48 protein-coding genes and 1 tRNA gene (1 of these 49 running past the window's edge) are annotated in these 57,671 nt (G+C 40.7%); 45 read left to right on the top strand and 4 right to left on the bottom strand.

What is annotated here, in order from left to right:
* The 38 genes from IEV91_RS10335 to IEV91_RS10150 form a co-directional block, all read left to right on the top strand.
* Nucleotides 1–296, top strand: partial view of a proline--tRNA ligase gene (locus IEV91_RS10335; protein ID WP_188497356.1) — the 3' portion only. The gene continues 1,345 nt to the left of window position 1, outside the view; only the last 296 of its 1,641 coding nucleotides appear in the window; the start codon falls outside the window, past its left edge; it ends in the stop codon at nt 294–296.
* 54 nt (nt 297–350) lie between these two features.
* A complete protein-coding gene (locus IEV91_RS10330) occupies nt 351–4,652 on the top strand; it encodes a PolC-type DNA polymerase III (RefSeq protein ID WP_188497355.1) in 4,302 nt (1,433 codons plus the stop codon).
* 339 nt (nt 4,653–4,991) lie between these two features.
* Complete coding sequence (rimP, locus tag IEV91_RS10325) at nt 4,992–5,462, top strand: ribosome maturation factor RimP (RefSeq protein ID WP_188497354.1); 471 nt, start codon at nt 4,992–4,994, stop codon at nt 5,460–5,462.
* Nucleotides 5,463–5,548: 86 nt separating this feature from the next.
* Nucleotides 5,549–6,790 (top strand): transcription termination factor NusA, encoded by a 1,242-nt coding sequence (gene nusA / locus IEV91_RS10320; protein WP_188497353.1) that lies wholly within the window; start codon nt 5,549–5,551, stop codon nt 6,788–6,790.
* Between the two features lie 17 nt (nt 6,791–6,807).
* Nucleotides 6,808–7,080, top strand: a complete 273-nt coding sequence (gene rnpM / locus IEV91_RS10315; RefSeq protein ID WP_188497352.1) for an RNase P modulator RnpM — start codon at nt 6,808–6,810, stop codon at nt 7,078–7,080.
* The gene (locus IEV91_RS10310; RefSeq protein ID WP_188497351.1) at nt 7,077–7,400 is read left to right on the top strand and encodes a YlxQ family RNA-binding protein; all 324 of its coding nucleotides are present in this window, start codon (nt 7,077–7,079) and stop codon (nt 7,398–7,400) included. Before rnpM ends, IEV91_RS10310 begins: the two co-directional genes overlap by 4 nt.
* A 4-nt stretch (nt 7,401–7,404) precedes the next feature.
* Nucleotides 7,405–9,726 (top strand): translation initiation factor IF-2, encoded by a 2,322-nt coding sequence (gene infB / locus IEV91_RS10305; RefSeq protein WP_188497350.1) that lies wholly within the window; start codon nt 7,405–7,407, stop codon nt 9,724–9,726.
* On the top strand, nt 9,723–10,004 hold the full coding sequence (locus IEV91_RS10300) for a DUF503 domain-containing protein (RefSeq protein ID WP_188497349.1): 282 nt from the start codon (nt 9,723–9,725) through the stop codon (nt 10,002–10,004). The genes infB and IEV91_RS10300 overlap by 4 nt, the downstream gene beginning before the upstream one ends.
* 91 nt (nt 10,005–10,095) lie before the next feature.
* Nucleotides 10,096–10,455: a 30S ribosome-binding factor RbfA gene (rbfA, locus tag IEV91_RS10295; RefSeq protein WP_188497348.1), complete on the top strand. Its 360-nt coding sequence runs from the start codon at nt 10,096–10,098 to the stop codon at nt 10,453–10,455.
* A gap of 147 nt (nt 10,456–10,602) precedes the next feature.
* Nucleotides 10,603–11,502 carry a tRNA pseudouridine(55) synthase TruB gene (gene truB, locus IEV91_RS10290; RefSeq protein WP_188497347.1) on the top strand — a complete coding sequence of 300 codons (900 nt, stop codon included), beginning with the start codon at nt 10,603–10,605 and terminating at the stop codon, nt 11,500–11,502.
* Between the two features lie 22 nt (nt 11,503–11,524).
* Nucleotides 11,525–12,472, top strand: coding sequence for a riboflavin biosynthesis protein RibF (gene ribF, locus IEV91_RS10285; RefSeq protein WP_188497346.1), 948 nt, complete (start codon nt 11,525–11,527; stop codon nt 12,470–12,472).
* 243 nt (nt 12,473–12,715) lie between these two features.
* A complete protein-coding gene (gene rpsO, locus IEV91_RS10280) occupies nt 12,716–12,985 on the top strand; it encodes a 30S ribosomal protein S15 (protein ID WP_188497345.1) in 270 nt (89 codons plus the stop codon).
* A gap of 364 nt (nt 12,986–13,349) precedes the next feature.
* On the top strand, nt 13,350–15,476 hold the full coding sequence (gene pnp, locus IEV91_RS10275) for a polyribonucleotide nucleotidyltransferase (protein ID WP_188497344.1): 2,127 nt from the start codon (nt 13,350–13,352) through the stop codon (nt 15,474–15,476).
* A gap of 1,189 nt (nt 15,477–16,665) precedes the next feature.
* Nucleotides 16,666–17,634 (top strand): polysaccharide deacetylase family protein, encoded by a 969-nt coding sequence (locus IEV91_RS10270; RefSeq protein WP_188497343.1) that lies wholly within the window; start codon nt 16,666–16,668, stop codon nt 17,632–17,634.
* Between the two features lie 119 nt (nt 17,635–17,753).
* A complete protein-coding gene (locus IEV91_RS10265; protein WP_188497342.1) occupies nt 17,754–18,989 on the top strand; it encodes a M16 family metallopeptidase in 1,236 nt (411 codons plus the stop codon).
* A 952-nt stretch (nt 18,990–19,941) separates the two neighbouring features.
* Nucleotides 19,942–20,847, top strand: a complete 906-nt coding sequence (gene dpaA / locus IEV91_RS10260; RefSeq protein WP_188497341.1) for a dipicolinic acid synthetase subunit A — start codon at nt 19,942–19,944, stop codon at nt 20,845–20,847.
* Nucleotides 20,837–21,430 (top strand): dipicolinate synthase subunit B, encoded by a 594-nt coding sequence (locus tag IEV91_RS10255; protein WP_188497340.1) that lies wholly within the window; start codon nt 20,837–20,839, stop codon nt 21,428–21,430. Before dpaA ends, IEV91_RS10255 begins: the two co-directional genes overlap by 11 nt.
* A gap of 121 nt (nt 21,431–21,551) precedes the next feature.
* Nucleotides 21,552–22,592: an aspartate-semialdehyde dehydrogenase gene (locus IEV91_RS10250; protein WP_188497339.1), complete on the top strand. Its 1,041-nt coding sequence runs from the start codon at nt 21,552–21,554 to the stop codon at nt 22,590–22,592.
* 122 nt (nt 22,593–22,714) lie between these two features.
* The gene (gene dapG / locus IEV91_RS10245) at nt 22,715–23,959 is read left to right on the top strand and encodes an aspartate kinase (RefSeq protein ID WP_188497338.1); all 1,245 of its coding nucleotides are present in this window, start codon (nt 22,715–22,717) and stop codon (nt 23,957–23,959) included.
* 96 nt (nt 23,960–24,055) lie between these two features.
* On the top strand, nt 24,056–24,943 hold the full coding sequence (gene dapA / locus IEV91_RS10240; RefSeq protein WP_188497337.1) for a 4-hydroxy-tetrahydrodipicolinate synthase: 888 nt from the start codon (nt 24,056–24,058) through the stop codon (nt 24,941–24,943).
* Nucleotides 24,944–25,555: 612 nt separating this feature from the next.
* Nucleotides 25,556–27,220, top strand: coding sequence for a ribonuclease J (locus IEV91_RS10235; protein ID WP_229745523.1), 1,665 nt, complete (start codon nt 25,556–25,558; stop codon nt 27,218–27,220).
* A 244-nt stretch (nt 27,221–27,464) separates the two neighbouring features.
* Nucleotides 27,465–28,190, top strand: coding sequence for a ClpP family protease (locus tag IEV91_RS10230; RefSeq protein WP_188497336.1), 726 nt, complete (start codon nt 27,465–27,467; stop codon nt 28,188–28,190).
* Nucleotide 28,191: 1 nt separating this feature from the next.
* Nucleotides 28,192–28,416, top strand: coding sequence for a YlzJ-like family protein (locus tag IEV91_RS10225; protein ID WP_188497335.1), 225 nt, complete (start codon nt 28,192–28,194; stop codon nt 28,414–28,416).
* A gap of 121 nt (nt 28,417–28,537) precedes the next feature.
* A complete protein-coding gene (locus tag IEV91_RS10220) occupies nt 28,538–30,862 on the top strand; it encodes a DNA translocase FtsK (protein WP_188497334.1) in 2,325 nt (774 codons plus the stop codon).
* 459 nt (nt 30,863–31,321) lie between these two features.
* A complete protein-coding gene (yfmF, locus tag IEV91_RS10215) occupies nt 31,322–32,599 on the top strand; it encodes an EF-P 5-aminopentanol modification-associated protein YfmF (RefSeq protein ID WP_239541294.1) in 1,278 nt (425 codons plus the stop codon).
* Nucleotides 32,600–32,601: 2 nt separating this feature from the next.
* Nucleotides 32,602–33,888, top strand: coding sequence for an EF-P 5-aminopentanol modification-associated protein YfmH (gene yfmH / locus IEV91_RS10210; RefSeq protein ID WP_188497332.1), 1,287 nt, complete (start codon nt 32,602–32,604; stop codon nt 33,886–33,888).
* Nucleotides 33,889–34,623, top strand: a complete 735-nt coding sequence (ymfI, locus tag IEV91_RS10205; protein WP_188497331.1) for an elongation factor P 5-aminopentanone reductase — start codon at nt 33,889–33,891, stop codon at nt 34,621–34,623.
* 116 nt (nt 34,624–34,739) lie between these two features.
* Nucleotides 34,740–34,997, top strand: coding sequence for a DUF3243 domain-containing protein (locus IEV91_RS10200; protein WP_188497330.1), 258 nt, complete (start codon nt 34,740–34,742; stop codon nt 34,995–34,997).
* Nucleotides 34,998–35,889: 892 nt separating this feature from the next.
* Nucleotides 35,890–36,666, top strand: coding sequence for a YmfK family protein (locus IEV91_RS10195; RefSeq protein ID WP_188497329.1), 777 nt, complete (start codon nt 35,890–35,892; stop codon nt 36,664–36,666).
* Nucleotides 36,667–36,686: 20 nt separating this feature from the next.
* Nucleotides 36,687–37,628: a helix-turn-helix domain-containing protein gene (locus IEV91_RS10190; protein ID WP_188497328.1), complete on the top strand. Its 942-nt coding sequence runs from the start codon at nt 36,687–36,689 to the stop codon at nt 37,626–37,628.
* Nucleotides 37,629–37,705: 77 nt separating this feature from the next.
* A complete protein-coding gene (gene pgsA / locus IEV91_RS10185) occupies nt 37,706–38,284 on the top strand; it encodes a CDP-diacylglycerol--glycerol-3-phosphate 3-phosphatidyltransferase (protein ID WP_188497327.1) in 579 nt (192 codons plus the stop codon).
* A gap of 115 nt (nt 38,285–38,399) precedes the next feature.
* Nucleotides 38,400–39,632, top strand: a complete 1,233-nt coding sequence (locus IEV91_RS10180) for a competence/damage-inducible protein A (protein ID WP_188497326.1) — start codon at nt 38,400–38,402, stop codon at nt 39,630–39,632.
* A 175-nt stretch (nt 39,633–39,807) separates the two neighbouring features.
* Nucleotides 39,808–40,845, top strand: coding sequence for a recombinase RecA (recA, locus tag IEV91_RS10175; protein ID WP_188497325.1), 1,038 nt, complete (start codon nt 39,808–39,810; stop codon nt 40,843–40,845).
* Between the two features lie 374 nt (nt 40,846–41,219).
* The gene (gene rny, locus IEV91_RS10170) at nt 41,220–42,782 is read left to right on the top strand and encodes a ribonuclease Y (RefSeq protein ID WP_188497324.1); all 1,563 of its coding nucleotides are present in this window, start codon (nt 41,220–41,222) and stop codon (nt 42,780–42,782) included.
* Between the two features lie 320 nt (nt 42,783–43,102).
* Nucleotides 43,103–43,897 (top strand): TIGR00282 family metallophosphoesterase, encoded by a 795-nt coding sequence (locus IEV91_RS10165; RefSeq protein WP_188497323.1) that lies wholly within the window; start codon nt 43,103–43,105, stop codon nt 43,895–43,897.
* 127 nt (nt 43,898–44,024) lie between these two features.
* A complete protein-coding gene (gene spoVS, locus IEV91_RS10160; protein ID WP_188497322.1) occupies nt 44,025–44,285 on the top strand; it encodes a stage V sporulation protein SpoVS in 261 nt (86 codons plus the stop codon).
* 1,188 nt (nt 44,286–45,473) lie between these two features.
* Entirely contained in the window at nt 45,474–46,397 is a 924-nt protein-coding gene (locus IEV91_RS10155) for a dipeptidase (RefSeq protein ID WP_188497321.1), read from the top strand.
* A 246-nt stretch (nt 46,398–46,643) separates the two neighbouring features.
* Nucleotides 46,644–47,822: a glycine C-acetyltransferase gene (locus IEV91_RS10150; protein ID WP_268236379.1), complete on the top strand. Its 1,179-nt coding sequence runs from the start codon at nt 46,644–46,646 to the stop codon at nt 47,820–47,822.
* A gap of 125 nt (nt 47,823–47,947) precedes the next feature.
* On the opposite strand, the gene IEV91_RS10145 is transcribed toward IEV91_RS10150, so the two are convergent.
* On the bottom strand, nt 47,948–48,124 hold the full coding sequence (locus IEV91_RS10145) for a hypothetical protein (protein WP_188497320.1): 177 nt from the start codon (nt 48,122–48,124) through the stop codon (nt 47,948–47,950).
* Entirely contained in the window at nt 48,121–49,215 is a 1,095-nt protein-coding gene (locus IEV91_RS10140; RefSeq protein ID WP_188497319.1) for a tetratricopeptide repeat protein, read from the bottom strand. Before IEV91_RS10140 ends, IEV91_RS10145 begins: the two co-directional genes overlap by 4 nt.
* Before the next feature lie 529 nt (nt 49,216–49,744).
* On the opposite strand from IEV91_RS10140, the gene IEV91_RS10135 reads away from it, so the two are divergent.
* The 3 genes from IEV91_RS10135 (at nt 49,745) to IEV91_RS22075 (ending at nt 51,369) form a co-directional block, all read left to right on the top strand.
* Nucleotides 49,745–50,206: an ASCH domain-containing protein gene (locus IEV91_RS10135; protein WP_204871302.1), complete on the top strand. Its 462-nt coding sequence runs from the start codon at nt 49,745–49,747 to the stop codon at nt 50,204–50,206.
* 125 nt (nt 50,207–50,331) lie between these two features.
* On the top strand, nt 50,332–51,144 hold the full coding sequence (gene speD, locus IEV91_RS10130) for an adenosylmethionine decarboxylase (protein ID WP_188497318.1): 813 nt from the start codon (nt 50,332–50,334) through the stop codon (nt 51,142–51,144).
* A 144-nt stretch (nt 51,145–51,288) separates the two neighbouring features.
* Entirely contained in the window at nt 51,289–51,369 is an 81-nt protein-coding gene (locus IEV91_RS22075) for a putative holin-like toxin (protein WP_373284426.1), read from the top strand.
* 234 nt (nt 51,370–51,603) lie between these two features.
* On the opposite strand, the gene selD is transcribed toward IEV91_RS22075, so the two are convergent.
* Together selD and IEV91_RS10120 are read right to left on the bottom strand one after the other, a co-directional pair.
* On the bottom strand, nt 51,604–52,650 hold the full coding sequence (gene selD / locus IEV91_RS10125; protein WP_188497317.1) for a selenide, water dikinase SelD: 1,047 nt from the start codon (nt 52,648–52,650) through the stop codon (nt 51,604–51,606).
* A 118-nt stretch (nt 52,651–52,768) separates the two neighbouring features.
* Nucleotides 52,769–52,865: transfer RNA gene (locus IEV91_RS10120), tRNA-Sec, on the bottom strand.
* Between the two features lie 252 nt (nt 52,866–53,117).
* Here IEV91_RS10120 and IEV91_RS10115 point away from each other — a divergent pair.
* The 4 genes from IEV91_RS10115 to IEV91_RS10100 all read left to right on the top strand — a co-directional run bounded on the left by IEV91_RS10115 (nt 53,118) and on the right by IEV91_RS10100 (nt 57,513).
* Nucleotides 53,118–53,312: a hypothetical protein gene (locus IEV91_RS10115; RefSeq protein ID WP_188497316.1), complete on the top strand. Its 195-nt coding sequence runs from the start codon at nt 53,118–53,120 to the stop codon at nt 53,310–53,312.
* Nucleotides 53,313–53,440: 128 nt separating this feature from the next.
* Nucleotides 53,441–55,345, top strand: coding sequence for a selenocysteine-specific translation elongation factor (selB, locus tag IEV91_RS10110; RefSeq protein ID WP_229745527.1), 1,905 nt, complete (start codon nt 53,441–53,443; stop codon nt 55,343–55,345).
* A gap of 168 nt (nt 55,346–55,513) precedes the next feature.
* Entirely contained in the window at nt 55,514–57,082 is a 1,569-nt protein-coding gene (miaB, locus tag IEV91_RS10105; protein WP_188497314.1) for a tRNA (N6-isopentenyl adenosine(37)-C2)-methylthiotransferase MiaB, read from the top strand.
* On the top strand, nt 57,079–57,513 hold the full coding sequence (locus IEV91_RS10100) for a YlbF/YmcA family competence regulator (RefSeq protein WP_188497313.1): 435 nt from the start codon (nt 57,079–57,081) through the stop codon (nt 57,511–57,513). The genes miaB and IEV91_RS10100 overlap by 4 nt, the downstream gene beginning before the upstream one ends.
* The last annotated feature ends 158 nt before the right edge of the window (nt 57,514–57,671 follow it).

Raw genomic sequence — 57,671 nt, 5'->3', positions numbered from 1 at the left:
CATATGCTTTGCATATTGTACCAGTCAATATGAAAAACGAAGACCAAAAACAACTCGCAGAGCAACTCTATGAAACACTTGGTCATCAGTATGAAGTTTTACTTGATGATCGCAATGAAAGGGTTGGTGTAAAGTTTGCTGATTCAGACTTGATTGGGTGCCCTATTCGAATAACGGTAGGTAAAAAAGCTTCTGAAAATTTTGTGGAAGTTAAATTAAGACATTCAGGGGAGTCTGAGGAAATGGCTATCGATCAACTCCAAGATTATATTGAAAAGCAATTAAAAAAGGCTTAAAATAGTATTTCTGAAGGAAAGAAATGAAATGAAAGAGAAAGGCAGGGGAGAGCCGTGGTTGAAGGAAAAACGAAGCAGGATCGCTTTACCATATTACTTCGACAAATCGAAACACCAGATGATATCATCGAAAAGCATTTTCGAAACGGATCGATTGAACGGTTGACAGTTCATCAAGGTGAGCAAAAATGGCATTTTAAATTTACCCTCGAACGTCCGCTCCCTGTCCATATCTATCAATGGTTTGACAGAAGGCTGCAAGAGGCTTTTAGACACATCACTCAAGATGTGTCCTTTTCATTGATATATCATGAACAGTCTCTGACCGAAGAGCTTTTAGTGTCCTATTGGCCCCACGTTGTTGAAAAGGCTGCAGATGTTTCACCAGCCTTTGTTCCGTTATTAAAATCACGGACGCCAAAGTTAGAGGATGACCGGCTATATATTGATACAAGTAGTGAAACAGAAGCAGGAGCACTTTCTAAGAAACTGACACAAGTGCTCATTCAACATTATGAAAGTCTTGGCTTTAAAGGTGTTAGTATTGCCTTTCGAGTAAGAGCTTCCTCAGAGGCCATCGAAGCATTTAAAAAACAGCGAGAAGAAGAAATAAAGTCAAAGGCCATAGAAGCTGTCCAGGAGCGGAATAAAAAGGAAAATGCTGCAGCAAATCCAGTGGCACCTTCTGGGCCATTGCGTTATGGATATGAGATCAAAGACGACCCCATCCCTTTGAAAGACATTATAGAAGAGGAACGTCGGATTACGACACAAGGCTATGTTTTTGATGTTGAATTTCGTGAGCTACGAAGTGGGCGCACGCTCGCTTTGTTTAAGATTACAGACTATACGGATTCCATTCTTGTCAAAGTCTTTTTACGAGATAAAGAAGATAATGAAAAACTCGCTGGCTTAAAGAAAGGGATGTGGGTGAAGGTTCGAGGGGGCGTTCAAAACGATACCTTTGTGCGGGACTTAGTTCTTCTTGGCAAGGACATCGCTGAGGTTAGTGCATATGTTAAAGAGGATCATGCCCCTGAAGGAAAAAAGCGAATCGAACTTCATGCCCATACGTCAATGAGTCAAATGGACGCATTGACCCCTGCTGGAGCTTTAGTGGAAAGAGCGAAACGCTATGGTCATGAGGCGATTGCCATCACTGATCACGCCGTAGCTCAAGCCTACCCAGAGGCCCATTCGGCAGGAAAAAAACATGGAGTCAAGGTCTTATACGGGGTTGAAGCCAATTTGGTGGATGACGGTGTACCTATTGCATTCAATGAGCAGCCTGTTGCGTTAGAAGATGCTACTTACATTGTTTTTGACGTGGAAACAACGGGATTATCCGCCATTTATCATAAGATTATCGAACTTGCTGCGGTAAAAGTAAAAAATGGTGAAATCATTGATCGCTTTGAAGCCTTTGCGAATCCTCATGAAACATTAGGTCAAACGACAATTGAGCTTACCGGCATTACCGATGATATGGTCAAAAACGCTCCGGAAATTGATGTTGTCCTTAAGCAATTTCATGAATTCACAGGGGATGGTATTCTCGTCGCGCATAATGCTCAATTTGATATGGGATTTTTAAATACGGGTTATGAAAGAATGGGATTACCGAAAGCGGCAAATCCTGTTATAGATACCCTTGAACTTGGACGCTTTTTATATCCAAAGATGAAAAACCACCGATTAAATACATTATGTAAAGCTTTTAACATCGAACTCACTCAACATCACCGGGCGATTTATGATGCAGAAGCCACAGGTTACCTTCTTTGGAAAATGATTAAGGACGCTATTGAGAGAGACATTACGCAGCATGATCAGTTAAATAATAATATGGGACAAGGTAATTTTGAACGTGTCAGACCGAGTCATTGTACGATATTAGCAAGAACTCAAGAGGGTTTAAAGAACTTATACAAAATCATTTCTCAAGCCCATGTGAATTATTTTTATCGTGTGCCTCGAGTGCCACGCTCGCTCATTTCTAAATATAGGGAAGGGCTACTTGTTGGTTCTGGTTGTAGTCAAGGAGAAGTGTTTGAGGCGATGATGCAAAAATCAGCTGAGGAAGCTGAAAAAGCAGCCATGTTTTATGATTACCTTGAGGTTCAACCACCAGCCATACAACAACACTTGATTGAAAAAGAACTTGTCAATGATGAATTAGCCTTACGACAAATTATCACAAATATTGTTCAGCTAGGTAAAAAAATGAATAAGCCGGTTGTTGCTACAGGGAATGTCCATTATCTCGATGAACATGAGCATCTCTATCGGCAAATTCTTATTGCCTCACAGGCAGGAAATCCGTTAAATAGACAAACTCAGCCACCGGTTCATTTCCGGACAACAGATGAAATGTTAAAGGATTTCAGTTTCTTGGGAGAAGACTTGGCTCAAGAGGTTGTTGTTGATAACACTCACATTGTGGCGAATATGATCGATGAGATTTCTCCTGTAAAAGATGAGCTTTACACGCCTAAAATTGAGGGGGCTGAGGAAGAAGTTCGTGAGATGAGCTATAAGGAAGCCCGCCGTCGTTATGGTGAAAACCTTCCAGAGATTGTGGAACAGCGGCTCGAGAAAGAGCTTAATAGTATCATTGGTCATGGCTTTGCCGTTATTTATCTTATCTCTCATAAGTTGGTTGTTAAATCGTTGTCTGATGGCTACCTTGTGGGTTCGCGGGGGTCTGTTGGTTCATCGTTCGTTGCGACGATGATGTCGATTACTGAGGTCAATCCTTTACCTCCACATTATTATTGTCCAAACTGCTATCATTCTGAGTTTTATACAGATGGTAGTGTTGCGTGTGGCTTTGACTTATCCGATAAAAAATGTCCAGAATGTGGACAGGACTATGTTAAAGATGGACACGATATACCATTTGAAACTTTTCTAGGATTTAAAGGGGATAAAGTTCCTGATATCGATTTGAATTTCTCTGGAGCTTATCAGCCCAAAGCGCATAATTATACAAAAGAACTTTTCGGTGAGGATTATGTTTATCGTGCGGGAACGATCGGCACTGTCGCAGACAAGACCGCTTATGGCTTTGTTAAAGGCTACGAAGGGGATCATAATCTCCATTTTCGCAGTGCAGAGATCGATCGGTTGGCCTCAGGATGTACAGGCGTTAAAAGAACTACAGGGCAGCACCCTGGGGGCATTATCGTTGTTCCAGATTATATGGATATTTATGATTTTACACCGATTCAATTTCCAGCCGATGATAAAGACTCTGAGTGGAGAACGACACATTTTGATTTTCATTCTATTCATGATAATGTCCTCAAACTCGATATTCTTGGGCACGATGATCCAACCGTAATCCGGATGTTAGAGGATTTAAGTGGTATTGATCCTAAGACTATACCGACTGATGATCCAGAGGTCATGAAGATCTTTAGTTCTCCTGAGAGTCTAGGGGTGACAGAGGAACAGATTAATTGTAAAACCGGAACATTGGGGATACCGGAGTTTGGGACCCGCTTTGTTAGGCAAATGTTAGAAGCAACGAGGCCAACTACATTCGCCGAATTGGTACAACTGTCAGGTCTATCCCACGGAACTGATGTCTGGTTAAATAATGCTGATGAATTAATTAACCAAGGTATCTGCGAACTAAAGGATGTCATTGGCTGTCGTGACGATATCATGGTGTATTTAATGCATAAAGGGTTAGATCCTTCTTTAGCCTTTAAAATTATGGAATTTGTCCGTAAAGGAAAAGGGTTAACCGAAGAATGGATTGAAGAAATGAAGAAGCATGATGTTCCCGATTGGTACGTTGAATCGTGTCAAAAGATTAAATACATGTTTCCAAAAGCCCATGCTACTGCCTATGTCCTAATGGCTGTGCGCATTGCATATTTCAAAGTCCATCATCCCCTTCTTTACTATGCAACCTATTTTTCTGTAAGAGCGGATGATTTTGATCTTGATATTATGCGTCGTGGTTCTTCAGCCATCCGAACAAAGATTGAAGAGATTAATGGAAAAGGTTTAGATGCTTCACCGAAGGAAAAAAGTTTACTGACTGTACTTGAAATTGCTCTTGAAATGTGTGAACGGGGTTTTTCATTCCAATCCATTGATTTGTACCGTTCAAGTGCGACGGATTTTATCGTTGACGGCAATAGCCTGATTCCTCCCTTCAATGCGCTTCAAGGTCTTGGAACAAATGCCGCCATTAACCTGGCAAAGGCACGGGATGATGGGGAATTCTTATCTAAAGAGGATCTTCAACGTCGAGCAAAGCTTTCAAAAACCATCGTAGAATATTTAGACCAGCATGGGTGTCTCGAAGGCTTGCCAGAGGCTAACCAATTATCATTGTTCTAATTTGTAAAGAAAGTTTTTAGAAGGTGCTTTTGTTACTCATGATCCTATAGTAATAGGGAAATAGCTCACTGTTGCTTTAACGGTTACGCGTGTTATATGGGTTTAAAGGTATGGACAAGGGATCTAATAGTTGCCACGCATAGGATGGGTATGATATATTAAGATTGGAAATACTAGAGAATAGGTCGGCGAAAAGAGTGGGAGCTTCCCACTCTTTCGTTTTCAAAAAAGCTTCTTTTTAGAAGTTCAACTTGGGTTGATGCTTTTACATAATGCTTATTTCTTAAAATGTTTGGAAAAACTCATCTTAGTAAAACTGCATGAGAAAGGAGGATGATTATGGCCGGAAAGATCGTTGAGACAGCGAAAGAAATCATTGAACCGATTTTACAAGAACTAGACCTGGAGCTCTTTGACCTTAAGTATGTAAAAGAGGGAAAGACATGGTTTCTAAGAGTTTTTATTGATTCTCCCAGTGGGATTGACTTAGATACTTGTACTAGGGTAAGCGAGCGCTTAAGTGAGGCTCTGGATGAAAAGGATTTTATTGATGATGCTTACTATTTGGAAGTTTCTTCACCTGGCGCAGAGCGGCCGCTTCGAGGACTTGAAGATTTTAAAAAGGCCATTGGCAAGGACGTCCGAATTACAACTTATGAAGCAATAGACGGTCATAAAGAATTTGAGGGTCACTTGCTTGATGTGACGGATGACTTTGTTACGGTGGCAATGAAGGAAAAAACAAAGAGATATGAGGTTCAAGTTCCGATAGAAAAAATCGCCAACGCAACTTTAGCGATTATTTTTTAGAGGGGTTAATAAAAAGGATCTTAACAAAAGGATTAATGAATTTGGGTCATTCATTATCCAAAGTTTTCTAAAGGGGAGATAAAAAAATGACAAGTGACCTTTTGGATGCGCTTACCGCTCTGGAAAAGGATAAGGGTGTCAGTAAAGATATTATTATTGAGGCATTAGAGGCTGCGCTTATATCCGCCTATAAGAGGAATTTTAATCAAGCACAGAACGTAAGGGTAGATATTAACGAACAAGTCGGCCTGATTAAAGTCTTTGCTCAAAAAGATGTTGTTGAAGAAGTTGAAGATCCAAGATTACAGATTTCACTTGATGAAGCTAAAGAGATCAACCCTCAGTATGAAATAGGCGATGTCATTGAGTTAGAAGTGACACCTCGTAATTTTGGACGCATTGCGGCACAAACAGCCAAACAAGTTGTTACTCAACGAGTACGTGAGGCCGAGCGTGGTGTCATCTATTCTGAATACATTGATCGTGAAGATGATATTATGACAGGGATCGTTCAGCGTCAAGATCCACGTTATATTTACGTTGATCTAGGTCGCTTAGAGGCTTTGTTACCTGCAGCGGAACAAATGCCGACAGAATCTTATCGTCCGCACGATCGTATTAAGGTTTATATTACCAAAGTGGAAAACACAACAAAAGGACCTTCAGTTCTTGTTTCGCGGACGCATCCAGGTTTGCTCAAACGGCTCTTTGAATTAGAGGTTCCTGAGATTTATGATGGAACCGTTGAAATTAAGTCGATTGCCAGAGAAGCAGGCGACCGTTCGAAAATTGCCGTTCATGCAGAGGATCCTGAGGTTGATCCTGTAGGTTCTTGCGTTGGTCAACGCGGCGCACGTGTGCAAGCCATTGTTGATGAACTAAAAGGTGAAAAAATCGATATTGTTCGTTGGTCAGAAGATCCTGTTGAATATGTTGCCAATGCCTTAAGCCCTTCAAAAGTTGTTGAAGTCATTGTTAACGAGGATGAAAAAGCAACGACCGTCGTGGTCCCGGATTACCAACTTTCCTTAGCGATTGGGAAACGAGGACAAAATGCGCGTCTTGCTGCCAAATTAACGGGCTGGAAGATTGATATTAAAAGTGAATCAGAAGCAGAAGAGCTTGGGATATTAACAGATCAACAACAAGAGGACTTTGTGGAGTCTGAGACTGATGAAGCGGCAACACCTGAGATAAATGAAGAGCCAACGTATTTTGATGAAACAGATCACATCGAAGACCCTGAACTTATAGACAATGATGAAAACACTTCTGACGACGAGGGGTACGAAACAGAGAACACCTCGGATTCTGTGGATAAAGAGTAAGAGGTAGGTGATTTCGCGTGAAACAGCGTAAGACTCCTATGAGAAAATGTGTCGTATGTCAGGAAAATGAAGATAAAAGAAACCTATTTAGGGTGGTAAGATCTCCAGAAGGGGAAGTCTTTTTGGATCTCAGTGGCAAGAAAAATGGTCGAGGGGCTTATATTTCTAAGTCTACTGCTTGCATCGAAAACGCGCGGAGTAAAAAACTGTTAAATAAACATTTAAAGGCCGACGTTCCAGATGACGTATATGATGAAATGAGCAAGCTCGTTCAAGGAGAAGGCAAGTGAAGACATCTAATGAGCGTTGGTTTTCATTTTTAGGCTTGGCCTATCGTGCAAGGAAAGTAATATCAGGAGAGGAAACCGTAATTCAGGCGGTTCGTCAAAATAAAGCTAAAGTAGTGATTTTGTCAGACGACGCTTCTAACCGAACAAAAAAAACAATTAGCGATAAATGTCGGTCTTATCAGGTTCCTATATTGTTTGTTGCTGATCGCCAGGTTTTGGGCCATGCGATTGGCAAGGCTGAACGTGTTGTCGTCGCTGTTACCGATAAAGGTTTTGGTGACCAATTGATCGCTATGTTGGATCAATCACTTCGGGGGTGAATGTATGAGTAAAAAACGTGTTTATGAATTTGCGAAAGAAAAAAATGTACCAAGTAAAAAAGTCATTGAAATGCTTGAACGGTTAGGACAACCAGTATCAAGTCATATGGCTGTGATTGGAGAAAATGAAATCAAACAATTAGAACAACAATTAGGGGCTGAAAAGCCAAATACAAATCAAAAAGCGACGCCTAAACAAAATAGGCCATCAAACCCTGCATCGAAAGGGAACCAAAACGGTGGGTCGAAAGAGGGACAAAGGTCTCACTCCCATCAATCATCAAACAGTTCGAATCATACCCAAAGACAAGGTGCGAGTCCGAATAATAGAGGCAATCGTCCGAGCGCAAACTCTAATGAAAAGGTGTCACCTGAAAGAAGCAGAAGACCTCAAGCGAATAATACAAATAACAATGGGGATGCGAACGCCAAAAATAAATCGAGAAATAACGATCCTCGCAACCGTAACAATAAGAGGTCAGACAATGGCCACTTTGGAAACCGTTCAGGCAAAAGAAATAATCGTCGTAATAGACAAGACAACAGAGGACCAAAACCAAAACAACAAACACCACTTCCAGAAAAAATTACGATTCCCGATTCCTTGGCTGTAAGTGAATTAGCTGAGAAGTTAGGAAGAGAATCCACAGAAATCATTAAAAAGCTCATGGCCTTAGGCGTTATGGCTACTAAGAATCAACAGTTAGATAAGGATACCATTGAGCTTATTGCTGATGATTACGGAGTTAAGATTGAAGAAGAGGTCTTCATTGATGAAACAGCATTTGAAGATGAAGGCTTGGATATCGATGAAGAGACAGCGGTTGGTCGTCCTCCAGTTGTTACGATCATGGGTCATGTTGACCACGGTAAGACCACATTACTCGATTCTATTCGTCATACTAAAGTGACAGATGCTGAAGCGGGTGGGATAACACAGCATATCGGTGCTTATCAAATTACCCATGAGGGCAAGAAAATTACATTCCTAGATACGCCGGGTCACGCCGCTTTTACAACAATGAGAGCACGTGGAGCTAAAATAACCGATATTACTGTTCTTGTGGTTGCTGCTGATGACGGTGTGATGCCACAAACCATTGAGGCTATTAACCATGCGAAAGCAGCCGAGGTTCCAATTATTGTAGCAGTGAACAAGATGGATAAAGAAGGCGCCAATCCTGATCGTGTGATGCAGGAATTAACTGAGCACGGTCTTATTCCTGAAGATTGGGGCGGAGATACCATCTTCGTTAAGTTATCTGCACTTCAGGGTGAAGGTATTGATGACCTCCTTGAAATGATTACGCTTGTTGCAGAAGTTGAAGATTATAAAGCGAACCCAGATAAAGCGGCACGCGGATCCGTCATTGAGGCTGAACTCGATAAAGGCCGTGGACCGGTTGCTACCTTATTAGTACAAAACGGGACGCTGAATATTGGAGACGCCATTGTTGTAGGGAATACTTATGGCCGTGTGAGAGCGATGGTCAATGAACTAGGACGTCGCGTGAAGCAGGCAGGACCATCGACGCCTGTGGAAATTACCGGCTTAAATGACGTGCCTAATGCTGGAGACATGTTTATTGTCTATGAAGATGAGAAAAAAGCTCGTCAAATTGGTGAGGCTCGTGCTGAGAAGAATCGCGTAGCTGAACGGAAAGAAACATCCAAAGTGAGTCTTGATGATCTTTTCGAAAAGATTAAAGAAGGCGACATGAAAGAAATTAATGTGATCGTTAAGGCTGATGTCCAAGGTTCAGCAGAAGCGGTCTCAGGCTCTTTGCAAAAGATTGATGTTGAAGGTGTTCGTGTCAATATTATTCATACCGGTGTAGGGGCCATTACGGAATCAGATATTATTTTGGCTTCAGCCTCAAACGCGATTATTATTGGTTTTAATGTTCGTCCGGATGGTAATGCTAAAAGAACGGCAGAGGTTGAAAAAGTGGATATCCGTTTGTACCGTGTGATCTATAATGCGATTGAAGAAATGGAAGCCGCTATGAAAGGGATGCTTGATCCAGAATATGAAGAAAAAGTCATCGGTCAAGTAGAAGTTAGAACAACCTTTAAAGTTTCAAAAGTAGGCACCATTGCAGGTTGCTATGTCACTGATGGAAAGGTATCACGAGAAGCAGGTATTCGTTTAATCCGTGATGGTATTGTCATATACGAGGGGAAAGTCGATACCCTTAAACGTTTTAAAGACGATGCAAAAGAAGTCAGTGCAGGTTACGAGTGTGGGATCACCCTTGAGAATTTTAACGACATTAAAGAGGGAGATACCATGGAAGCCTGGATTATGGAAGAGGTTTCTCGTTGATCATTGGCTCCCTTCGCTGTGAGTGCTTGTTATACAATGCACAATCATTAAAGGATAAGCGTTCAGTCATCAAGAGTATCTTAGGACGGACGATCAGCCGGTTGAATGTGGCCTGCAGTGAAGTGGGGTATCAGGATACATGGCAACGTACAGAACTGGCTTTTGTGGCAGTTTCAACGTCTAAGAAAGTTGTTGAACAAGAATTTGCCAAGGTCTTAAGACTCATTGATCAAAATACAGAAATTGAAATTACAAATACAACCTTTGAATGGCTATAAGAGGATATCCATGAGGCTGAGTTCAAAAACAGAGTGCTGTTTTTGGCACCATCGTGAAGATGATGCTCAGCCTTTTTGATCACTCACTATAATGGAGGTGTGTCCATTGGCGAATTTACGTGTGAATCGTATAGCCGAGCAGATGAAGAAAGAACTCAGCGATATTATATCTAATCGAATCAAAGATCCTAGAGTTGGTTTTGTGACTGTGACAGGTGTTGATGTGACAGGAGATCTTCAACAAGCTACGGCTTATATTACGGTCCTTAGTACTGATTCACAATCGGAAACCTTAGAGGGTCTTAATAAAGCCAAAGGATTTATCCGTTCGGAAATAGGTAAACGCATAAGATTGCGAAAAACGCCAGAAATTAGTTTTGAAATTGATGAATCGATTGAATATGGCAATCGCATTAATCGCCTGTTACATGATATTCATCATGATGAGTGAAACCAAAGGGTAGACTTTTGTCTATCCTTTCTTTTGCTCTGAGAAAAAATTAAAGAGCTCGTACATAACCTAAAAAATATTAACGCTTGCCATGAAGTAGCCAAGCGGGAGCCTATCCGTTTTCTAAGAAAGGTGTCGTTCAAGACCATGCTATCAGGAGTATTGCCACTATATAAACCTAAAGGAATGACTTCACACGACTGTATTTATCGTTTGCGAAAACTATTGAAAATGAAAAAAATCGGTCATACAGGAACTTTAGATCCTGATGTTGACGGTGTCCTTCCGATTTGCCTTGGTCAAGCGACCAAAATTGCGCAATATATTACTGCCGATAGTAAAACGTATCGCGGAATCATTTCCTTAGGGAAAACCACAACCACTGAAGACGCCAGTGGAGAATCTATAGAAGAAAAACCTGTAACCGATTCTTGGTCACGTTCAGAGCTTGAAAGGGTTTTTAAAAGTTTTGAAGGTGCTATAACACAGGTTCCTCCGATGTATTCTGCTGTAAAAGTGAAGGGGAAAAAATTGTATGAATACGCACGAGAGGGAATAATCGTAGAACGCCCAATAAGAATGATTACTATCCATCGTTTGAGTGTTGATAGTGAGGAAAAGCGGTTTTCCACAATGATTCCTTTTGTTGTCGATTGCAGTAAGGGCACATACGTCCGAACGCTTGCTGTGGATATTGGACACAAATTGGGCTATCCAGCTCATTTATCACAATTAACACGTCTTCGTTCAGGTGCTTTTCAGCTTGAAGAGTGTGTGACCTTCTCTGATATTGAAGTGGCAATTGAAAATGGTAATGTTGACCAATTTATTAAGCCAATAAATGTAGCCCTTAGTGGGATGCCCAAATGGATTGTTGATGATGAAACGGCAAGCCGAATTCAAAACGGCTCAGTGCTAGTAAAACCGGATGACTTTAAAAACGAACCCCATACAGTTTATAATAGACAAGGTGAGTGTATCGCTATTTATAAAGTACATCCCCAAAAACCACAATATATCAAACCAGAAAAAGTATTTTCGAATTGAAACACAAGAAGGTGGCGCGTCTATGGAAACTATCCATTTAACTCAACCACCCGAGGGGCCGATAGATAACGCAGGTGAAAAAGTTTTAGCACTTGGATATTTTGATGGTATCCATCTCGGGCATCAAAAAGTCATAAAGACAGCAATTGATATTGCAAGGGAAAAGGGACAAAAAGCAGCCGTTATGACTTTTCACCCTCATCCTTCAGTCGTCTTAAAAAAAATGAGTAAGCGAGAGGATTATTTAACGCCTCCAGCAGAAAAAGCGGCTCTACTTAAAGAAATGGGTGTCGACATTCTTTATTTTGTTCGTTTTGATCAGGCTTTTAGTCGTCTCTCGCCACAGGATTTTATTGATCAGTATGTGATTCGTTTAAATGTTAAGCATGTCGTTGCAGGTTTTGATTTTAGCTATGGTCGAATGGCGAAGGGAACGATGGAGACCCTCTCAGATCATTCACGCAATATGTTTGGGGTCACAACTATACCCAAATTTACCATTCGTGATAAAAAAGTAAGTACTACCCATATTCGTGAACTGATTTTGGACGGAAAGGTCCATGAAGCTATTGCTTTTCTTGGACGGCCCTATCAAATGAGTGGGATGGTCGTTCACGGTGACAAAAGAGGGGGAGCCACCCTTGGTTTTCCGACCGCAAATGTAAAAACACATGAACCTTATGTTTGTCCTTCACAAGGGATTTATGCCGTGCGTATGGAAGTTGAGCATAAATGGTATGAGGGAATGGGGTATATTGGTGAGCGCCCTACTTTTTATGAAGGGGCTAAACCAGTAGTTATTGAGATCAATCTCTTTGATTTTGATCAGACGATTTATGGTGAAACTGTCAAAGTAGAATGGCACGCGAAAATGAGAGATGATATTGCTTTTACCAATGTTGATGATTTGATTACACAAATGAGCAAGGATAAACAAGACATCATACAATTCTTTCATGAGAACCATTGATATCAGTCGTAAAATAGATTCAATCGAAAACCGAGGGAGTGCCCTTATTGAACGATCCTTGATTCGTTATTTTTAAAGGCAGGAAGATGTTGGAGCCTCTCTATTCATTGAAGTTTTTATATTAAACTTGAATTTTAAGTCGAAACGTTGTATGCTAGTTGTTGACCCATGAACCACAGCGTGGCTGATCGAGTCACCAACGACGGCTAGGCTGTCGGGGATTATAGTAAGGAGGTGAAAAGGATGGCATTAGCAAAAGAACGCAAGAATCAACTTGTAGAAGAGTTCAGAACGCATGAAGGTGACACTGGTTCACCAGAAGTGCAAGTTGCTATCCTAACGGAACAGATCAACACTTTAAATGATCATCTACGTACTCATAAGAAAGACCACGCGTCTCGCAGAGGTCTTTTAATGATGGTTGGTAAACGTAAGCATCTATTAACGTATTTGCGTAACAAAGATGTGACACGTTACCGTGATTTGATCCAAAGATTAGGTTTACGTCGATAGTATAGTGATTAAAAGCGGGAGTCTTCCCGCTTTTTCCGCTATTTTGGCTTATAATTGGCATTTAAACTCAGTTTTTATTATTAATTTACATACTGATGGTTATCTTAGTGAATAGGATTAAACACATCATAGATCTGTAAAGTTGTATTAACCAGAAGGAAATGACTAACCGTAGCCCCGATGTTTAACGATGATCTCACTTATGCCGAGTGCTTACTCAAATGGTGTTTGTGGGTCAAAGGGTCAAAGTTAAGAGCACGTTCGGTTAAGGGCAATTTTGAACGGATCTGTGTCCCACGAATTCCTGTTTTTAAATGACCTTGTTTACGTAAAAAAGATTGGACGGAAGGGGTAATATAAACATATGGTTGAAGGATCGAAACAAAGTTTTACGATGGATTGGGCAGGAAGACCGCTCACTTTAGAAATAGGACAATTAGCTAAGCAGGCAAACGGTGCAGTGATGGTACGCTATGGTGATACAGCAGTACTATCAACGGTTACAGCTTCAAAAGAAGCTAAGGATTTACCGTTTTTTCCTCTTACAGTGAACTATGAAGAACGATTATACGCTGTTGGTAAAATCCCTGGTGGTTTTATCAAAAGAGAAGGTCGTCCTAGTGAAAAAGCTATTCTCGCGAGTCGTCTCATAGACCGTCCAATAAGACCCTTATTCGAAGACGGTTTCCGTAATGAAGTACAAGTTGTCAGCATGGTTATGAGTGTTGACCAAGATTGCTCATCAGAAATGGCGGCAATGTTTGGCTCCTCATTAGCCCTTTGTATTTCTGATATTCCTTTTGAAGGACCGATTGCGGGTGTGGTGGTAGGAAGAGTCAATGGTGAATTTGTGATTAACCCAACTGTTAAACAGGCGGAAGAAAGCGATGTTCATCTTACCGTTGCCGGAACCAAGGAAGCCATTAACATGGTTGAAGCAGGTGCGGACGAAGTCCCTGAAGAAGTCATGCTTGATGCGATATTATTTGGTCATGAATATATCAAAAAACTCGTGGCTTTCCAAGAAGAAATTGTAGCTCAAGTGGGCAAAGAAAAAATGACTGTTGAACTCTTCAAGGCGGATGAATCCCTAGAAAAACAAATTCGCGAGGAAGCGACAGAAGGCTTGAAGAAGGCGATTCTAACGAAAGATAAGCAAGAGCGTGAGCAAGCCATTGATAGCGTGAAGTCAGAAGTTTTGGCTCGTTACGAAGAAGACGAAGCCTATGCTGATAAGCTGGCCCATATAGAAGATGTTTTACACAAGATTGTGAAAGAGGAAGTTCGTCGGACCATCGTCGTTGATAATATTCGCCCAGATGGCCGTAAAATTAATGAGATACGTCCTCTATCTTCAGCTATTAATTTATTGCCACGGACGCACGGCTCAGCCTTATTTACACGTGGACAAACTCAAGCTCTTAGTATCTGTACATTAGGTGCTTTAGGTGATGTGCAAATTTTAGACGGTCTTGATATGGAAGAGTCTAAACGCTTTATGCATCATTACAACTTCCCGCCATTTAGTGTTGGTGAGGCGCGCCCAATGAGAGCACCAGGTCGCCGGGAAATTGGTCACGGTGCATTAGGTGAGCGTGCACTTGAACCTGTTATCCCTAATGAAAAGGATTTTCCTTATACCATTCGTTTAGTATCCGAAGTCCTAGAATCTAATGGCTCCACTTCCCAAGCGAGTATTTGTGCCAGTACAATGGCGATGATGGATGCGGGTGTGCCAATTAAAGCACCTGTTGCTGGGATTGCTATGGGGTTAGTCAAGCATGAAGATGATGTTGTGGTCCTTACAGATATTCAAGGAATGGAAGACGCGTTAGGTGATATGGACTTTAAAGTTGCCGGGACTGAAAAAGGTGTTACAGCACTACAAATGGACATTAAAATATCCGGTATTAATCGTGAAGTTCTTGAAACAGCTCTAACACAAGCACGTGAAGGTCGTATGACGATCTTAAATCATATGATGAATACCATTAATCAACCGAGAGAAGAACTCTCACAATATGCACCAAAAATCTTAACCATGTCAATTCACCCTGATAGAATTCGTGATGTGATTGGACCAAGTGGTAAAGTCATTAATAAAATCATTGATGATACGGGTGTGAAAATTGATATAGAACAAGATGGAACGATCTTTATCGCTTCAACGGATCAAGCCATGAATGCGAAAGCGAAGAAGATAATTGAAGACATTGTTCGTGAAGTCAAAGTTGGCGACATGTTTGTTGGAAAAGTAAAACGCATTGAGAAATTTGGCGCCTTTGTTGAATTGTTTAATTCCAAAGATGGTCTTGTTCATATTTCAGAACTTGATAATAAAAGGGTTGCAAAAGTCGAAGATGTACTTGCTTTAGGTGATGAAGTGCTTGTAAAAGTCATCGATATTGATAAGCAAGGAAGAATTAAGTTGTCTAGAAAACAAGCGATGACAACTGAAACTGAGTCAGAGAAGGAAAAACAGAAACAATAAAAAGAGTGAGGTCTTAAAATGACCACACTCTTTTTTTGGGCTCTATTATATATTTTCGGGTTTAACACATTTTAAAAAATACTTTGTAAACCTACTCTAATAGAATCTATTATTAAATCTGAGATTTATTAGAAAATGTCAACTTAATAAATCATGGATTTTCGGAGCTGAAGGAAATGGAGACGTAACTCACCACACATAAGCACCGCTAAGGGAATAAACTACGCTTTCCGCGGGAGGCTGGTGAGCCTCTGCTCCCGCAGGACTAAGGAAGGCTGCTAGGAGAATCATCCTCGCAGAAAAATCGTGGTGTTTGCGATTTTTTGAGTCTACGTGTATTTCCTCCGCTAATTTGATGGAAAACAATAAGCCAACCGCTTGTTATTTGTTTATTAAAAATTAAAAGATCGCTAGGCACGCGCACAAGAGGTGCTGTACTAACAAAAGAAAGGCCACACTTACAAAAGCTAGCCACTACTCACAAATGACGCACGAATCAAGGCTGAAACTAACAAAACAGTGTGGGCACGCACATAAGATGCAGTTAACTAACAAAAAAATCAACAGCAATCAAGTGGATTGGAGCGTAAGGCGCGAGGTTCGGAACACTTAAACATTGTGTGTTCCTCAGCGCCGCTGACTCACGGATGCCGATACTCGAGTCCTATGGGAACGGGGCCAGCGTTACTTCTCGAATAAACTTCGAGTCGTTCCGAGAAAGCTGACGACGAATCAATACTCTTAGACGCAGGAACAGGGGATTTTTATTTATAAAGACTTGGGAAACCAATTAATTCATTCCCTAGTTAGCTGAGGCCGTGCCCATGGAAAGCGAGCGACCTGAAGCTCAAATCCACATCATAAGCCAGTAGTAATCACCTATTATGTTAGCTCTTAGCTTAAGCGTTACGTCGCATTCTATATCAATTGCAAATGAAGCGAATTGAAAATGCACGAAAACGGTTTTCTTTCTGCGGATAAATTGCTAGGATCCTCAGCATCATATTTTCGTTTGAAATCCCTATTATTGGTTTCGCTTTCTTACCCAAAATTGAATTAGAATCTTTTAGCTGTATCTATTTTTTATGCTCCATCCCTATCCTCAAATCTCTTGTTCTATCCTATGAACCCTCATGCATAACTTAGTGGTACAAGATGACTTGTATACTATGTATGAAAGGGGCCAAACATGGTGTGGATAAAGATATTGCAGTGGGCTGTTTTCTTGATCCTCTTGGTCTTTACATTCACTGCGTTTCCATCGTATAAAGCCTTTTACCAATCACAATTCTTACCTACCGTCTATGAAACAAAGCCTGTAGATACAAATCCTGATTCACTTTATCTTAAAATAAAGCACTATGCGGATGAGCACAATGTTCAACCTATTGATGCCAAAATAGATAAAGTGTGGAAAGCAATCCCTGGTTATAATGGCTTAACGATAAATGTTAAGGCCTCTTACGAAAAACAAAAAAAAGCAAAAGCCTTCCGCCCTGATCGATTGATATATGAGGAAGTGTCACCATCTATCCATTTATCAGACTTACAGCCCGCGCCAATTTTCCGCGGGAATCCAAAAAAACCAATGGTAGCCCTTGCATTTGATGTAGCTGATGGGGAAGAGGATATTCCAAAAATATTAAATATCTTAAGTCAAGCTAATGTCTCAGCCACCTTTTATTTAGATGGCGATTGGGTGAAAAAACACGCAGAATTAGCGCTTATGATCAGTGATGAGGGCCATGAAATTGGAAACTATTCTCTTACACAAGAAGACCTCAGTACACAATCCAAAGAAGAGATGGTGACAAAAATAAATAAAACCAATGATATTATTGAAGCGACATTAGATGTTACACCAAAATGGTTTACCCCTCCAATGGGGAAATATAATCAACAAATGTTGAATGTCGCTTATTCATTAAATTTAATGACCACGCTCTGGACCATTGATGCAGGTGACGGGAACAGTGGCCAGCCCACGAGTATGGTCAGGCGCGTAGCGAACGAGGTTGAATCGGGTTCTATTATCCGGTTCTCTCCAACAGAATCAACGGTTAAAGCCTTGGAAATGATAATTGGGAGCATTAAAAAGAAAGGTTTTCAGTTAGGGACATTAAGTGAACTTACGAATGAAAATAGAATCGATAATTGACATCCCTTTAATAGAATGTGCTTAAATTGTGACAAGCCGCCGAACGTGTTATAGTATTCATTAAGGCTAATTTTTCGTAGGTGAAATATGATCGCATAGGCGTTTTAGGAGGATGCAGCATGATTACTAAACACAGATGTTCAAACGGTGTACGCATAGTTTTGGAAAACATACCATCTGTAAGATCTGTCACAATAGGATTATGGATTGGAACGGGCTCACGTGATGAAACAGAAGAGAATAATGGTATTTCCCACTTTATCGAACACATGCTTTTTAAAGGGACCCAAGATCGAAATGCGCGGGACATTGCAGAGGCTTTTGATCGTGTTGGAGGTCAGGTTAATGCTTTTACTTCCAAAGAATATACGTGTCTTTATGCGAGAGTGCTGGATGAACACGCGGAGTACGCATTAGAGATTCTCTCGGATATGCTATTTAATTCTACTTTTGATGATGAAGAACTGGCGAAGGAAAAACAAGTTGTTTACGAAGAAATAAAGATGTATGAGGATACTCCTGATGATCGTGTTCACGATTTATTAAGTCAAGTGACCTATAAACAACATCCGCTTGGCTATCCTATCCTTGGGACTGAAGAGACGCTCAAAAGCTTCGATAAGATGTATCTCAAACAACATATGAAAGAGCATTATCTTCCTGAAAATATTGTGGTTTCAATAGCTGGGAATGTAACCGAACAAATCATAGGGAAGATAGAAGGGATTTTTTCTACATACCAAGCTGAAGGCTCAGACATACAAGGTGAGAAGGCTGTCTTTCACCCGGGGAAAATTGCCAAACAAAAGGATACTGAGCAGGCTCATTTATGTGTAGGATTTAACGGCTATCCATTAGGAAATGAAAACATGTTTCCGATGAGTATATTGAATAATATTCTTGGGGGGAGTATGAGTAGTCGCCTGTTTCAAGAGGTTCGAGAAGAAAGAGGTCTTGCTTATTCAATCTTTTCGTATCATTCCGCTCATAGGGATAGTGGCCTTTTAACCATATATGGTGGAACGGGTGCAGAGCAAATGGATGAACTCTTTAGCACGATATTTAAAACCCTTGATGACATTAAAAAGAAAGGGTTCACACAAAAAGAATTAGATAATAGCAAGGAACAAATCAAAGGAAACTTAATGTTGAGTCTAGAAAGTACTTCAAGTCGAATGAATCGCAATGCCAAAAATGAATTGTTGCTGCAAAAGCATCGCTCTTTAGATGACATGACGAAGATGATTGAGGCAGTAACACTTGATGATATTCAAACTGTAATAGAACATCTTTTTGCAGAAGATTATTCCTGCTCGGTGATTAGTCCAAACGGAGCATTACCAAAATTAAACTAAGACGATGATAAGAGTCAGGCTTCTTCTTTTACTAAGCTGTATAAGTAAAGGAGGGGGTTTGGCTCATTTTAAAATATAAAAAATTTGGGCTTTTATACAGGTTGTGGCCTAATCATTTACAACCATTTATTGACAGCATGGAAGTGGATTGTGGCGTAAAGCGCGAGGTTCGGAACCTTAAACATTGTGTGTTCCGCAGCGCCGCTGATTCACGGATGCCTACACTAGAGTCCTATGGGAACGGGGCCAGCGTTTCTTCTCGACAATACTTCGAGTAGTTCCGAGAAAGCTGACGACGAGGCAATACTCGTAGACGCAGGAACAGGGGATTTTTATTTATAAAGACTTGGGAAACACAAATATAACAACCAAGGAACTTCGGTTGAAAACGTCACGTTGTGTGACAACACCGAAGCTAGCACATTAATACCCCCCAAAAAGTAAAGAACACTTTTCGGGGACCCCGATGGTGCATCGAACGCCGACTCTACCCACATCGTGTAGGCATGAGGAAAGCGAGCGACCTGCAGTGGAAATCCCCACTATTAACCCCTCATAACTCTTCTCAAGTTACGTCGCAATTTATATCAATCATGTATCAAATCACACTCTGTATGCTTTTTGAGTCTCGTCATCTTTATTTGAAATTTTATTATTGGTTCGACTCTTTAGTTCCCCCAATATTTAAGTTTGAGCCAAAAAATGGAGAAGGCGTAATGGGTATCTTCTCCGCTTTTTATAATTTTTCACCATTACTGTTGTGCTTTCATACTATATCCAAGACACTGACCTAGAAGACTTCTCCCGTGAGTCTTTTTTTATTGGGGATGTTCAAGGCCCAGGAAAACGAGGATGAAAGGTTAGCGTGATGTGTACATTAGCAACCGTTAATAAGAAAACACTTAACCTTCTTTGGAGCAGACTCATGATTAATTAAAAAGGGGGAAAGCAGATGTTAACAGGCATCCATATCGTTATTTTAGGTGGAGATGCACGACAGTTAGAAGTGATTAGCAAACTTAATGAACTAGATGCAACATTAGACCTCGTCGGATTTGATCAATTAGATCGGTATTATACAGGCGTTTCTAAAGTCGATCTAGAAGATATTGAATATGAGAAGGTCGATGCGATAGTCCTACCGGTAAGTGGGACCAACGGAGATGGCGTTGTAGAAACCATTTTTAGTGATAAAACCATTCGCATCCATGAAGATTGGTTAAAAAAAACGCCTGAACATTGTGTGATCTATTCGGGGATTACCACGCCTTATCTTAGTAATTGTGCAAAGAAATGTAACCGTGAAGTTGTCAAACTTTTTGAACGGGATGATGTTGCCATCTATAACTCAATCCCAACGGCTGAAGGGACACTGATGATCGTCATCCAAAATACTGATATCACGATTCATCAATCAAATGTTATAGTCCTTGGCTTAGGGCGCACGGGAATGACTTTAGCACGAACGTTTGATGCACTGGGAGCCAACGTTAGGGTAGGGGCCCGTGAACCAGAAAGTCTTGCGAGGATTCGTGAGATGGGAATGACGCCTTTCCAAATAAAAGATCTAGAATCTCAAGTCGTGGATGTTGATGTTTGTATTAACACGATTCCTGCCAAAGTGTTAACAGGTAAAGTTCTATCGAGAGTTCCTTCGCGTGCGCTTATCGTGGATATAGCTTCAAATCCTGGTGGAACCGATTTTCGTTATGCAGAAAAACGCGGCATTAAGGCGCTTCATGTTCTTGGTATTCCAGCAATGGTGGCTCCTAAAACTGCGGGTCGCATTATTGGAAATGTCTTATCGGAGCTTTTACTTGAGAAATTTGTTGAGGAGGATGATGAGAGTGGACTTTAAGGGAAAACATATCGGATTTGGAATGACGGGCTCACATTGTACCTATAGTCAGGTCGTTCCCCAAATTGAACGGTTGGTTGAACTCGGTGCCAATGTCACTCCGTTTGTCACCTATACAGTAAAAAATACAAATACTCGTTTTGGTGACGGGCAAGAGTGGGTTAATAAGTTAGAAGAAGTGACTGGAAACAAGGTCATCGACTCTGTAGTTGAAGCAGAACCCTTTGGCCCCAATAGTCCAATGGATTGCATGATTATTGCGCCTTTAACGGGGAATTCTTTAAGTAAATTTGCCAACGCAACGACGGACAGTGCTGTTCTGATGGCGGCGAAGGCAACACTTAGGAACGAATCTCCTGTTGTCTTAGGGATATCGACAAATGATGGCTTAGGACTAAGTATGGCGAACATCGCGAAACTTATGGTGGCGAAGAATGTCTTTTTTATACCGTTTGGGCAGGATGATCCCGTTAAGAAGAAAACCTCCTTGGTTTCTAGAATGGAAGCTATCCCGGAAACAGTGGAGGCTGCCCTTCAGAAAAAACAAATTCAGCCCGTTTTAATAGAAAAATTCCGTGATTAGCCCTTTCACTTTTCTTCATTAGAGGATATGATAAAATAGTAAGTATATGTATGGAGAAACGTTCAGGACTTGCGTTTCTCCTTTGAGTGTAAGTTAGAGGAATATAAGGAGTGTGTTCCCTTTGAATAAACAACAGGGGTTAAATGTAGCAATTGTTGGAGCTACAGGGGCTGTAGGTGTACAAATGTTAAAGATGCTTGAAGGCTCAACTTTGCCAATAGCAGAATTAAAGCTCTTAGCTTCTAAACGGTCTGTAGGACAAACGCGCGAATTTAAATCACAAACCATTCGCGTTGAAGAAGCACGGCCTGAGTCTTTTGAAGGTATAGATATCGCCTTATTTAGTGCCGGGGGAGCTGTTTCTAAACAATTAGCTCCCGAAGCTGCAAAACGAGGTGCCGTCGTTGTTGATAATACGAGTGCCTTTCGAATGGATCCAGAAGTGCCATTAGTTGTTCCTGAGGTAAACCCAGAGGCACTACGTGAACATAAAGGTATTATTGCTAATCCCAATTGTTCTACCATTCAAATGGTGGTTGCTCTTGAACCCTTACGTCAGGCGTACGAGTTAAATAGAGTGGTGGTTTCGACCTACCAAGCGGTTTCAGGAGCAGGACAATCAGCTATCAATGAGCTAACGGAGCAAACCAAATCGGTATTAAAGGGAGAAAAAACCAAAACAGATAAATTTCCACATCAAATTGCTTTTAATGTGATTCCACAGATCGATAAATTTCAAGAAAATCGTTATACTTTTGAAGAGATGAAGATGATCAATGAGACGAGAAAAATCATGGATGATCACACTCTTAAAGTCGCAGCAACTTGTGTGAGATTACCTGTAGCGGTAGGTCATGCTGAATCTGTTTACGTCGAATTAGGCGATGACAAAGATGTTAGTGTAGATGAAGTAATTGAGCTTCTTTCTAAAGCACCTGGGGTAACCGTTGTGGATGACCCAGAGCATTTAAGTTATCCTATGCCTGTTGACGCTGCCGGGAAAAAAGAAGTTTTTGTTGGCAGAATAAGAAAAGACCTAGATGTAAAAAATGGGCTTCATCTTTGGATTGTTTCGGATAATCTATTAAAGGGAGCGGCTTGGAATTCAGTTCAAATTGCTGAAACCTTAGTCGACTCTGGAATCGTGAAACTCAAAGGTTAAAAATGAAAGTTCAATTTATGGTTTTTTGTCGGGCAAGCGCACGAACGCATTTGACATCTGACTTCGTGCTGTTGATTGATCGCCTTATTTTGAACGACACTTAAAGTTAAGGGGTTCTATAGATGAAGATCATTGTACAGAAATTTGGCGGAACGTCGGTTCAGTCTGTAGAGGATCGACAAAAAGCCGCCTTACATGTTAAAAAGGCTGTGGAGGAAGGCTATAAGGTTGTTGTCGTTGTTTCTGCGATGGGCCGTAAAGGTGCTCCTTATGCAACAGATACTCTCCTTAGCCTAGTAGAAAATAAACACTTGTCAAATCGTGAAATGGATCTGTTAATGTCTTGTGGTGAAACGATTTCTTCAGTCGTGTTCTCAAGCCTTTTACAAGAAAATCATATCCAGTCTGAAGCGATGACAGGTGGTCAAGCGGGATTTCGCACTAGTGAAAATTTTACAAATGCCAAAATAATTGAGGTTAAAACGGAACACATTAGAGAGCGTTTAAAAATGGTTGATGTTGTGGTTGTTGCCGGCTTTCAAGGACAAACCAAAACAGGAGAGATCACAACAATTGGTCGCGGGGGAAGTGACACTTCGGCGGCTGCCCTAGGTGCGGCCTTAGGTGCAGAATGGATCGATATTTTTACTGATGTCGAAGGGATTATGACAGCAGACCCTAGGATTGTATCTGAGGCTCGCCATCTTGATGTTTTAACCTATAACGAAGTCTGTAACATGGCCTATCAAGGCGCAAAGGTCATTCATCCTAGAGCGGTGGAAATTGCCATGCATGCGAAGGTGCCTATCAGAATTCGCTCAACCCAATCCGACCGTCCGGGAACTTTGATTACGGCATTGAAAAAAGTAAGCAAAGGACAGGATATTCAGGAGCGTTTAATCACTGGTATCACCTATATGGATGAAATTACTCAAATTAAAGTTAAAGCTAAAAAAGATGAATATGATTTCCAATCTAAGATTTTCAAAGCCATGGCGGAACAACAGATTAGTGTAGACTTTTTTAATATCAGCCCGCAGGAAGTCGTCTATACGGTGAATAAAAGCACGACTGACCGCGCTATTGCGGCTTTGGAGGTCATTGGTTATCATCCGGAAGTGAAAAGGGACTGTGCAAAGGTCTCAACAGTAGGGGCAGGAATTGCCGGTGTCCCTGGCGTCACCTCGAAAATTGTGCATGCATTAACCAGCCAAGGGATCCAAATTTTACAATCAGCTGATTCTCATACTACAATTTGGGTGCTGATTGAGAATAAATACTTGCATGAAGCAGTTAACGGGCTCCATCGGGCTTTTGAATTAGACAAAGAAAATCAGAAGTCGAGTGGCATTAGTGAGTATTACTAAGCAATAAGGTTTATAGAAAGAAATTCCGAGAGAGAAAATCATGGTGGTCACTCATTATCATGAAAAATGTTCGATAGGTTTCAGGAGGCGATTTTTGTGGTGTTTGGACGGTTATTAACCGCAATGGTAACACCTTTTGATCAGCATGGAGAGGTAGACGAAAAACAAATCAAACCGCTTGTTGATCATTTAATTCATACAGGAACAGAAGGTCTTGTTGTTTCAGGAACAACAGGGGAATCCCCGACGTTATCTAAAAGTGAGAAACTCGCATTATTTGAAATGGTTTTAGAAGCCACAGATGGGCGTGTGCCAGTCATTGCTGGTACAGGGAGTAATAACACTGCCGACACGGTCGCTTTAACAAAAGAAGTAGAGAAGCTGGGTGTAGAAGGTGTTTTATTGGTTTCCCCTTATTATAGTAAACCGAATCAAAGCGGATTATATGAACATTTCAAAACCATTGCTCAATCTGTTCACATTCCGATCATGCTTTATAATGTTCCTGGAAGGACAGCATCAAATCTAGAAGCCGATACAGTAGTCAAGTTAGCGGCACTGGATAATGTGGTATGTATTAAAGAAGCCAGTGGTGATCTTAGTCAAATGGCGCAAATTATTGAGCGAACATCTGATGATTTTGTTGTCTATAGTGGTGATGACGCCTTAACCCTTCCAGTTCTATCTATTGGTGGCTATGGTGTGGTTTCTGTGGCTTCACATGTCGTTGGCCAGCAGATGCAACAGATGATTCATGATTTTATTGATGGCAATGTTAAGGAAGCTGCTCAGACCCATCGCTTGCTACTTCCCATAATGAAACAATTGTTTGCTCAGCCTAGTCCGGTTCCTGTTAAAGCATTATTAAATCAATTGGGGGTTTCGGTTGGCGGTGTTCGTCTGCCGCTGGTAGGTTTAAGCGATACAGAGCAAGCGGAACTTAGTCAGGTCTATCAACAATTTACTGATAAATTCAGTGAATAAAAAAGCGCTATTTATCAGTTTTGGCAACGGACATACAGAGCGGGGAAGGCGCTGTGCATCACTTTGAATGTCTTTCCCTTTATTCTCTAAATTGATGCTAATTACATAACATGAGGATTTTACCTTGTATATGAACAAGTATATAGAGTATAATACCTTTAAAGGATTCGAACGGGTTAACAAAAGGCTAGGATGACTTGGCAATGCCCAACTATGCCTCAAAAGTGGCCAAGCTTGGGCACGGTAGGATCACTGTCGGTAAGTGATTTTAATCAAGTTTAATGTTTGAAAATAGCTGATCATTTGATTTTAATTTGATTAAAAAGTGTAAGGGCTTATCCTTGAGTATGGTGTCTTACCTATCAGGGAGAGTTAAGTGTGAATACTGTAATGCTATTTCTTAGGCCTAATGTAATCCTTTTTTATAAGAAAATTTAAATAATTCAAATGTTCATTTGTTATGTGTGTGTTCAAATAAGGGGATCACAGAGCTGGGAGTCAACAGTGCCCTGTGTTCGCAGAAATGGGAGCTCTGAGCCGCTGGCCTGAGCAGCTAATCTGTTCCCTTTAGCTATGAACGAGCGTAAAAGTGAATAGTAGGAGGAATGCTCATTGCAAAATCAACGAGAAGATAAGGTCAAGATTTATGCGATGGGCGGCGTTGGCGAAATAGGTAATAATATGACTGTTATAGAGATCAACGAGGATATTTTCATTGTTGATGCGGGGATGATGCATCCAAAAGATGAAATGTTTGGTGTTGATACTGTTATTCCAGACATTACGTACCTAGAACAAAATCGTGAGCGAGTGAAAGCTATATTTTTAACTCACGCTCACAATGCTCATATTGGGGGCATACCGTACTTAATTAAAAAAATTAAGGCTCCAATATACGGCACGACTTTAACTTTAGCCATTCTTGAGCAAATGTTAAGGGAAATGAAGCTGAATAAAAAACTAAAGACGATCACCATTGATCCCGACAAAGACGTAGCGATTGGGGCACATCGAATCTCCTTTTTTAGGACCACGCATAGTATCCCGGATACTGTTGGCTTGATTTTCCATACCTCGCAAGGAGCCATTGTACATACAGGTGATTTTAAACTCGATCACACACCTGTAGATGGGGTTAAGTTTGATCTCAGCAAATTAACACGTCTTGGTGATGAAGGTGTACTGTGTTTACTTTCGGATAGTAAAAATTCGGAAAGACTCGGTCATACGCCATCAGAATCCATTGTTGGTGAGAAGCTGGAAGATATTTTTTATTTTGCTGAAGGCAGAGTCATTACGACCCTTTATGCATCGAATCTTCATAGAATTCAGCAGGTCATTAATGCAGCTGTGCAAACTAAGCGAAAGGTGGCTCTCGAAAATCGCTATCTTGAACGTATAGTGGGGATAGCCACTAAATTAGGCTATATTCATGTGCCTAAACATACTTTTATTAGTTTAGATAAGATCGGGAAAATCTCAGATAAAGAAACAGCTATTATTACAACGGGTCCAGAAGGCGATCCGATTACACCGCTTACTCGAATCGCTAATCATTCTCATAAAAAAATTGAGGCAAAAGCGAATGATATCTTTATTTACGCTTCTTCAGCTTCACCAGGTGATGAGAAGGATGTCACCAAAGCGATTGATGATCTCATGCGTTTGGGGGTTAAGGTTGTTTATGGAGAAAGCGTCCATGTATCCGGACATGCTTCTAGTGAAGACTTAAAGCTTATCCTTGAACTCGTTAGACCCAAATATTTTATTCCGATTCATGGGGAATTTCGTTTGCTCAAGGCTCACATGGACATTGCTGGGGCCATGGGTGTGCCTTTGCATCATGTTTTTCTTATTGAAAAGGGTGATGTTGTTGAATTTTCAAAGGGAGAAGCAAGACAAACAGATAAGGTGCCTGCTGGCCAAGTTCTCGTCGATGGTCTCGGCGTCGGTGATGTCGGAAACATTGTTTTGCGAGATCGCAGACTTCTTGCTGAGGATGGGACGCTTATCGTGGTTGTCACTTTGGGAAGACGCACGAAGAAAATTTTATCAGGACCTGAGATTATTACGCGTGGATTTGTCTATGTCCGAGAATCTGAGGAATTAATAGAAGATGCGAACAATATTGTCACAGAAGTTCTTTCAAAAGCTTTAACCGAAAATGTCTCAGAGTGGTCATCATTGAAAAACGGTATTCGTGATGCCCTGAGTCGCTATTTATATGACAAAACTAAACGCCGCCCAATGATATTGCCAATTATCATGGAAATTTAAATCAATTTCACGTTCAAAAATGGGAGATATCGGAAAAGAGGAAGCTATAGGTTAAAGAGGCAATTTAGGGTCATCAAAAAGTGTTTGCTTTTTGGACTATAGTGTCTTCACTTAAACTCATCTTTGCAAAACATCTGTTTTTGAACTACTTCTTAGAAAAGCGTTGCTTCTGCGACGCTTTTTTGTATTAAAACCTTCTCCTTATCAGATACTATGGCTATCTAGTTTAAAAGGAGAGGTTACTATGTCTGATGAACAACATGAACAAGAGCAGGAACAAAACAATGAATCCAATGCGATATTAAACCAAATTCAAAAATTGGGACAGACCAATGTTGCTGGTGCGGAATCAAACATCCATTGCCTTACTGTCATCGGGCAAATTGAGGGGCACATGGCGCTTCCACCAAAGAATAAAACGACAAAATACGAACATCTTATTCCGCAATTAATTGCGATTGAGCAAAATGAAAAAATTGAAGGGTTACTCGTCATGTTAAATACAGTAGGTGGGGATGTCGAAGCGGGACTCGCAATTGCAGAAATGATTTCGACGATCTCGAAGCCGACCGTAACCTTAGTCATTGGAGGTGGACATTCCATTGGGGTCCCGATTGCAGTTGCGTCCGACTATGCCTTTATTGCTGAGAGTGCCACAATGCTGGTGCATCCAGTGAGAATGAATGGACTTGTTATCGGTGTTCCTCAAAGTTTTGATTATATTGAAAAGATTCAAGAACGTATTACACGCTTTGTTACTGAACATTCCAATATTAGTGCAGAAAAATTTCAAGAGCTCATGTTTAACAAAACGAATTTAACCACTGATATAGGGACTAATTTAGTTGGGAAGCAAGCCGTGGAATATGGCATTATTAATGAGGTAGGGGGCGTAGCGAAAGCCCTGATGAAGCTTCAGGAATTGATTAAGGAACATAAAGAACAATCTGATCAACAGGTGGTGCAGTAACATGTATTATACGATTGTGCCACATGAAATTCTTTTTGATGAGGATCATGATGTGCCTACCGCTCAGAGGCGGACCATTCAAGTGGATGGTGTTCCTCTTATCATTGAACAGAGTTCAACATCTGAATATGAGATTGTACAGATTTTGAGCTCCAATCCACAAGATTTTCTTTCTGAAAAAATTCAACCCGGAAAAAAGATGACACTTCAGCCTTTACTCAAGTAAACATTTTAAGGTACATTATAAATAGGGAAAAGACAAGCACCGCATTTGTTTGATAAAGCTCTTAAGGATTTTTATCATGCGGTGCTTAAGATATATCTTAAGATAGAACCGAGGTGACACCATGGCAAGGAAGCGGAAAAAGAAACGACAGACCAAAAAAGGCTGGAAGCAAATGTTCATTTATGAAACCACTGGCCTTCTTTTATTTGCTTTGACTTGCATTGGCATTACTAAAATGGGGGTCGCTGGTAAAGTTTTAGTCCAAGTTGCTCGCTTTTTTGCAGGTGAATGGTACATTCTGATTTTTTTAGGCACTCTTGCCTTATCCATTTACTATATTTGGTCCCGAAAACAGCCGGCCTATTTTTCACGTCGTTTGGTCGGTGTTTATTTACTGTGTCTGGCATTATTATTACTTAGCCATGTTAAACTTTTTGAATCCTTAACGGAAAATAATCAATGGAAAAATGCGTCGGTCCTAAGAAACACGTGGGAATTATATAGAGAACAACTGCTTGGTCATATCTCTGTGAAATATTTAGGAGGCGGTATGGTTGGTGCGATCTGCTTCGCCTTTTTTTATGTTCTCTTTGATGCTAAAGGCGCCATGTTTATGGCATTATTTTTAATCTTAATTTCTATTATATTGATTACAGGAAAGTCGATTCGAGATCTCTTACATAAGCTTTTAGCTAAGTTTCGACAGGCAATCGTCTCAGCCAAAGAAAATACTGCAGTGAAATGGGAAGAAAACAAGGAAAGAAAACGTGAGAAAAAAGAGGCGAAGGAAAAAGAGCAGGAGGCAGAAGCAGAGGCTTCACTTGAATTGATTGATCATGCTGAAACAAGTCAAGACGTTGAGCCTCCAATTATCCATGATTTTAATGAACAAGCTAACCCGGCTAATAAGGATGAAGGCCATGTGGAGTCCCAGGATGTTCAGGCAACTGACAATGAGGAGGCTGAGGATGAAGAAGTGAATGAGCAAAGCTTTCTCGTGCCAGAACTTGAAAATGAATCTTACCAACTCCCATCTTTTGACTTATTGCATTCACCGGTTAAGAACTCCCAGTCCAATGAGCGAAAGCATATTGCGGCGAATGTTCGAAAGCTCGAACAGACCTTTGAAAGCTTTGGTGTCAAAGCAAAAGTGAAAAAGGTCCATCTAGGGCCAGCGGTGACTAAGTATGAGGTCTATCCAGATGTCGGTGTGAAGGTAAGTCGGATCGTGAATCTGAACGATGATTTAGCCCTTGCCTTAGCCGCTAAAGAAATCCGAATTGAAGCGCCTATTCCAGGGAAATCTGCGGTAGGGATTGAGGTTCCTAATCAAGAAGTGGCCATGGTTAGCTTGAGAGAGGTACTAGAATCTGATTACGCCTCAAAAGAATCCTCTAAGTTGGCCATCGGTCTAGGTCGGGATATTTCAGGAGTGCCTATTCTTGCCGACCTGAGTAAAATGCCACATTTACTTGTTGCAGGGGCAACAGGGAGTGGTAAAAGTGTGTGTATTAATGGAATTATAACGAGTCTTTTAATGAGAACGAAGCCCCATGAGGTGAAACTCCTCATGGTTGATCCCAAGATGGTCGAACTCAATGTGTATAATGGGGTACCCCATCTTTTGACGCCAGTGGTGACAGACCCTAAGAAAGCGTCGCAGGCTTTGAAGAAGGTTGTTGACGAGATGGAACGGCGTTATGAGTTGTTTTCACACAGCGGGACCCGGAATATTACCGGCTATAATAACTATATTCAAAAAAATAATGAGCTCACTGAGGAACAACAGCCCTTCATGCCTTATATCGTCGTCATTATTGATGAGTTAGCAGATCTTATGATGATCGCTTCTAAGGATGTCGAAGATGCCATTACGCGACTGGCACAAATGGCGAGGGCCGCTGGTATTCATTTAATTATTGCCACGCAGCGCCCTTCTGTCGATGTCATTACTGGTGTCATTAAGGCCAATATTCCTTCGAGAATTGCATTTAGTGTCTCTTCACAGACCGATTCGCGGACAATTTTGGACAGTGGTGGGGCAGAGAAGTTGCTTGGAAAAGGAGATATGCTTTTCTTGCCGATTGGTGCCTCGAAACCTACTCGTATTCAAGGAGCCTTTTTATCAGATGATGAGGTTGAAGCTGTGGTGGACTTCGTTATTTCACAACAGAAAGCCCAATATCAAGAAAATATGATTCCAACAGATGAGCCAGAGACGAAAGCACAAGACGTTGAGGATGAATTATTCGATGATGCTGTAAAATTAGTCGTCGACATGCAAACCGCATCAGTGTCTATGCTCCAGCGTCGTTTTCGAATTGGTTATACACGCGCGGCACGTTTAATTGATGCTATGGAAGATCATCATATTATTGGGCCTTATGAAGGCAGTAAACCAAGAGAAGTGCTTATTTCTAAAATTGAAGATGAAATTTCCTCATAAATGAAGCGTCTAGAAACAAGAAAAGAAAACAAAAGCTTGAGTCTTCAAATAAGTGGTGATCTCATTCCAAGCTATTCCCTGTTCGTGTGTCTACTAGTAGGCTCCTCTCGGAACAACTCGGGCATCTATTCGTGAAATCATGCTCGCCCCGTTCCCGAAGGACTCTCTTTTAGGCACCCTTGAGTTGGTGGCGCTGAGGAACACACTAATTATAAGTGTTCCGAATCTCGCACCTTCCGTCCCATGCAATTGGATTGCTTACGAACCATTTGGTAACAAAAACTTTTTCAATATCTAAACGAGGACCGGGCATGTTTTTTTAGCTCGGTTTTTCTAATATTATTGGTTCAAATGCTTGCTTTCGGGTACAATGAAAAAAGAAACAGACTTTAAAAAAAGTTAGTTCGAATAAGGATAAAAAACCTTATTAGAACACTTATTCACGAGGAGGGAATGACCTTGAGTTACATAGATGAACACATTCATGCGTTACCAGGCTTTACGTTACATACTGTAGCCACAAATAAATTTAAAACGGTAACAATGGTAATCCAATTTAGAGCCCCTTTGGAAGAGGAAACAGTGACTAAAAGAGCTCTACTCGCCCATCTTTTGAAGAGTAGTACAAAACAATCACCAACGTCTCAACAACTTCAACAACGTTTGGATGATCTTTATGGGGCAACTTTGTCATCACAGGTTCAGAAGAAAGGGAACAATCATCTTCTCTCACTTCATGTTCATGTGGCCAACGAACGGTTTATTTCAGAGACCTCATCACTTCTTGAAGAAAGTATCCAACTTTTGAGCGAGGCTATCCTTCAGCCGAATGTTGAGGGTCACGCTTTTGATGAAGTGAGTTTTAAAAAGGAAAAACGAGCTTTAAAACAGCGACTTCTGGCCATTTACGATGATAAGATGCGTTATGCAAATGAGCGCTTAATTGATGAAATGTGTGAAGGAGAGGTTTATGCTCTTCATACCAATGGCACATTGGATGCATTAGAATCGCTAACCTCTGAGGAACTCTACACATATTATCAAGACATGCTTAAAACAAATGAAATTGATCTTTATGTTGTGGGTGACATCGATCATCAAGAAATGAAGCAAAGGATTGGCCAAGTCTTAACCTTTAACAATCGGGAAACAGTAAAGCTTCAAAACACCTTCGAGCCGGTTGTTAAAAGGCAAGCTAAAGTCGTTAAAGAAAGTCAGGAAGTCGAACAAGGCAAACTCAACCTAGGCTACCGCACCAATGTGACAATAGATGATCCCCTTTATCCGGCAACACAAGTGTTTAATGGATTATTCGGGGGCTTTCCTCATTCCAAGCTGTTTATGAATGTACGAGAAAAGATGAGTCTTGCTTATTATGCGACATCAAGATATGAAAGTTTTAAAGGGCTGCTTATTGTCATGTCCGGTATTGAATTTGTGAATTACCAGAAAGCGGTCGATATTATTGCTGCCCAATTAAAAGCCATCCAAGAAGGCGATTTTACGGAGGGAGAAGTGGCTCAGACTAAAGCTTTGTTGAAAAATTCCATTCTTGAAGCTTTAGATAGTCCTTTTGGTCTGATTGATGTCCTTTATCAAAAGGTCCTTTCTAATCATGGGCTTGAACTTGATCAGTGGTTTGCAGCCATTGAGAAGGTTGATCGAGATGAGATTATAAAAGCCGCTCATATGACAACGCTTGACACGACTTACTTTCTTCAAGGACAGGAGGGATGAAGATGGAAACGAAACGCTTTGATCAATTACAAGAGACCGTCTACCATCAACAATTAGCCAATGGCTTAAACGTCTATATTTTGCCAAAAGAAGGGTTTAATAAGACTTTTGCCACCTTTACGACGAAATACGGGTCGATTGATAACCATTTCAAAAAGCATAATAGTGATGAGTGGCTGAACGTTCCTGATGGGATTGCCCATTTTCTCGAACATAAAATGTTTGAGCAACCCGATGGGACTGATGTTTTCCAAGCCTTTGGGACACAAGGAGCGATGGCGAATGCTTTTACTTCTTTTACAGCAACGGCCTATTTATTTTCTAGCACGTCTCGTGTCGAAGAGAATTTACAAACCCTCATCGACTTTGTCCAAACTCCGGCATTTACAGATGAGAATGTTGAAAAAGAAAAAGGGATTATCGGACAAGAGATTAGAATGTATGATGACAATCCGGATTGGCGGCTGTATTTCGGTTTAATCGAGAATATGTATCATCAGCAGCCTGTGAAAATTGATATCGCTGGAACAGTGGAGTCTATTGCTAAGATCACAAAAGAGCATCTTTATGATTGTTATCGTACCTTTTATCATCCGAGTAATATGGTGCTTTTTATTGTAGGGCCTGTCGATCCAGAAAAGATATTCCAACTTGTTGAGGATAACCAAAGGCAGAAGGATTATACCAATAAACAAGCCATCGAAAGAAAGTATCCTGAAGAACCTCAGACTGTTGCAAAGAAAGAAGAAGTATTATCTATGCCTGTGAAAACACCAAAGTGTCTTGTGGGCTTTAAGGAACGTACGGTTCATCGAGAAGGCGAGGCAATGCTCCGTCACGAACTCTCTGTTCAGCTGTTATTAGAGGTGTTGTTTGGTAAAGGAACTGAAAACTATCGCACCCTCATTGAGGAAGGTCTCATTGATGACAGTTTCTCTTTTGAGTATACAGAAGAGCATGAGTTTGCTTTTTCCGCTATCGGAGGGAACACCGAAGATCCAGATGGCTTTGCAATTCGTGTCAAGGATATGATTGATCAAGCGAAACAACAGGCTTTAGACGAAACGGCCATTGAAAGGGCACGCAAGAAAAGAATTGGCTCCTTTTTAAAGGCTTTAAATTCACCCGAATTTATTGCAAACCAATTTACCCGTTACCAATTTAACGGAATGGATTTATTTTCTATTGTGCCAACCCTTGAATCCTTAAGTCTTGATGAATTAAAACAAGTGCTTGAAGAACATTTCCATGATGAAGGCTTTACAAAGTTTAAAGTGGTGGCCAAATAATTGGAAGAGACAAAGTTTGCTTTAATTACAGGAGCAAGTGGAGGGATTGGTCAGGAAATTGCCAGAGCTTTGGCTGAAGCGGGGTTTTCTCTTTATTTGCACTATAATCGTAACCGTGAAGCTGCGGAAGCATTAGCGACGGGCTTAAAAGAGGACTATCCGCAACAATCATTCCCACTCATTCAGGCTGATTTGACACAGCCAGAGGGGCTTCAGGCTCTGCAAACCATTAAAGTGCCTATTGAATGCTTAATACAAAATTCAGGACAAAGCCATGTAGGATTAATAACGGATGTTAGTCCAGCAAGCCTTGATGCTTTTATTAGAGCCAATATTACCCACCCTTTTTTAGTGACGCAGCATTTTGTTCCTCAGATGGTAAAGGCTAAGAAGGGCACGATCATTTTTATTACCTCCATTTGGGGGTTAACAGGGGCGGCGATGGAAGTGATGTATTCCATGGTAAAAGGGGCGCAAAACAGTTTTGTGAAGGCTCTCGCCAAGGAGCTTGCCCCCAGTCATATTAATGTTAATGCTGTTGCTCCAGGAGCGATAGAAACCGCAATGATGGCAACCTATGATGAAGAAACCATGGCGCTTTTAAGGGATGAAATTCCAGCGGGACGATTAGGGACAGCGAATGAAGTGGCAGCATTAGTGAAATTTTTAGCCTCACCATCCGCAGAATATATTAACGGTCAAATTATTTCAATCAATGGCGCTTGGTACTGCTAGACAGTATCTTGACAAGCAGCCAGACATACCTTTTATTGGGAAAGTCAAATGTGAATAGATTACCGTCCGGAAGACATCCTATTAGCGTAGGACCTATTCAAGGAGGTAATTCAAACATGTCTGTTCTTCAAAACTGGGATCAATGGAAAGATTTCTTAGCTGATCGCTTGCATCAAGCAGAAGGCAAGGGCGTAGGTCAAGATACAATAAGCAATTTTGCTACTGAAATCGGTGGTTATCTTGCTGATCATGTTGATCCAAAAAATGATGAGCAACGCATGCTCTCTGACTTATGGAGTGTAGCGGACAAAGATGAACAGCACGCTATCGCCAATATGATGGTGAAGCTTGTTCAAAATAATGGATCAAAATAATCATCGTTTTAGGTAAGTCAAGGTTAAGAGTCAGGTTCTCACCATTCTGAGAACCTGACTTTCTTTGTAACCTCAGAAAGGATAATTTTATCTATAAGTGCAACTTCACCAAGGCTTGGCGTTATGCCGATTTTTTCTTAAAAGTATAAATGTTTGGCCATCAAGACGGAGTGGATTACGGCTCCAGAACGCTCGCTTTTCTCATGCCCACACGACTAAGGAAAGCGTCTAAGAGAATAAGCCTCGCAAAAAAAATCGCGTTTTTACGATTTTTGATGTGGGTAGGGGCGGCGTTCGACGCTCAATCGGGGTCCCCTAAAAGTGTTTTTTTGGGATGGTTTACCTGTGTGTTCCAAAGTAACTATGATTAAAAGTCCCCTGTTCCTACGTCTACTCGAATGCTTTGAAGTCAGCTTTCTCAGAACAACTCGGCGTTGACTCGTTGCTTTCCCGAAGGACTCTCGTTTAGGTATCCGTGAGTCCACGCGCTGAGGAACACATTTAGTATAAGTGTTCCCAATCTCACGTCTTTCCGATCCAATTCCCTTATGCTAAAGCTGCCTTTGATATTAAAAATTTTTTCAGTACTTTATAAAGAAAGAGCAAGTTTTCTCTGTTCGGTTTTTCTAATACTATATAAGTAAAACGGACGTAAAAATAAAAGCTTTGATTTAATGCGGAGGATTCATGTCTGATCGTCAGGTGTGTTTTGAATGACTTGTTCCAGTTTTTTTATAGAATCCTTCATGTGTAGATAATTGAAAATTCTATAATTTATTTGATTTTCCTTATCCTCACTTGAAACCTTTTATCATTTAGTTTAAATTAATATTAAGGAAAGATGTTCTTTATAGTAGTAAAGTTTTATACGTCGAATTTCCAGAGGTTTTCTATGTTGACAAAAGATTGGTATTTAGAGTATGAAATTCAAAGGAATCGTCCTGGGCTATTAGGAGATATTGCTTCCTTATTTGGTATGCTTGGTATTAATATCCTTTCGATTAATGGAGTCGATGATTCAAGACGAGGGATGTTATTACGTACGGAAAACAGTACACAGATTGATCAACTCTTTGCAATTGTTAAGACAATGGATAACATAAATGTAACAAAATTGAGAGAACCTAAATTAAGTGACAGGCTTGCTGTTCGTCATGGCCGGTATCTTATTCGTGATGCTGATGATAAAAAAACCTTTCGCTTTGTTCGTGATGAAATTGGTTTACTTGTTGATTTTATGGCAGAGCTGTATAAGAAAGAGGGACACAAACTTATCGGTATTCGGGGACTTCCACGTGTCGGAAAAACGGAATCGGTGGTCGCTTCGAGTGTGTGCGCCAATAAGCGCTGGGTTTTTATCTCATCCACATTGTTAAAACAAACAGTGAGAAGTCAATTAGCTGATGACGAGTTTACTGATGACCATATTTTTATCATCGATGGGATTGTCTCTACTAGACGCTCTTCAGAACGACATTGGGAGTTACTGCGGAGAGTGATGAGAATGCCTGTGACTAAGGTGGTAGAACATCCTGATATCTTTGTTCGTGATTCAGAATATCGACTGGATGACTTTGACTATATTATTGAATTAAGGAACCATCATGATGAAGAAATTACATACGATATGTTGGAAGAAGGCTATTCAGCATTTAATGATTTTAACTGATATTGGGCAGGTGTTCATTCGTGAGTGAGTTAGGACAGGTTCTAAAAGAGGCAAGAGAGGCAAAAGGACTGTCGCTCGATGAAATTCAAGAAACAACCAAAATACAAAAACGCTATTTAGCCGCTATCGAACGTGGCGACTATCAGATTCTTCCAGGGCAGTTTTATATTCGTGCGTTTATCAAAAGCTATGCTGAAGCTTTAGGCCTTGATACTCAGGAAATATTTAGTCAGTACGGTAAAGAGATTCCCCAACCTGTTCAGCCCGAGATAGAGCAATTACCTTCACGAAGTGTTAAAACAACACCTATTAAAGCAAAAAATACGAGTTCAAAGGTGTCATCAATACTTCCTTTTGCAGGAGCTGTGGTTATCCTATTAGCTTTAGGAATCGGGATTTGGGTTGTTGCTCAACATATGTCTGGTGGAAGTGACAGCTCAAAGGATACAGAGACTTCTAATGACGATGTGACTTTAGAACAAGGAAATGATATTGGAAATCATCAGTCTAAAAGTAATGACGCGGTGAATGATCAACCGGGATCTGAGGCGTCTGCTAAAGATACGGATACTGACAAAGAGAATAAAACAACGTCTGATGAGACGGAACAAAAACAGACCCAAAAGCTATCTGAACCAGAAACCAATGGTTCAGCTTCAACCTATACCTTATCTGGAACGGATAAGTTTGTTGTTGAAGTCACTGCCATGGATGGTCATTATTCGTGGTTAACAGCTACGAAGGACAATGCAAGCGGTGAAAAATATTTCTATGATAGTGTATCTAAAGGCGTGGATAACAGGAAGGATGTTTCTTTTAAAAAGGATTTAAGTGATATTGGTACGCTTTACTTGAAAATTGGCGATACGCATCATGCGATTGTGAAGATTAATGGAGAAGTTTTAAAGTACCCCAATGACGACTATACCCAGTCGATTACGATTAATTTTAAAAAATCCTAAATGATTGAGAGTCATCGAAGGGTGGCTCTTTTTCTACGGAAATGAACCTTTACGTTTTTATTATTGGAGGAATAGAAATGAATATTGCTAATAAAATTACTGTTTCGAGAGTGATCCTAATCCCTATCTTTTTAATCTTTTTTTTAATTCCATGGTCCTTCGGAAATATTACCATCTGGCATGCAGTCATTCCCGTTCAGGATTTTATAGCGGCGATTATTTTTATTGTTGCCTCATGTACTGATTGGTTAGATGGCTATTATGCCCGGAAATTGAATCTGGTGACGAATTTCGGGAAATTTCTTGACCCGCTTGCAGATAAATTGCTTGTGATGAGTGCTTTCGTTCCTTTAGTCGGCTTTGATGTCATCCCTTCATGGATGGTGATTGTGATTTTAGCACGTGAATTCGCTGTGACGGGTTTACGCCTCGTTGCGGTTGAAGGTGGCGAAGTTATTGCCGCTAGTCAAATGGCCAAATGGAAGACAGCAACACAAATGATTGCTCTTATCCTTTTACTTTTTCATAATATCCCTTTTGGTGAGGAAGGATTCCCGCTTGCTGATATTTTCTTGTGGATAGCCGTTGTTTTAACGATTCTTTCTGGTGGAGAGTACTTTTATAAAAATCGTGACATTTTATTAAAATCAAAATAAAAGCAGGAATTAGCCCTGTCTAACGATAATTATTTAACTAGGGCAGTAAGTTGCATTTTTTATTATGAGTTTCAATAAGAATCAAAATTTGTCATGAATGAAGGTGGCCTTGAAGATGAATGCGGAAATTATTGCAGTGGGATCGGAACTTTTACTTGGGCAGATTGCAAATACAAATGCGCAATTTATATCGGAACAATTGGCAGAGCTAGGGATTAATGTGTTTTTTCATACCGTTGTAGGTGATAATCCGAAGCGTTTAGAGCAAGTCATTCATATTGCGCAAACACGCTCTAATTTAATTATATTTACGGGCGGTTTAGGACCGACAAAAGATGATCTTACCAAGGAAGTTGTTGCGAAATGCTTGGGGAGAGCATTGGTGACCGACAAAACAGCAATGGATCAAATTGAGGCTTATTTTATTAAGCAAGGACGTGTGATGACCGAAAATAATCGTAGGCAGGCGATTATTTTAGAGGGGAGTCATGTCCTTCCTAATAACAATGGAATGGCCCCTGGGATGATCATCGAGAACCCAGAGCATCGTTATATCTTAATGCCAGGACCACCGAGTGAAATGAGACCAATGTTTCTTAATAGTGTAAAGCCTTATCTTATGAATGATTTGAATGAACCTCTCCATTCACGTGTTTTGCGCTTTTTTGGTATAGGCGAATCAGCATTAGAAACAGAACTGATGGATCTGATTGATTCTCAGACTAATCCGACCCTCGCCCCTTTGGCTAAAGAAGGTGAAGTGACGCTACGCTTAACGGCAAAACATAAAGATGCAGCCGTGGCTCAGGAACTTTTAAATGATTTAGAGCAAAAGATTCAGTCACGAGTAGGTCAGTTTTTATACGGTTATGGTGATGCTACCTCACTCCCGAAGGTTGTTTTTGAATTGCTTAAAGAGAAGCACCTGACGGTAGCGGCGGCAGAAAGCTTAACGGGGGGGCTATTTAGTCAGCAATTGACCGATTTACCCGGAGCCTCGTCGGTTTTTAAGGGCGCTGTTGTTAGTTATACCAATCAAGTGAAGGGGCATCTCCTTGAGGTTGCGCAAACAACCTTGGATAACGCAGGTGCAGTGAGCCGTGCTTGCGCTGAAGAGATGGCCATCGGAGCAAAAAAACAATGTGGCTCTGATATTGGCATTAGTTTTACTGGTGTCGCGGGTCCTTCAACAGAAGAAGGTCAACCTATTGGAACGGTCTTTATCGGTATAGCTGATGATAATGAGACGGTGGTTCATGCTTTAGAGTTAAATGGTTCTAGAGCGGCTATTCGGAAAAGAACGGTTTTACATGGATTTGATTTTTTGAGACGTCATTTAATAGATTGATATTCATTTTTGAAAAATATCGAATAAATGTTCGCAAAACACTTGGCAAATGAATGAAAAACGTCTATTATAATAGTATACGGAAGAGGTTTGCTAGGGATTGACTTTCAAAGCATAGAAATAAACGATCGGAGTCCCTTGCCCCTTTATACCTATTAAGGAGAGATAATAGCTTATGAACGAGAGAAAAGCAGCCCTCGATATGGCTTTAAGACAAATAGAAAAGCAATTTGGTAAAGGTTCAATTATGAAGCTTGGTGAACAAGCTGAACAAAGAGTATCCACAGTCTCAAGTGGCTCTTTAGCACTTGATATCGCATTAGGCGTTGGTGGTTACCCTCGCGGAAGAGTCATTGAAGTCTATGGACCCGAATCTTCTGGTAAGACGACCGTTGCTTTACACGCGATTGCTGAGGCGCAAAGAAATGGCGGTCAAGCGGCATTTATTGATGCAGAGCATGCCTTAGATCCCGTCTATGCTCAAAACTTAGGGGTTAACATTGATGAGTTACTCCTCTCGCAACCAGATACAGGGGAACAGGCCCTTGAGATCGCTGAGGCTCTTGTGAGAAGTGGTGCGGTCGATATCATTATTATTGACTCTGTTGCCGCACTTGTTCCTAAGGCTGAAATTGAAGGTGAGATGGGTGATTCTCATGTGGGTCTTCAAGCTCGTCTTATGTCCCAAGCCTTGCGGAAACTTTCAGGTGCCATTAATAAATCAAAAACCACAGCAATATTTATTAACCAAATCCGTGAAAAAGTCGGTGTGATGTTTGGGAATCCAGAAACTACTCCAGGGGGACGTGCATTGAAGTTTTATTCGTCAGTGCGTCTTGAAGTCCGACGTGCAGAAACCTTGAAGCAAGGGAATGACATGGTTGGGAACCGGACACGTATAAAAGTGGTTAAAAATAAAGTTGCGCCTCCATTCAAACAAGCAGAAGTGGATATTATGTATGGTGAAGGGATCTCTAAGGAAGGCGAGATTTTGGACATTGGCTCTGACATTGATGTTGTCCAAAAAAGCGGCGCATGGTATTCCTATAATGACGAACGTTTAGGTCAGGGACGTGAAAATGCCAAGCAATTCCTTAAGGAAAATCAAGAGATGCGTAATATCATTGAAACAGCTGTCAGACAACACTATGGGTTGGATGCAGATAAAGAAGAAGCAGCCGCTGATATTGCTGAACAAGGCGAATTGTTATAAGAGTAGGATAGAAAGACGCCCATGAGTCATTCATGGGCGTCTTTTATATCTGGGCATAGGTTTTAATTCCTATTTCATGTTTGGTTGTTTTGGAAATGTAAAAAAGAAGGATTTCCTGTTATTTCATACTTGAAAATAAAATTTTTTACAAAAGGCCAATAACGCTTGAAAATCGGCAATAACCAAATTATTTTCCCCTAAAAATAGAATCTTATTCCTGTACTGAGTTGACAACCAATTTTTCCAAATATACAATAAAAGTGTCTCTTTATTTTCTTTCATTAAAAATGTGAGTTAAAAAAGTGAAAAAGAGGCCTTTTAGGTCTTTATGTGTGTGAAATAGGACGACTGTTTCAGAGCAGGAGGTGAATATTATGGGTATACTAGCCACCATCTCCATTGCGCTGATCTCTATAGTCGTTGGGATCCTGATCGGGTACTTGGTACGCAAATCAATCGCTGAAGCTAGGATTGCGACGGCTGAAAATCAGGCGTCACAAATTATTGAAGAGGCAAAGCGGAACGCTGAAGCGTCCAAGAAGGAAGCGCTTCTTGAAGCAAAAGATGAAATTCATTCGATGAGAACGGAAGCGGATAATGAACTTCGTGATCGCCGGAACGAACTTCAGAAGCAAGAGAATCGACTCGTTCAAAAAGAAGATCTCCTTGATAGAAAAAGCGAAACACTCGATAAAAAAGAGGAATCACTGGATAAAAAGGAGGATTCTCTCGGAAAACAACAACGACAAATTGAAGAGATGGAAAGCAAAGTGGAGGAATTGTTGCGTAGTCAGCAAGCCGAACTTGAGCGGATTTCTGGGTTAACGGCTACCGAGGCAAAAGAACTCGTCATTAATCAAGTGAAGCACGAAGCTGTCCATGAAGCTGCACAAATGGCGAAGGAAATTGAAAATCGTGCTAAAGAAGAAGCCGATAAGAAAGCAAAGAGTATTCTTTCTCTTGCCATTCAACGTTGTGCGGCAGATCATGTGGCGGAGACAACGGTTTCAGTTGTTAACTTGCCAAATGACGAAATGAAGGGTCGAATTATTGGCCGAGAAGGTAGAAATATCCGTACCCTTGAAACATTAACCGGTATTGATCTCATCATTGATGATACACCAGAGGCCGTTATTTTATCTGGATTTGATCCGATCCGACGCGAAATTGCCAGAATTGCTTTAGAAAAGCTGGTCCTTGATGGACGAATCCATCCAGCGCGGATTGAAGAAATGGTAGAAAAATCTCGCCGAGAAGTTGATGAAATGATTCGCGAATACGGGGAGCAAACTACGTTTGAAGTTGGAATTCATGGCTTGCATCCTGACTTGATCAAAATTCTTGGTCGTTTAAAATTTAGGACAAGTTATGGACAAAATGTCTTAAAGCACTCCATGGAAGTTGCTTATTTAACGGGATTAATGGCTGCGGAACTAGGAGAAGATGTGACTCTAGCAAAACGTGCGGGCTTACTGCATGACATCGGAAAGGCTATTGACCATGAAGTAGAAGGCAGTCACGTTGAAATCGGGGTTGAGTTAACAACGAAATACGGAGAACACCCTGTGGTGATTAACAGTGTCGCTTCGCATCATGGTGATACAGAAGCAACATCAGTCATTTCCGTTCTTGTCGCAGCGGCAGACGCTTTATCAGCCGCTCGCCCGGGTGCGAGAAGAGAGACATTGGAAACTTATATCCGTCGTCTCGAGAAATTAGAAGAAATTTCCGAGTCATTTGAAGGGGTTGAGAAATCATTCGCGATTCAAGCTGGCCGTGAAATTCGTATTATGGTTGAGCCAGATCTTGTGGATGATGCCAAATCTTATCAATTGGCAAAGGATATTACGAAAAAAATCGAAAATGAACTGGATTATCCAGGGCATATTAAAGTCACTGTTATACGTGAGACTCGAGCAATTGAATATGCTAAATAATAAATAAAAAACGGCCATCTTGGCCGTTTTTTTCATAACGGCAGAAAACATAAATTCTGGTCAACAAGACGGTGTGGATTTCTACTCCAGAACGTTCGCTTTCCCCGTACCCAACTGAATGACGACTGGGCATGCTTTTTGCCGTTTTTTACTTTCACACAATGATCAAAAGGGTCTTTTTCAATATGCATCAGGATGCTCAGTCTTTTAGTGTAGCGTTTGTCTTTGCATCGTGAAGACCATAAGTTTAAACTATAATAAGAGTCGTAAGAAATGCTATTTAGAAATAACGGAATATTGTAGTGAGAAGGAGTATTGACATGAGAATATTATTTGTAGGAGATGTTTACGGTAAAACAGGGCGGGAAATGGTAGATCATTATTTACCGAAACTAAAATCCTACTATAAACCAGGAGTAACCATTGTGAATGGTGAAAATGCCGCACATGGTAAAGGCATTACTCAAAAAATATATAAAGGATTGATGAGTGCGGGCGCAGATGCAGTAACGCTAGGTAACCACACATGGGATAATAAAGAAATTTTTGAATTTATTGATGATGCCAAACATATGGTTCGTCCAGCTAATTATCCACAAGGCTTACCAGGCAAAGGCATGACCTTTCTAAATAAAAATGGTATTGAGATTGCAGTCATTAATCTCCAAGGAAGGACCTTCTTGCCTGCGATCGATTGCCCTTTTCAAACAGCAGATAAACTTATTGACGAAGCGAGAAAGAGAACGTCTTTCATCTTTGTTGATTTCCATGCTGAAACCACGAGTGAAAAATTGGCGATGGGCTGGTATCTGGATGGAAGGGTGTCTGCGGTGGTCGGTACCCATACCCACGTCCCAACTGCAGACGAAAGAATCTTAGATAATGGCACAGCATATTTGACGGATGTTGGGATGACAGGTCCTTATGATGGGATTATAGGTGTTGAAAGAGAGGCGGTTATTCGCCGTTTCAAGACGGCTTTACCCGTTCGTTTTGAAAGTCAAAAGGGACGAGGGCAATTAAGTGCGGTGATCATAGATATTGCTCCTTCATCAGGGAAAGCAACCGCGATAAAACGGCGGCTAATTAATGATGACCATCCCTTTTACGACTGAATTTTTGAGCGTTTTATGGTCATTTAGAAAAATTTGAATATTAATTTTACCTTTGAAGGAATACATGTACTAGATGAGGAATATAGATACAATGGGATAACGATTCTCTAGAGGAGGTACAGAAGAAATGGACGTATTAAAGGTTTCAGCAAAATCTAACCCGAATTCCGTAGCTGGTGCACTCGCTGGTGTCCTTCGTGAACGAGGAAGTGCTGAGATACAAGCCATTGGTGCGGGTGCCTTAAATCAAGCGGTCAAAGCTGTAGCGATTGCACGAGGCTTTGTAGCTCCAAGTGGTGTAGACCTCATTTGTATTCCCGCTTTCACGGATATTTTAATTGACGGTGAAGAAAGAACGGCCATTAAGTTAATAGTAGAGCCACGCTAAGACTTGTATAAAGGGTGACTCAAGATCAGAAGGGGTCAGGATTCTATCCGGAGCCATAGATAAGACTTTTGAAAAAGTCATCTATGAACGGGTAGCGCCTGACCCTTTGTTTTTATAGGCTCAATACGTGTTGAGTCCTACAATTCATATAAATTACGACGTAACTGCAAGGTGATACTTTTCCGAGCTAATAGTGTTAGATCTCTGCTCCAGGTCGCTCGCTTTTCTCATGCCCACACGACTAAGGAAAGCTACTAGGAGAATTAGCCTCGCAGAAAAATCATGTTTTACGATTTTTTGATGTGGGTAGGGTCGGCGTTCGACGCACCATCGGGGTCCCCGAAAAGAGTTCTTTACTTTTTGGGGTGGTATTGAGGTGCTAGCTTCGGTGTCGTCACACGGATGTGACGGTTTTAGTCGAAGTTCCTTAATGACGTGACGTTTTCAACCGAAGTTCCTTGGTTGTTATATTTGTGTTCCCAAGTCTTTATACTACAAATCCCCTGTTCCTGCGTTTACTCGTATAACTTCGTCGTCAGCTTTCTCGAAACAACTCGAAGTTTATTCGTGAAGTAACCTGGTAGCTGTTCCCGAAGGAGTCTCGCGCCATACGCTCCAAACCACTTGCGTGCTGTCGATGGTTTTTGATATAAAAAGTTCTGGTCGCCATCGGTGATGATCGTTCTAGTTTAGGCGGCGCTGAGGGACACGCTTTTACTGAAGTGTTCCGGTACGGATCATCATGACTTCTCTTTAATGCCCGTTTTCTTAATTCATCTCAAAAACAGGCACCATTACTTTTCTTTCAAACAATTTTAAGTCAGATCTTCTTCATGTGCGTAGGCAGAATACGTAGACTCCTGTGGGAACAGCACGCGTCTGAAGACCCCTAGACCACCCCGAAAAAACAGAAAGCGTTTTTTCGGGGCCCCGGTTGGGTGAAGTGTCCGTGAGGATGCTGAAGCCGTGCCCACGGAAGGCGGAGTATTCTGCCGGAGCGGTTGTTTAGCACCAAATAAAGTAAGAGTGCGAGAGCCTTTACGTCGCATTTCCTTCAACCCCTCCTAAAATGATTTACTTGAGAAGAGTCATTCATCTTTTATAGCACGTTTGGTAAAGGGAGTTAAAGACATAATATTCTTTTTTTATGTGTTAATATAGAGGAGAGGAAAGAGGGAGGAAACCGTGATGAATGTTTTTGATACCCATTGTGATGCGTTGCTTAAGCTCCATTTTGATCAGCGGCTTAATTTTACGAATGCTAGTGACATGCATATTAACTATGAGTATTTGCAACAAGGGGGGAGTAAGGTTCAATGTTTTGCCTTATTCATTCCGACAGAAATCCCGCAGGAAGTTAAATTCCGAACCGCTTTGGACATGATTGATATTTTCTATAGACAAGTGGTAGAGGCGCATGACAATGTTCGTGCTGTTCGTACAAAAGCGGATATTGAAGCACTGCAAGAAAATGAAATAGGGGCGATGCTGACCCTAGAGGGCTGTGACGCCATTGACACTGATCTTATGAAACTTCGAACTTTATTTAGATTAGGGGTAAGAGCGGTGGGGTTGACGTGGAATAATGCCAATGCGACAGCCGATGGTGCAGAAGAATCACGAGGCGCCGGTCTGTCAGATTTTGGTCGTGAACTCGTTCGGCAAAATAATGCCTATAAGGTTTGGACTGATGTTTCTCATCTCAACGTTAAAAGTTTCTGGGATTGTATTGAAGAAGCAGACTATCCGATCGCCTCTCATTCAAATGCTCGGGCAATCTATGATCATCCAAGAAATTTATATGATGACCAGATTAAAGCTCTTATTGAAAAGAATGGGGTAATTGGAATTAATTTTGTACCCTACTTCCTCAATGAGTCAAAAACCGCTTCGATTGATGATATCCTCAAGCATATTGAGCATATTTGTACCCTTGGTGGTGCAAAGAACATTGGGTTTGGTTCAGATTTTGACGGTATCAGATATACACCTATTGATTTGAAAAATTTCAGTCATTATCCTAAGCTTGTTGATCGTTTGCTACAAAACTATGATGAAACCCTCGTAAAGGGCTTCCTCTATGATCATTTTTTCAATGCACTTCCTGAATAAAACTGTTCATATCACAAGTACAGTATGATTGTACTTCTGAATAGGGCATGATAAAATAAAGTGACAGACATAGACTTTAGTTTTACGATAAGGAAAACAATTGACTTCTGTTATTAGGATGTTGCCACAGCCTTCATGTATAGAACAATGGTGAGGCTCAGGGTGAAGTGTAAGTTAAGTTTTTCTTAGAATCGGTCAGTATGGTGTGAGACAAAAATACATAATTCTATTAAAGGAGGTAGCGTTGTGAAAGAAGCATTCCGCTATTTACAAGAAGAACTCGATGAAATGAAAGAAAAAAACACCTTTAGAAACCTTATACCGCTCGAAACGAAGCAGAGTTCACGAGTAAACATTCATGGGAAAAATGTCATCCAGCTCTCGTCAAATAACTATTTAGGGTTGACAGATCATCCTAAAATGAAACAAGCAGCCATAGAAGCAATTGAAAAGTTTGGTGCTGGGACAGGATCCGTGCGGACGATTGCAGGAACATTAGAAATGCATAATCAGTTAGAAGAGAAGTTAGCAGATTTTAAACATACCGAAGCCTCACTCGTTTTTCAATCAGGGTTTACAACGAACCAAGGTGTTCTTTCGGCCATCTTGTCTGACCAAGATGTTGTCATTTCCGATGAACTTAATCACGCCTCCATCATTGACGGCATTCGCTTAACAAAAGCAGGACGCAAAATTTATAAGCATGCAGATATGGACTCATTAGAAGCCGCTCTTAAAGAAGCTGAGGGGTACCGCACAAAGCTTATAGTCACGGATGGCGTTTTCTCTATGGATGGGGATATTGCACCGCTACCAGAGATTGTGGCGCTTGCTGAACAGTATGACGCGATGGTTATGGTTGATGATGCCCATGCCAGTGGTGTGTTAGGGAAAAATGGGAGAGGAACAGTCAACCACTTTGGTTTAGATGGCCGTGTTCATATCCAGGTGGGAACATTGAGTAAAGCCATTGGAGTCCTAGGTGGTTATGTTGCCAGTACGAATACGTTACGAGATTACCTCATTCACAAAGGTCGTCCGTTTTTATTTAGTACTTCCCACCCACCTGCAGTAACAGCTGCTTGTTCTGCAGCTATTGATGTCCTTTTGGAAGAACCTGAACTCATCGAGAAGTTATGGGATAATCGCGCCTTCTTTAAGAAAGGCCTAGAGGAACTCGGGTTTAATACGGGTCATAGTGAAACACCAATTACACCGGTTGTTGTCGGAGATGAAGCCAAAACACATCAACTTTCTGACAAATTATTTGAGTATGGCGTTTTCGCCCAAGGAATTGTATTCCCAACGGTTCCAAAAGGGACAGGCCGAGTGCGCACGATTGTGACTGCAGAACATACAAAAGACGAACTACAAGAAGCGCTCGATGCCTTTGCTAAAGCAGGGAAAGAATTAAATATTATTTAATGCCTGTGCTTTTACATTTAAAAGAGTACCGAATGCCGTAAAAAAATCCCCATTCATTTGGGGATTTTGCTTTGGTTTTAGCATGAATAAAAAAAGAAGGTGTCGTAAAAACGGTTGACATTAAATCATTCAGGTAAATCTTCTGGAATGGTTTTATAAGAGGATGGTGTTGGATAGCCGCCTTCTCTACTATCGGCTTGTCCAGGGTGGTCGTGGTTACTAAAGTTAAAGGAAGAATGGCTAACTAAACCAAAAACAGCGGCAAGAGCTAAAGTAACAAGTGCGATTTTAAGCTTTTTCATTTTAAAGCCTCCGATTCAATGATTTTTTGATCTGCCTCAATAAATAAATCATAGTATTTAATCGCTTCTTGAACCTTCCCATGATCACGATAGTGTTGTGCAAGAATAACTGAATATTCCTTTACATATTGCCAGAGTTTAGTCTTATAAAAGTGTTGAATACCTTTGATAAATGTGGTTTCAAACTGACTTGTATCCATATACATGGCATACAATAATTCAAATCGAATAAGATTATCCTGGTCATTGACTTCTTTACAACGTTTAATACCTTTTACGTACCACTCTTTTGCCTTTTCTAGTTCATTTAATTTACAGTATTCACGAAAAAGAAGAAAGCTCGATTTAAAATAGTCCTCTTGAAGTTTCACTGCCTCAGTTAACCACCGAATCGCTGCTTTTGAAAGATTCTGTTGTCCATATAATAGACCCAAATCATGATAAGCTAAGGTTTTAAGCGATGTGTTCTCTGTTTTATTGGCTGCTTTTAATGCGAGATAAAAGCGTCTTTCGGCTTCTTCGTATTGATGCATATCCATGCAGTTTAAACCAATCAACATTTCGCAACCGGCAATTCGCTCTGTATAGCCTATTTTAGAGAAAATCTCATGAGCCTTTTGTATGTAGATAAAAGAATCAAAGTTTTTAATCCGCTCATAAAAAACGGTTCCTGTCTGGTAATAAAGTTCTGCTACTATACTATCATTTTTTATAAATTCTGTGAAATTTTCTGCCTTTTGAAATTCCTCAATGGCCTTAACATAACGTTCGTCTTCAAGTTTAAAATGTAAGCCTTTAAAAAAATGGAAAAGAAAGTAGAGTTCTTGATTGAATTGATTTGTCTGATCAGAAAGGGTGTCCAAAATGTCATTGGCTAGCTTAAAATTACCTTTAAGTAATAGATAGCCATAGTTTAATAGATGGTATTTAGTATGGATGATGTTCCCTGTATGCTTAAGGGTGCTTAGAAGCGCATCAATCTCTTCTTTTAAATGATCAGCCTCACTCGTTTCACGATCGATGATGGCAAGCTGCCAAGAGCTTAGTGTCTTTTCAATCGTTTCGGTCTTATTAACACCGCCAGTCCCCAAGTCTCTCATCCTCCCGTACATCACAAGGCATTCCTTTAAAAAGGATTATATCACTTTTCTATCCAAATGTAATTGAGAAATGGACAATGTCTATACTTGCTTTAACTATTTTCAGGATGGGTTAACAAGTCATCGCTCTTGTGTTTTCTGTGTGTGAAAAGTGGATTAGAGCTATGAAAATGAATGTTTGAATAAGAGTTAGTTTTAAGTATTAAAACAAGTAAAAGGGTTAATAAAGGAGCATCTGGAGGAGAAATATTGAAATGTGAAATGGCTCCAACTTTTGGTGCTGTAAATATTTGATTTTTTCTATTCATTCAAGTGATATAATAGAAAAAATGGAAGGGTAAGTGTAGGGATTATGAGCCTATTGACAGTTATTTTGAAAATGACGTTCGGGTCAAGTAGGGCATTTTTTCTGCCCCTTTGAGAAATTGGTTAATTTTTTAATACATTCAAAAGCACAAAGTACATGGGCGCTTGCAAATAGTTCTAAGTATAAAGAAAAATGATGGGGGAAACGATACATATGGAACATCCATCGGTCGAAATGATGTGGCAAAATTATAGAGAGACATTAGGAGATTGCTCTGAAATAAAAAACTACAACGCTTGGCATTTTTGCAATAATGAAGGGGATGCGAATACTCTTGCTGAACTCGTTAAAAGAGGGATAAAAACGGCTACTTCTTCTTTACATCTTTTATATGAACTAGAAAATGAAGCACTTCCACAAGTCGGTGAGTTTAATATCATTACTGATTGGGAGGGAAGAGCGCAGGCGGTAATAGAGACCTTAAGGGTGGACATCCTTCCATTTAAAGAGGTAAATGCTGAATTTGCCGCAAAGGAAGGCGAAGGAGATCGAACTTTAAACTATTGGCGAGACGTTCATATCCGCTTTTTTTCAGAGGAATTGGCTGACCTTAAACACACTTTTTCAGAGGATGTATTAGTGGTTTGTGAAACGTTTAAGGTCGTTTATAAGTAAAGACGAGAAATCGTCCGCTTGTATTTTTATATAGGCGGTTTTTTTATTGGAAAGGGTGGGTAAACTAAGGCTAAATCTGTTTTGAATCGGAAACGAGAAGAAAATGAAAAAAGTGGGGGAAAGTCATGAAGCTATCACATGAAAAACGCATCCAACTGCATGAATTTAATAATTTAACTAAGACTTTGAGTTTTAATATGTACGATATTTGTTACACAAGGACAAAGAAAGAACGGGAAGCTTATATAGAATATATCGATGAGCAGTATAATGCTGAGCGTCTGGCGGCTATTTTACAATCGGTCTCTGATATCATTGGCGCCCATGTTTTAAATGTGGCGAAGCAAGATTATGTTCCACAAGGCGCGAGTGTGACTTATTTAATTTCTGAAGGACCTATTGTGGAAGTGCCAACAGAGCATTTTGATGAATCGCCCGGACCGCTTCCGGATTCGGTGGTTATGCAGCTTGATAAAAGTCATATTACCGTCCATACTTATCCGGAATATCATCCGCACGAAGGGATCAGCACGTTCCGGGCCGATATTGATGTGTCAACATGTGGTGAAATTTCGCCTCTTAAGGCCCTAAACTTTTTAATTCATTCTTTTGATACCGATATTATGACAATTGATTACCGTGTTAGAGGATTTACACGAGATATTGATGGAAATAAGTTATTCATTGATCACGATATGAGCTCCATTCAAAATTACATTCCGGATGAAGTCAAAGTTCAATATGAAATGATAGACATCAATATGAGTCAAAATAATCTCTTTCATACAAAATGTAAGCTAAAAGAATTTGATTTAAATAATTATCTATTTGGTTATACGAAAGAGAAACTGAGTCAAGAAGAGCAGGAGACAATTACTCAAAGGTTGCAAACGGAGATGGATGAGATTTTCTATGGTCACCAAATCTCTCAGAGCTAGACTTAAAAATAGTAAATTTAGCATATAGAATATATGTTCTTGTTTTGCTATAATACTCATACAGCTACATAAGCAGGGTGGGCGGTGGCACCCATTATTTTCTCGTCTATGGCTATGTTATAACGGGGAAGGGGGTGTTGCCGAATGACGGTATATGAAGCACTGGTGTTAATGATCAGTTTTGCCTCACTTATCGTTATGGTTATGAAAGAAATAAAAAAGTAACCCACCCTGCCGGCCAGTAGGGAAAAGGGGTTACTTTTTTCCAAACGCCACCGCACTTCCTGCGGAGTAGCTGGAGAGAACGTTGATGTTACCGCATCAACGTTCTTTATTCTTTTTATTTCCTTTTTTCATTATAATATTCCTATCACGAAAAATCAAAGGTCTTCACAACAAAAACGTGTTTAGGAAAAACAAAAAGAGGCACGTCACATCGTACGGCCTCTTTTTTTATCACTATTTGACAAAGAGGTCATGGCTCGCTTTGGGACCTACTTCACCGATGATGGCAGCGTCTCCTATCCCTTGATCATGAAGGAGGGACACATAATCTTCAGCTTCCTCCTTAGGTAGACTGATCAATAGGCCGCCAGAGGTGACAGCATCGCATAAAATAAAGCGCTGAAGCTCATCAATTCCAACATCATAAGAGACAGCTTCTTTAATCCAACGATAATTGCTCTTTGACCCACCAGGAATAACATTTTTCTCTGCAAGACCTCGAGTGCCAGGCAAAATTGGGACTTGTTCGGCATGAATTGTGATACTTATATTGCTCCCTGATGCCATTTCGTATGCATGCCCGAGTAATCCGAAGCCGGTAATATCGGTAACTGCATGGGGATGAAAGGACGTGAGAGCTTCGGCAGCCTTTTTATTAAGCTGGGCCATGGTATGTGAAACCTTTTCAATCTGCGCTTCTGTGAGCAAATCTCTCTTTAAAGCAGACGTTTGAATCCCCACACCAATAGGCTTAGTGATGACAAGGACATCACCTGGTAAAGCCCCGACATTTTTATAATAATGTTCAGGGTGGACAAGACCAGTTACTGATAGACCGAATTTGGGTTCACTATCATCTATGGAGTGGCCACCAACCGTAATCGCCCCCGCCTCCTCAACTTTCTCTGCGGCACCTTTTAAGATTTCTGCTAATACATCTGCACCCAGTGTTGCAATAGGAAAGGCAACGACATTTAAGACTGTTTTGGGTTTTCCGCCCATGGCATAAACGTCGCTCAGAGCATTGGCCGCCGCAATTTGCCCGAACATATAAGGATCATTGACAATAGGGGTAAAAAAGTCAATCGTCTGGATCATTGCAAGGTCGTCAGTTAATTTATAGATGCCAGCATCATCAGCTGTATCAAGTCCTACGAGTAGATTCGGATCTTTTATTTCAGGTTGTGGTAAGTGACGCAAAACTTGCGTCAGGTCCTCAGGACCAATCTTGCAGCCTCAGCCACCTTTTGAACTATAATGTGTAAGTTTCAAGTCCTTCATGGTCTCACGCTCCTTTACCAAGTCTGGTTATATGACTTGATACTTTCATTTTGCCTACAATTCAATCGAAAAATCCACTGGTATGCTCATCAAGAAAAACGATCCAGTGTATGATGTATGGCGGGACTAGATCGGAATCGAACCGACCAGAGACGACACGCGCCTCTCAAAAAGTTTTGAAGACTCAGGCAAGCACCAGCATTGCAACTAGCCCCAAGAATGTTTTTTAAATATATAACTTAAGAAGTTGTACCAAAATTAGATTATACAAGACTGACTGCTATATCGCTAGTAGAATAATTAAAAGGGAATACATGGTTTATAGATGAATAGGAAACCTGTGTTGGGAATTTTTTATAGTCAGATAGAGATATTTTAAAGAAATTAGGTACTTATACAAGCAACCTTGCAGTTATTACATATTAAATACTCATAGTAGAGAAATTTAAATTTTAGGGGGGCTTGCGTTGGTAAAACCAGGAATAACGAAAGACAAAGATGAAGAAGAGTGGCATACTAAGCTGTTAACTTATGCGCAAACGATTTGCTATTTAATTGGTGTACTCTTTTTCTTACTTGGATCCTCTATTGCTGTCTATATTGCTTCAAATGATCTTAAAGAGGGCGCTCCCTCTTCGCCAGAGTCAGCTTTGCTCACGTAAAAAGCTCAGAGGCACCTGAGGTATTATTCATCTGTTTATTTTGAACCAAATATATAATCATTTTCACTTGAATAGATATGAAGGACTCATTAAAGTAGAATGAAGAGATCATCATGAGAAGCAGGTGGATGGAATTGGATGAGAGGTATTATACCCTTGGTATGGCAGGGCATATTGATCATGGGAAAACAGCATTGACCAAAGCATTAACAGGGATAGATACGGACCGATTACAGGCCGAAAAAGAAAGAGGGATCTCCATAGAGTTGGGGTATGCCCCTTTCAATATCGGGGAGGACGTGCAGGTCTCCATCGTTGATGTGCCAGGGCATGAACGGTTTATTCGGCAAATGATCGCTGGGGTTGCGGGAATTGACCTTGTTATGATCGTGCTGGCTGCGGATGAAGGGGTCATGCCGCAAACAAGGGAGCACATTGAGATACTGAAATTTTTAGGTATTCATCATGCCGTTGTTGTTGTGACTAAAATAGATCGTTCTGATGAAGCCCTCATTGAACTCGTAACGGAGGATATAAAAGAGACGCTAAAGGATACTGTTTTTTCAAAGGCGCCTATGGTTTATGTTGACAGTCTATCAGGACAGGGTATAGAAAATCTTAAGAATATCCTCCGCCAACAATTAAAGCAAGTGGAACGTCGTCAATCTCATACAGCATTCCGGTTGCCCATTGATCAAGTATTAACGATTCACGGGCATGGGACTGTCGTTAGAGGGACCATTTATGATGGCATTGTTCAAAAGGGTGAGACATTAACCGTCTTGCCTTTGAATAAAACCGTTCGGGCTCGACAGATTCAAGTCCATCATCAGTCTAGAGAGACGGCAAAAGCTGGCCAGAGAACGGCCGTTAATCTTACAGATATTGAAACTCGTGAGATAAAACGTGGAGATGTGCTGGTCAACTCAGAGTTCTTTTCTGTCAGTAAGACACTTGATGTTACTGTGCAATTTTTGGCATCTCTTTCATCTCCTCTCAAGCAACGTGGACAGGTCAAAGTGCATATCGGAACTGCTGAGGTGATGGGAACCATTGTGTTTTTTGATCGCAAGGAGGTAAAGGATGAGGCTGCAGAAGTGCTCTGTCAGCTTCGTTTAACGGAGGACGTTGTCGTCCGACGAGGCGATCGTTTCATTTTACGGCGTCCTTCACCTGCTGAGACAGTGGGTGGCGGCTGGGTTATACAACCTCAAGGCGAGAAATATCGTTTTGGTGCAGCAACCATTGAGAGGTTGCAACAATTAAAAGCAGGCACACCAGAATTTCTTGTAGAAGAAGTTTTGAGAGAATCAAAAGCATCAACGCTAGCTGCTTTAGTTCAACAGACGGGTTTAACAGAACAGGAAGTTCAACAAGTGATTGCAACAGGGGTAAAAGAAGAGACGATATTAAGGCTCTTTCAGAACGAATACTGTTTGAACACGATTTTCGTAACTTTGAAAGCAAAGCTCATCGACGAACTTCGGAATTATCATAACGTTAATCCTATGAAGGTAGGAATGAAAAGAGCGGAACTGGTTACAACGATAAGAGGTCATACGCCAAAGGGATTAATCGAAGCGGGCTTAAAGGCCTTAATCGCTGAGAAAAGGGTCCGAAAACAGGATGATGTTTTAGCCTTAGCAGATTTTCGTCCCCATCTTCCTGAAAAAAACCAAGTAAACATGCAACGTGTTATTACAACTCTACAAAAAGATGGTCTGCAAGTAGAAGATTGGGAGCATTATGCTCAGGCAAATAAACTCTCAGAAACTGATCAAGAAGAGCTAGCCTTGTACCTTACCAATACCGGACAAGCCTATTGGATATCGGAACACTTGTTGATTCATGCTGATGCTTACGAGAAGGCTTTAAAAACATTAAAAACCCAAACGGCTAAAAACTTTGTATTAAAAGAAGCAAAAGAAGCGCTGGGTGTTTCTAGAAAATATTTAATTCCTTTTTTAGAATTACTCGATCTACAAGGGTTGACCGTGCGAGACGATGGAAAAAGACAATGGAAGGACGACTAGATTTGAAATAAAAGAGAGGGTCTATATCCCCATATTTAGACTCTATACCTCTGCCAAATTGTTGTTTAAATGATGAATAGGCTTTATACTGTAATAATGTACAACTATGTCAGAAGAGTTAAAGCTTGAGGGCATAATTTCCCTCATTTTATAGAAAGGAGTTCGATTATGGACGAGAAACATAGAAATATTCACAATCAGGCGGTAGAGCCGACGGACTTAAAATCCGATAAAAATCTTGAACGTCTAAAAAAGAAAACGTCTGCCGACTTTGCGAAGTACTTTGAGCAAACCTATATGCCTCCTAATCTTAAGGAGGCACGGAGACGTCGGAAAAATACCACCCAATATGTTGATGATTTTGGCATTCCAGAAGATATTCAAAACATTGGTGCGGGACGGAAATTTTTAATTAGAACTTATGGCTGCCAAATGAATGAACATGATACAGAGGTGATGGCTGGGATCTTTGAGGAACTCGGCTATGAAGCGACTGAACATGAAGAAGAGGCCGATGTCATCCTTCTGAATACTTGTGCGATCAGAGAGAACGCTGAAAACAAAGTATTTGGTGAGATCGGACATTTGAAACCTCTCAAGCAAGAAAAACCCGATCTCATTGTTGGGGTTTGTGGGTGTATGGCTCAGGAGGAAGCTGTCGTCAATCGTATTCTCCAAAAGCATCAACATGTGGATCTGATTTTCGGAACACATAACATCCATCGTTTGCCGCAATTACTTAAAGAAGCGATGTTCAGTAAGGAAATGGTCATGGAGGTCTGGTCAAAAGAAGGCGATGTTATTGAAAACCTTCCGAAAGCTAGAAAAGGGAACATTCGTGCATGGGTAAATATCATGTATGGGTGTGATAAGTTTTGCACGTATTGTATCGTGCCTTATACTCGCGGGAAAGAACGTAGTCGTCAGCCAGCTGAAGTCATCCATGAAGTGCGAGACCTTGCTAGACGTGGCTATAAAGAAATTACTTTGCTCGGTCAAAACGTGAACGCTTACGGTAAAGATTTAGAGGGGAACCCTTATCGTCTCAGTCACTTAATGGATGAGATTCGTAAAATTGATATTCCGCGTGTCCGTTTTACAACCAGCCACCCATGGGACTTTACCGATGATTTAATTGAAGTGCTCGCTAAAGGGGGCAACCTCGTTGAGCATATTCATTTGCCGGTCCAATCAGGGAATAATGCGATTCTTAAAATTATGGGGCGTAACTATACCCGTGAATCTTATCTTGAACTCTTCCATAAGTTGAAAAAGGCGATTCCACATGCGTCATTTACAACCGACATTATCGTAGGTTATCCAAATGAGACAGAGGAACAGTTCCAAGAAACACTGTCACTCGTAGAAGAATGCGAGTTTGATGGGGCTTATACCTTTATCTATTCACCACGGCCAGGAACACCGGCTGCACGTATGGAAGATAATGTTTCCATGGATGTGAAGAAAGAGCGACTCCAACGCTTAAATACAGTTGTTAATCACTTCATGGCGGAAAGCAACCAAAAAATGTTAGATGAGGTTGTTGACGTCCTTGTCGAAGGCGTTAGTAAGAAAAACGACGAAGTCCTTTCAGGGCATACGAGAACAAATAAGGTTGTCAATTTTAAAGGACCAAAATCACTGATTGGTAAGCTTGTTCAAGTCAGAATTACAGGGGCCAAAACATGGTCGCTTGATGGTGAGCTTTTGAAAGAAGTGGAGGCTATGGTTCAATGAGTAAATTTACAAGAGATGAAATTATGAAAAGAACCCATGAACTGGCATTGATGTTAGCTGAAACAGAAGAAGTTGATTTTTTCAAACGCGCTGAGGAAGCCATTAACCAAAATGAAAAGGTGCAACAGATCATCAAGAGAATTAAGTTGCTTCAAAAGGAATCTGTGAACCTACAACATTTTCAAAAGCACGAAGCGTATAAGCGAAACGAGCAAAAAATTGATGAACTGATGAAGGAACTTGATGAAATCCCTGTCGTTCAAGAATTTAAACAATCACAAACTGATGTAAACGATTTGCTTCAATACATTTCGATCACAATCTCTAACCGTGTGAGCGATGAAATTATTAAAGCGACCGGCGGTGACCTTCTTAAAGGAGAAACCGGATCAGCATTAAAAGCCCATGAAGGCGAAGACCAATGCGGGTAATGTGCTATCATAGTTAGAGTTAAAACCTACAGGATAATTGCGAGGGCACTGAAAATCTTACGATTTTCTGGAATAACTCATTAGCTTTATTAAAAAGACGACCTAAAAATGAAGTGCCCCCTGTCAAGTAGACAGTGGAAATAATAAAAAGGATTTAA

The sequence above is a fragment of the Pullulanibacillus pueri genome (genome assembly GCF_014639255.1).
Lineage (GTDB): Bacteria > Bacillota > Bacilli > Bacillales > Sporolactobacillaceae > Pullulanibacillus > Pullulanibacillus pueri.
The sequence above is the reverse complement of the archived record's forward strand: the minus strand, read 5'-3'. Positions and strand labels throughout refer to the sequence as shown.

What these genes read in the sequence shown, in the direction of transcription:
- rimP (WP_188497354.1), top strand. Translation starts at nt 4,992, where the DNA reads ATGGCCGGAAAGATCGTTGAGACAGCGAAAGAAATCATTGAACCGATT.
- nusA (WP_188497353.1), top strand. Translation starts at nt 5,549, where the DNA reads ATGACAAGTGACCTTTTGGATGCGCTTACCGCTCTGGAAAAGGATAAG.
- infB (WP_188497350.1), top strand. Translation starts at nt 7,405, where the DNA reads ATGAGTAAAAAACGTGTTTATGAATTTGCGAAAGAAAAAAATGTACCA.
- rbfA (WP_188497348.1), top strand. Translation starts at nt 10,096, where the DNA reads ATGGAGGTGTGTCCATTGGCGAATTTACGTGTGAATCGTATAGCCGAG.
- truB (WP_188497347.1), top strand. Translation starts at nt 10,603, where the DNA reads ATGCTATCAGGAGTATTGCCACTATATAAACCTAAAGGAATGACTTCA.
- ribF (WP_188497346.1), top strand. Translation starts at nt 11,525, where the DNA reads ATGGAAACTATCCATTTAACTCAACCACCCGAGGGGCCGATAGATAAC.
- rpsO (WP_188497345.1), top strand. Translation starts at nt 12,716, where the DNA reads ATGGCATTAGCAAAAGAACGCAAGAATCAACTTGTAGAAGAGTTCAGA.
- pnp (WP_188497344.1), top strand. Translation starts at nt 13,350, where the DNA reads ATGGTTGAAGGATCGAAACAAAGTTTTACGATGGATTGGGCAGGAAGA.
- IEV91_RS10270 (WP_188497343.1), top strand. Translation starts at nt 16,666, where the DNA reads ATGGTGTGGATAAAGATATTGCAGTGGGCTGTTTTCTTGATCCTCTTG.
- IEV91_RS10265 (WP_188497342.1), top strand. Translation starts at nt 17,754, where the DNA reads ATGATTACTAAACACAGATGTTCAAACGGTGTACGCATAGTTTTGGAA.
- dpaA (WP_188497341.1), top strand. Translation starts at nt 19,942, where the DNA reads ATGTTAACAGGCATCCATATCGTTATTTTAGGTGGAGATGCACGACAG.
- dapG (WP_188497338.1), top strand. Translation starts at nt 22,715, where the DNA reads ATGAAGATCATTGTACAGAAATTTGGCGGAACGTCGGTTCAGTCTGTA.
- IEV91_RS10230 (WP_188497336.1), top strand. Translation starts at nt 27,465, where the DNA reads ATGTCTGATGAACAACATGAACAAGAGCAGGAACAAAACAATGAATCC.
- IEV91_RS10225 (WP_188497335.1), top strand. Translation starts at nt 28,192, where the DNA reads ATGTATTATACGATTGTGCCACATGAAATTCTTTTTGATGAGGATCAT.
- IEV91_RS10220 (WP_188497334.1), top strand. Translation starts at nt 28,538, where the DNA reads ATGGCAAGGAAGCGGAAAAAGAAACGACAGACCAAAAAAGGCTGGAAG.
- yfmH (WP_188497332.1), top strand. Translation starts at nt 32,602, where the DNA reads ATGGAAACGAAACGCTTTGATCAATTACAAGAGACCGTCTACCATCAA.
- IEV91_RS10200 (WP_188497330.1), top strand. Translation starts at nt 34,740, where the DNA reads ATGTCTGTTCTTCAAAACTGGGATCAATGGAAAGATTTCTTAGCTGAT.
- IEV91_RS10195 (WP_188497329.1), top strand. Translation starts at nt 35,890, where the DNA reads ATGTTGACAAAAGATTGGTATTTAGAGTATGAAATTCAAAGGAATCGT.
- pgsA (WP_188497327.1), top strand. Translation starts at nt 37,706, where the DNA reads ATGAATATTGCTAATAAAATTACTGTTTCGAGAGTGATCCTAATCCCT.
- IEV91_RS10180 (WP_188497326.1), top strand. Translation starts at nt 38,400, where the DNA reads ATGAATGCGGAAATTATTGCAGTGGGATCGGAACTTTTACTTGGGCAG.
- recA (WP_188497325.1), top strand. Translation starts at nt 39,808, where the DNA reads ATGAACGAGAGAAAAGCAGCCCTCGATATGGCTTTAAGACAAATAGAA.
- rny (WP_188497324.1), top strand. Translation starts at nt 41,220, where the DNA reads ATGGGTATACTAGCCACCATCTCCATTGCGCTGATCTCTATAGTCGTT.
- IEV91_RS10165 (WP_188497323.1), top strand. Translation starts at nt 43,103, where the DNA reads ATGAGAATATTATTTGTAGGAGATGTTTACGGTAAAACAGGGCGGGAA.
- spoVS (WP_188497322.1), top strand. Translation starts at nt 44,025, where the DNA reads ATGGACGTATTAAAGGTTTCAGCAAAATCTAACCCGAATTCCGTAGCT.
- IEV91_RS10155 (WP_188497321.1), top strand. Translation starts at nt 45,474, where the DNA reads ATGAATGTTTTTGATACCCATTGTGATGCGTTGCTTAAGCTCCATTTT.
- IEV91_RS10145 (WP_188497320.1), bottom strand. Translation starts at nt 48,124, where the DNA reads ATGAAAAAGCTTAAAATCGCACTTGTTACTTTAGCTCTTGCCGCTGTT.
- IEV91_RS10135 (WP_204871302.1), top strand. Translation starts at nt 49,745, where the DNA reads ATGGAACATCCATCGGTCGAAATGATGTGGCAAAATTATAGAGAGACA.
- speD (WP_188497318.1), top strand. Translation starts at nt 50,332, where the DNA reads ATGAAGCTATCACATGAAAAACGCATCCAACTGCATGAATTTAATAAT.
- IEV91_RS22075 (WP_373284426.1), top strand. Translation starts at nt 51,289, where the DNA reads ATGACGGTATATGAAGCACTGGTGTTAATGATCAGTTTTGCCTCACTT.
- selB (WP_229745527.1), top strand. Translation starts at nt 53,441, where the DNA reads ATGGAATTGGATGAGAGGTATTATACCCTTGGTATGGCAGGGCATATT.
- miaB (WP_188497314.1), top strand. Translation starts at nt 55,514, where the DNA reads ATGGACGAGAAACATAGAAATATTCACAATCAGGCGGTAGAGCCGACG.
- IEV91_RS10100 (WP_188497313.1), top strand. Translation starts at nt 57,079, where the DNA reads ATGAGTAAATTTACAAGAGATGAAATTATGAAAAGAACCCATGAACTG.